This is a genomic window from Alkalihalobacterium sp. TH-98 (assembly GCF_057473385.1).
In genome coordinates, this window is sequence record NZ_JBYCKM010000003.1 from 1 (window position 1) to 52,215 (window position 52,215).

Below are 52,215 nucleotides of genomic sequence, written 5' to 3' on the forward strand. Positions count from 1 at the left end.
TACTGGATAAAATGAGCTCTAAACTGCTACTTAGAACCTAAAATTTCCTGATACTGGATATATCGAGCTCTAAACCGCCACTTAGAGCCGAAAATTTCCTTTTACTGGATAAAATGAGCTCTAAACCGCCACTTAGAGCCGAAAATTTCCTGATACTGGATAAAATAAGCTCTAAACCGTTACTTAGAACCCAAAATTCCCTGATACTGGATAAGATACACTCTATTTATCTACTTACGAAACCAAATAACCTAATACTGGAAAAACAGACTCTAAACTGTCATTGCCACCTAAAATTAATTTAAAAAGGAGACAGTTTACTAGCCAAAGGATACCGAAACAACGGCTTTAAAGTGTAGTTATTATTTAAATATAGAAACTGATTAAATCACTAAGCCAGTACAACACAGCTTTTGCTCTTGAAACTAGTAGTATCTATACAGAAATTTGTACCATAGAGGTGGAAAAATCGCTATTTTTTAACTAAATCCGTCAGTTCACCATTATTCGACAAAGTTATTCATTGAATGGTTGTTCATTCATGTTATAATCAATATTATCTAAATATTTTAAATAATTTAAATTATGTACATAGACTTACAGACTAATAATATAATGGCTATTACTACATATTAAACGCATTAAAAAGATCGAGATAGTTGAGATTAATACGATGTTTACCTGAAAATAATGATCTATTGAGAGGTTTGATCGACTAATTTTTTTCTAGACTATGCTAGAATTTTGCCGGAGTCGATCCTACGAGCGAAAGATATAGTAGTAAGCTAACTGTAAGCGCATACATAATAAGGGAGGATCTATCAATGGCTTTACAAGCAAAACAAGAAACAGTTGTTGAAACACCCTTGCAGCAAGAGAGACCGGCACATAACGAGATGTTGTTTTACGGAATGGGCTTTTTTGGAATTATATTAATCTGGACGATGGTTGGAACATTTTTAACATTCTACTATACAGATGTGGCGGGGATCTCGGCGGGAGTCGTTGGTACACTCATGTTAGTTGCTCGTCTGTTAGATGGTTTCACTGACGTTGGTATGGGTGCACTAGTTGACAGAACAAAGTCGAAGTACGGTAAGGCACGACCTTGGATTTTATGGATGGCGGTTCCATTTGCAGTATCCGGTGTCCTGTTGTTTTCGGTACCAGATCTAAGTACGAATGGAAAAATTGTTTATGCGTATGTAACTTATTTTCTTCTTATTTTAATGTATACTGCTATTTCAATCCCTTATAAAACTCTCCTTGGTTTAATGACACAAGATCAAAAAGGGCGTACGTTAGTCAATGTCTATACCGGTGTATTCACGATGTTGGCAACCATTCTCGTCATGACATTAGCACAGCCGATCGCAAGCAGCATCGGTGGAAACTTAGGGTGGACGGTTGTTGCATTCGGTATCGGTGTCATCATCATCGTCAATTGTCTGCTCGCTTTCAGTAAAACGAAAGAACGAGTAGACGTTGAAACGGTCGCTCAGTCTAAAGAAAAAATTCCATTTAAAACAGAATTCAAAGCATTACTTAGTAATAAATATTGGGTCATCATTACTCTATACTGTGTAATCGCATACACTTTAAATGCTCTTTTATCTGGAGCAGGTATCTATTATGCTCAATATATTCTAGGCAGCGCCGGCTACTTTTCACTTATTGCTCTTACTTTATTTTTACCGACGATCATTGGTTTCTTCTTTGTCGGGCGTTTGATTGCCCGTTTTGGGAAACGAAATATCGCTATCTTTGTGACATGTGTCGCAGCTTTTGGATCTGTCATCAAGTTAATTGACCCTTACAACCTCTCTATTTTTTTAATTGGGAATGCCGTTCAAGGTTTTGCGCTGTTACCTATAATCACATTCCTATACGCAATGATTAATGACACGACAGAGTACGGTGAGTGGAAGTCTGGCTTTAGAACGGCTGGATTAGTAAACAGTGCGGCAAGTTTTGGAATGAAAGTCGGAGCGGGTATTGGTGGAGCGCTCATTGGTTGGTTATTAGCATTCGGTGGTTATGTCGGAACCCTTGCAGAACAAACGGCATCCGCAGAGATGATGATTATGGCCTTGAATATTTATCTGCCACTAGTATTAACGATCTTACAACTACTCTTCTTATGGATGTATAAGCTAGATAAATTGTACCCATCCATTGTGGCAGAGATTAGCGAGAGAAAAGCGTTAAAGTAAAAATAATCGAACCACTAGATATGTATATGTACAAACATTAAAAGTGAATTGAAACGACTATCTAATGACCTATCATTGGATAGTCGTTTTTTCTACCACTTTCTCCCTTAACATATCCCACGGTTTATGTTATCGTAGAAAACTATAAAAATTAACTATTGGATTGAACACTTTTATATCTTTATTGAAAAATTAAAGTGGAAGAAGAGGCGGTAATCCATTAGAATAGTGAATAGTTTGTTTTCATAAAGAGGTGTCTAGTGATGAGTGTTATTTTATATGATTTATTCCTAGTAATGTTCGGTCTCATACTTGGGATTATCGTGAAAGATCCGTTATTTAAAATATTTACAGGTAAATATAAAGAAGAAGCACGCCAAAAAGAGCGTGTGAAACTGTTAGTGTATATCCGCAAAAACAGTGCGAAGGTGGGGCCGACTACGGAGGAACTCGCACAAAATGTATTCTCCAACAAAGTCGATATTGAAACCGTGAAGCAGCTATTAAAAGATATTGAAGACACTGGTTTAATTAAGAGGGTAGCAGCTCATAAAGGCCAAGATGAGTTAAAAACAAGATGGGTGTTTACGGATAAAAAGTATTGAGAGGCAAAGGGACGACATGTATTGATTGCTGAACAGACTAGTGATTTTTAACCCTTTAGAATACAGGATTCTAAGGGTTTTTTATTAATCTTGAGATTAAACTAACACAAGAAGTTAAACCGAACTGGAACAATGTATGACGGGGGCGGAAAAGTCACACAATATAAGTGAGTAGGTAAAGGTATTTATCAGAATTATCATGTTCAATTGTTAAATATTTTATACCGTTAAAATGAGCAGTGCGGGGATACCAAATTCAAGTTAAAATTATCCAAAGTTTTTTTCAAAATGTGATAAAAAACACAACCTTTTTTTCTAATATATGCTATCCTCTTTATGTAAGAATTATTCAAAAGATCTAATGATCAACAAATCACACATAATCCGTATGTATCATTTAATAATAGTGATACCCTTTTCATAAAGAAAAATCTCAAATTTAACCGCATTAGGTATAATAATGGTAGAATTAAATGGAAGTAGTAATTTAAATACTATAGATAAAAATGCAGCCGTTTTATTAACAATGAGAGGTGAGTATTATGCAACATACAAAAGAAAAAATCTCTGAACTAAAGAATGAAAACAATGAGGTGGTAAAAGTTTATTCTCGAACGAATCCATTTCAAGCCAAAGTTCTAGAAAACAAAAATTTAAACGGACCTGGCTCAAGTAAGGAAACCCGTCATATCGAATTATCTTTAGAAGGATCGGGCCTTTCTTATGTACCTGGTGATTGCTTAGGGATTCTCCCGGAAAATGATCCAGAACTAGTTGCAGAACTTCTTCAAGAATTAAAAGCAGATGGAACCCAATCTGTAACAGTAAATAAACAAGGTGATCAACTATCTTTGAAAGAAGCGTTAACGACTTATTTCGAAATTACTTTATTAACGAAAAAAGTATTGCAACAAGCAGCAGAGTTAACGGAAAACGAAGAATTAAAGAACCTCGTGTTACCTGAAAATGTAAATCAACTAAAAGAATATATGGATGGTCGCGATTTACTGGATCTTTTACGTGATTTCGGCCCGTGGAAGGCTTCTCCACAAGACATCGTATCACTTCTAAGAAAAATGCCACCACGCCTGTACTCGATTGCAAGCAGCTTTGCTAAGCATCCAGGTCAAGTACACCTTACAATCGGTGCAGTTCGTTATACAGCTCACGGACGTGACCGTAAAGGCGTTTGCTCAGTACAATGTTCGGAACGTCTCCATGAAGGAGATACACTCCCAGTCTTCGTACAGCAAAATAAACACTTTAACCTTCCAGCTTCGGAAGATACAGATATTATTATGGTAGGTCCAGGTACAGGTATTGCACCTTTCCGTTCGTTTATTGAAGAGCGAGCAGTAAACAGAGGAACAGGACGATCTTGGTTATTCTTTGGAGATCAGCATTCTTCGACAGATTTCCTTTACCAAGATGAATTAGAACAATATCAAAAAGATGGGGTACTGACAAAGTTAGACGCTGCATTTTCTCGTGATTCGGACCAAAAAGTGTATGTCCAGCACAAGATGATGGAACACAGTAAAGAAGTATTTGAATGGCTAGAAAACGGTGCCTATTTCTACGTTTGTGGAGATAAGCAATACATGGCCAAAGATGTTCACAACACACTGATTGATATCATTGAAAAAGAAGGAAAAATGAACCGTGACTCAGCTGAAGAATATTTAAGCGATATGCAAAAGCTAAAACGTTACCAACGAGATGTTTATTAAGCATAGTCCGTGGTGATTTTCACCTTTTGTATTAAGACAATTAATCATTTAAGGTACGCTGTTACTAGTCGGAATTTACGAGGTGGCATCGTACCTTTTCAACTTTTATCACGTTTATATCGATTAGTTTAAAATCTCATGTCGATCTGTTTTAAAATTTGCCTAGGCGTTCCATAATACACCTCCTGCCTAAATGGAGGATACACTGAATCATAGTATATATAAATAGGAGCATCTAATAAGCTTGGATGGTTAGCAAAGAATGCTCGATCTCCGTATACCATACCTTTTAGTGCCGTCATCATCTCTTTTTGGAAAATCGTAAATCGAACTCTAGAAACCTCCTCACTAAATTCTCCGCTGTCTACATATGCTCTCCCCACTAAACGGAATTGTCCAAGGTTGTTTCGTTGCCATTCCGCCAGAACTTCATCGCGCATTTCTTTGTCAATTGCCCCGTAATTATAAACATAGCCAACATCTAAAAATAATTCTCCGGTGATATCAGAATGGGTAAGCGTATATTTTCGTCCTTCAATTGGCTCAGTCGAGTTGGCGGGCGGGATCATTTTAACCTGTAACTTTTCTGGATGAAAAGAAGACATAATTTCTCCTCCTTACGTTGTCATTCCTACATTCTATTATTTATATAATGAATTGGAGCTTTTCCTATTTTAATGATTACCTTTGTTTAAGTAGATGGCATCCTGCAAATATAAAAAACACAATGAAGACTAAGGTAAAGGGAGAGAAGACAGAGCTCTAAAGTGGGTTGAAACCTGAAGTTTGATAAAATGAAATATGTAGAAGTTAAACCGTCACTTTAAGCTTCAAACGGGATGTTACGAGATAAAACGTTCACCAAATATTTAAAGAACTGAATTTTAGTAATAAATATAAATACTTTTTATTTTAAACCTATACCCAGTCCAAAAACCTAACCATACACATCCAAATCAAATAATGAGGAGCTTAATAGATGAAAGCAGAAAAAGAAAAAATGATAAATCGCGAACGATATAATGCAGCGGGCCCAGAGTTAGTTAAAGAACGAACAAATGCGAGACGATTAACGAGATTATTCAATCAATCTCTTGAAACAGACGACACCGAACGTTTGGCATTATTAAAAGAATTGTTTGGATCTACCGGTGAAAACGTCTATATTGAACCGTCCTTTCGATGTGATTACGGTTATAACATCCATGTCGGTGAGAATTTCTTTGCTAATTTTGATTGTGTTTTTTTAGATGTTTGTGAAATTCGCATCGGGTACAACTGCATGATTGCACCTGGGGTTCACATATACACAGCAACCCATCCATTAAATGCAACTGAAAGAATATCAGGTGCGGAGTACGGACGGCCTGTAACAATCGGAGACAATGTTTGGATTGGCGGTGGAGCGATAATTAACCCAGGGGTAACGATCGGAAATAATGCAGTCATTGCATCTGGAGCCGTTGTCACCAAAGATGTACCAGAGCAAGTGGTGGTTGGTGGTAATCCAGCAAAGATTGTCCGGCTAATTAAAGGGTAAAACCTCTATCATATGTTACAAGTATGAATATCTTCCATACAGGTGAGAAGAGGTAGAAGAGGAGACCTTCTACCTAATTCCTTGCAAGACCTCTTTCAAAAGCTTCAAGATGATTTAACGAAGCATTACGTAACTGTGTAAAAACGGTTCTTACATCATTTGGGATATCATAAGACAGAAATCTTTCATACATAGATATATTTTCAATTTCTCCTTGAACGCCAGCTGCATACGCCGCCTTGATATTTTCTGGTGTTGTAACAAATGCTTGTGACTGATCCTCAGGAACCGGTACCTGGTACCGTTCAAACAGCGGCAATAAGGCACTAATATGTCTTAGCTCAGCCTCTTTTATTTGTGCAAATGTACGAATATTTCCAAAGGTTGTTAAAATATTATCATATCTTGCTTGTGCTAGGTATTCGTCTTGGAGGGCATACGTGAGCATTTGCGGTAAAGACAATGTTGAGGCGTTTAATGCCCCCAAAGCTCCATAATTTTCAATTTGCCGATGGGAGTGTTCTACCTTTCGAACATTTTGAAAAAAATACAAAAACCATACCGCATGATTTTGTTCATCTGAAGCTGCCCGTCGAAACCTATTTTTGATAGTATCATCTTGTGCGGTATCTGCGATGTCTAAATAGAAATCAACCGCCTCTTGTTCATCTTTAAAGGCAAATTCAACACCTGCGCGATACTTGTCTGGACATTCTTCAGTGATTTGGTAAGATGGTTGACGACCTGTTAGATTTGTATATATCCGGCTAAACTCTTCTAAATGCCGCTTTTCGTCCTGCTGTATCTCAAGAATTATATTTCTTTCCTCTGTTGTAGGTGCCATTTTTGCTAATTTCTCATAACAATCAACAGCGCTATACTCGGCATTAATTGCTTTTTGGATATCCATTACAAGTTGAGTGTCACGAAAATATCCATTACTATGAGGGCTATAGTTATAAAAATACGGATTAGAATACATTTTGATCCTCCTTTCTATTAACTTTCAACTTATCTTATGTGTTTAAGTATGGGTGGGTGCACAGGTGATATATTACATAGTAAACGAATGCCTATTTATACGGGGACAAGATGTTTTGTGCATGAGCCTGCATAGGATGATATTGACCTAGAAGATAAACACCTATGGAGAGGGAGGCTATCATTTGAACCCGTATGATTATTACCAACAACCATCGTATGGTGTAAGTGACTATGGATATGCAATGGAACCTACTTATTCAGGACATATGCAGGCACATAATTTGCCTGGAGATATGGATATGCAAAGACAATTTCAATTTTTAGGACCGTATATTGGTGGATTTACAGGTTTCTTTGGACCACCAGGAAGACCACCGGGACAACCGCCATTTGGTCCACCGCCAGGACAGCCAGGATTTCCAGGACAACCGCCATTCGGTCCACCACCAGGGCCGCCGGGGCATGCAGGCCCTCCAGCGGGACCACCACCGGCATTTACTCCACAAGCACAGGAAGTTGGTTTATTTGCGGTTGACCCAGGGGCTATTCGTGGATGTCTATTCCGCTATACGTATGTTTGGTTAACGAATAGACAACAGTTCTGGTTCTATCCAACGTTTGTCGGAAGAACATCAGTTGCAGGTTGGAGATGGACTGGATTTAACTGGGTATACTTCGGGATTGATCTCAGACGAATTTCATCGTTCCAGTGTGTTTAATCATTAATTCCCTTTTATAATCACTCAATTGAAGAGAACATTAAGCCACCGACACATCTACCCGTAATGCGTTAAACAACAGTATTTTTTGAGGGGGGCCTGAAATACTTCAGGTCTCCTTTTATATTTTATAGTATGAAGATACAGTATCTCTCCTGATTTCGCGCCAAAGTGTGATCAATAGTCATTGAACGAAACGTTTAAATCATCCCATTTTTTTATTCAATGGACGGGTATATTATGGTACGCTGAATGAAGGCTTTTATTGTTTGAAAAGGGGGACATTTTCTTCATGAAAAAATGGATTATTATTTCTGTACTGCTATTAATTATCATTTGGGCTGCCGTTATAATGAATCAAATGAAATACACTTCATTTAAGGAAGTGGTTCTCCAAAATCTAAACATTAACGAGTTGGACAGTGTGAACATTACTCGATTTCCAGATCTAGCAACTGTGACCTTAAAAGATAAAAACGAGATCGAAAAATTGCTCAACCAATTTTCAGATGTAAAGTTAAAAGAACAGAAATATCAAGGTGAATATACGTACTGGATTTTAATTAACGGTGCAGCTGAATTTGCTGACCCTAATATACGAAGAATTTGGATCTATCTTAATGAAGACCGCATGCGGATCACTGATAGTGAACATCGAACGAGGAGACAGGATACGTTTGTTGTTACGAATGAAGTGAACTATTGGCAAGCACTAGAGAGTGAAGACTTCATTTGGGAAGAGCGTTAAGGAATTGCAATTAAACTTTATTCTTTCATGAAAAAAAGTAGGATCCAAATATAAGCATCCTACTTATGTTAAAAGTTTGCAATGTACTCGATTCTTATTTTTCTAAATCTGTATATAATCGTTTTAAGGTTTCTTTTAATTCGGGTTTGATACTCACGACCGGACGTACCATCTTTACTTTTTCTTCAGCTTCTTCAATGGATGATGCTTTACCTAGTGCTAGCAATGTTCCGGCCGCAACAGTTCCTGTTCTGTTACTACCGCCAGCACAATGCAAAAATACTTTGTTACCCTCTTTATTTGATTGAACGACTTGATCAATTGCTTTCTTCACAAATTCATCTTGTTCTTCTGCATTATCCTCAATGGGTATATGAATTCGATAGTATTGTTGGTCTTTTTCTAAAGCTTCAGACCGTAAATCAACCACAACATCAGGATTTTCCTTTTCAATCACTTCAGGTACATCCCCAGCACAACCAATATAAATTCCATCCTCTATTAATTCGTGATAGGTTTTCTTCTTATCCATTAAATTAACCTCCATATCAAGTCTAATCTTGTTTTTAATTCACTAATTTTACACTGTTGTAGTTTAACATGACCTGTTCATTTTCTCATTCATTTGACCTTCCCATATATTACATCGTAGAAAAAATGAAAACATTACATATAAAACTTAATTTAAGAAAAATTATAAAATAGAGGAAGGTTACTCCAGTTACAAAGGAGGGGACATAATGAGTGAAATGAGTTATCAAGACTCGTGGTTGGGAAATATAAAAGCAGATATTTTAGCTGGGATCGTAGTTGCTCTTGCTTTAATCCCTGAAGCCATTGCCTTTTCCATCATTGCTGGGGTAGATCCAATGGTAGGGTTGTATGCCTCATTTGTGATGGCTGTCGTTATCGCGTTTGTTGGTGGAAGACCCGGGATGATTTCAGCTGCAACAGGTGCGATGGCTCTAGTTATTGTCACGCTAGTAGCCGATCATGGGTTGCAGTACCTTCTAGCCGCAACAATTTTAACTGGAATTTTACAAATTTTATTCGGTGTATTTAAATTAGCGAGATATATGAAATTTATACCGCGTTCCGTCATGGTTGGGTTTGTTAATGCCTTGGCCATTCTTATTTTTATGGCTCAAATTGAACACTTTGTCGGACATCGACCGATGATATTTGCATTAGTTGCTTTGACGTTACTTATTATTTATCTATTTCCATACATAACTAAGGCAGTGCCATCTACTCTTGTCGCTATCATTCTCGTGACGGGAATGGTCGTACTCATGAATATTCAAGCGTGGACGGTTGGTGATATGGGAACAATTCCAAGAACTTTACCCGAATTTTTATTCCCAAATGTACCGTTCAACTTAGAAACCCTCATGATTATTTTCCCTTATTCAATTGCTTTAGCTGTGGTTGGACTTATTGAATCGTTATTAACAGCTTCGATCGTAGATGATATGACAGATACCGAAAGTGAAAAAAATGTGGAAAGTCGCGGGCAAGGAATCGCCAACATTGCAGTTGGTTTATTTGGAGGAATGGCCGGTTGTGCGATGATCGGTCAATCCGTTATTAACGTAAAGTCTGGGGGAAGAGGCAGGTTGTCGGCTTTCGTTGCGGGTGCTTTCTTAATGTTTTTAATTGCTGTGCTAGGCGATATCGTCGTGCTCATTCCAATGGCGGTGTTAGCTGGGGTGATGATTATGGTCTCCATCAGTACATTTGATTGGAATTCATTACGGACGATCCATTTAGTTCCTAAAACCGATGCGACGGTAATGATTGTGACGGTTGTAACCGTTGTTGTCACCCATAATCTTGCTATTGGTGTGTTTGCAGGAATTTTATTAAGTGCGATTTTCTTTGCTTCGAAAATATCAAAAGTAACGGTTGAAAGACAGGTAGAAGGGGAGAAAAAGATATATAAAATAAAAGGTCAATTGTTTTTCGCTTCTGTAACCGATTTATTAAACGAGTTTGAGTACAAAGATAATGTGAAGGAAGTGGAACTTAATTTATCGAGAGCACATATTTGGGATGATTCCGCTGTCGTTGCCATCGATAAAATTGTGAATAAATTCCAAGAAAATGAAATTCATGTAAGGGTAACAGGACTAAATGAAGAAAGTTCAGAGTTAGTGGAGAAACTAGCGAATAAGTTAGGTGGCCATTAAATGGAGGTGAACTCGATGTACAAGAAGATCCTATTAGCCTACGATGGATCCGAACATTCCAAACGAGCGGGTGAAAATGCGATACATATTGCAAAGTGCGGTGGCTCGGATTCTAAGCTGGAAATCGTTTATGTCGTGGATGCCAATAAAGCAAAACATGATGTGTTAAGTAATTGGAACTCGCTATCGATTGAAGAAAAGCGAAAAGAATTATTAACCGGAGTAACCAAGAAAGCGACAGATGAAGGAGTAGATTACACGATCCAAATTTTACAAGGAGAAGCAGGTCCATCGATTATTAAATATGCCAATGAAAATGATTTTGATCTCGTTATTATCGGAAGCAGGGGATTAGATGGAATTCAAGAATTTGTCCTAGGAAGTGTCAGTCATAAAGTGGCTAAACGAGCGAATTGTCCAGTGTTAATTGTGAAATAAGTACAAGTTGTAATAAAGAGTTGAAGTTCATTCACTAGTTTTTTAATCAGAATATGTTTTCGCAAACTGGAAAAAGGACTACTTTGTGGGTAGTTCTTCTTTTGCGTTTAAATCGATGGAAAAAGAAGGATTTTGTAAATTACTAGAGAATTAATGGAGTTGCCAACAATTTAAGGAGTGAATAAAAATGAACATCTACCAAGCAACGATAAAAGATTTAGAAGGTGCAGCCCTTTTATTCGATCAATATCGTATGTTCTATAAGCACCCCTCCAATATAGAAGGGGCCAGAAGTTTTATAAAAGAACGATTAGAACAGAATGAGTCTATTATTTATGTTGTAAAGGATCAAGAGAACTATTTAGGCTTTACTCAACTGTATCCGACGTTTTCTTCTATATCAATGAAGCGGGCATGGATACTGAACGATTTGTATGTTGACGAAGGTGCGCGAAAACAAGGAGTAGGCGAATTGCTTCTCCAAAAAGCGAAAGAACTGGCGCTAGAAACCGGGGCAAAAAGTATCAGTTTAAGCACAGCACCTGACAACTATTCGGCTCAAAAATTATATGAAAAACATGGCTACCAACAAGATAAACAGTTTTATCACTATGAATTAAATTTGATGTAAGGTTTTGTCTATCAGGTTGGATTTAATGTGTCGGCATCACTAGCATAATATTTTTAAAAAATAAAGAGGGTGCGCTTCATGAAAAACGTTTTTACGCGTGTTCTGATCAAGGATACTGACAATCAGATATTAGTAATAAAAGATCGAGCAGGTGTTTGGAACTTCCCAGGCGGTAAACTAGAGATAGGAGAAAGCCCAATCGAATGTGCCATGCGAGAAGTTCGTGAAGAGATAGGTGTAAATGTCGATGCTCTAACAGAGATAGCGCAAGGGGAATTTTATTTTGGAAACATTCAGTGGCATGGTCATTTTTTTCTAGCAGACTCCATTAGTGGTATCCCTTACATAAAAGAGGTCGATAAGATAACAGACCTCCAGTATATCGATCGTTTTGAGTCCGTGAACTTCCCCTTGGAATTAGTTGAGGTTATTGAGGATTTGTTCGCAAAACTCGAGGCTGAAACGATCTAATGAGAATTTACTTTTATTTAATGAGTGATAGTATTTTTTATTTCATAATATAGTGTCCATAAAGCATACAATGAGCACAAAGAAGGAGGGAGAACAACATCCATTCATTTCTTGTTCAATTAGCGGTTGTGGCCATTACTATTTTTGGCGGACTGTTTGTAACTCAATTGCTGGTGGCCGATCAACTACTAATAAGCCACCTTATTATAACTATAATAGGTGTTGTACTTCTTGCGGCTGCTTTAATTTGGAAAAAGAAGTGAAAAAATTCAAGCTAGCCTTGATAGAGTTGGGTTGGAAAAAGCAGAAGCGGACTCACAGGCCCTTATTTGTGACCAAATCAGTGGTTTCAGAGGTTTAGCGGACTCAGAGGCTCTTATTGTCTGGAAAAACAGTTGTTTGCTCATCAAATCCTTTAAATAGCGGCTTCTCAGTCCGCGAAATCAAAAATCTGATAGATTTTAACAAAATAAGGGCCTCTCAGTCCGTAAAAAATCATCAGCTATCCAAACACCCAATCTATCGGACTCTTTTATTCAAAATTATTAAACATGCGTACCCCATCGTTTCATGTGCTCCTCCTTATGTTACTTAAAATCTCGAAAAATCAAATCAGTAGAAATGGGTTTCATACCTAGTTCTCTTGACCAGATCGAGAGTTGTCCGATATGATGAACTTCATGTGTGATGATGTGCAGAAGCACTTTTTTGTATGTAAACGAATAGGAGACGCCTTTTTTATTTGTCAATTCTAACAGCTTTTCCTCATCTTCACTTGTCCAGTGCTTTAGAAACTCTTCAGTATTCGCCCTTGTTTCCTTCGCATAGGCAATCACCTCACTGAGACTAGAGATAGAACTCAGATCAGTTGAGATAACAGGTTTATTTTGCATGTGATGGATCCATAACTGTTCACAATCAATGACATGATATAAGTTCTTTAAGATACTTCCCATCCCACCAATTCGCTCTTTTCGTAACTCTTCTTCTGTAAGAGCTTCACACCATTTAAACCAATCATCTCTCACTTGCCAATTATACAAAAATAAATCTAACATCAGACCCACTCCTTAAGCGTATGTTCTCAATATTATAGTAACCTATTAAACCATTTTTTTGATATAATTTGACTTATTAGCTTTGAAAAAAATAAGTCTGTTTTTTAAAACTCCTATGACTTTAATAGACATTCATGGATACAATAAAATTTCTGAAGTAAAAAGGACAGCTTCACCAAAAAGTAAATTAGGCTTGCAACGAGAGTAAAGAATATGTCTACACCTTGAAAAGCTCTAGCAGGAGAGGATGAGACACAAATCAGGAGGAACCATTCAAATGCCTGTTGGCTTACTATTAACTATTTCTATTATCGCCGTATCTTTTGCAGCTATATTCGTCAAGTGGTCCGACGCACCTGCGACGATCTTAAGCATGTATCGGATGTATTTAGCTTGTCTACTCTTATTCCCAATCGTATGGGTTAAGAGAGAACAATTTTTTAAACTTTCTGCTAAAGATTGGTTGTTTTTAACGGTTGCAGGAGTCTTTTTAGGATTACACTTTGCTTTATGGTTCGGTTCGTTGAAGCTGACAACAGTAGCTAGTTCGACGATTATCTTATCTTTACAACCGATCGTTGCATTGATAGGAGGTTTTTTATTTTTTAAAGAAAAAGCAAGTAAAGCTATTTTATGGCCTATAGGGATATCGGTTGTTGGTGTCGTTATGGTCGGCTGGGGCGACTTTGGATATGGAAATTCAGCTGCTATGATCGGAAATTTACTCTCATTCCTTAGTGTGATCGCAGTTGTCGCTTATTTGCTAGTCGGTCAAAGTAAGGTAAAGGATATCTCTCATTGGATATACAGCTTTTGTGTATTTTTATTTGCGGGTGTTGCCTTAACGATATTTAACCTTGTATTCGGTATACCGATGGTTGGATACGACGTACGAGAATGGGGGATTTTTGTTTTATTAGCCATCGTCCCAACAATTGCTCATGTCATATTTAACTACCTATTAAAATATGTAAACACAACCACGATTTCCATGAGTATCTTAGGTGAACCAGTAGGGGCCACTCTTTTAGCTGTTATCCTTTTAGGGGAACAGGTTTTACTGTTTCAGATTGTAGGTGGGGTTATTGTATTACTCGGTGTCTTTTTATTTTTACAGCAGCAAAAAAAGGTGGATCGCGTTAAGAGAATTGTAGAGGCGGACAAAAATATAACTGCTTAGACCAATGGATTTGGATTGAAAATAGGACATGTTTCAGGACGTTAAGGAAAAAAATGTAACGTCCTGTCTAATTTTAATTGAATACTCTAAGATTTTCTACTATAATACCAATATACCAACCGGTTAGTATGCTTCTTGTTAACCGACTTTGTAAGCGCTTTATATGTAGGAAGGATTTATAACCAGCAAGCACCATTACTGTGATTAATGAAACTATCTAATTCGTAATCTAGTATTAAAAAATTCCAAGCTATACAACAAACAAGGAGATGAAATGATGAAGGCGATTCAATTTCATGAGTACGGGAAACCCGATGTGTTAAAAGTAGTCGAAGTTCCAACTCCACAAGTAGACAAAGGCCATGTTCTAGTCCAAGTGAAGGCAGCAGGGGTCAATTTTGCCGATACAGCTAGACGCTACGGACAATACTTAGAAAAAACGCCACTTCCATACATACCAGGAGGCGAAGTTTCCGGTGTGATTACCGAGGTGGCTCCTGATGTCACTGACTTTAAGGTAGGGGATCGTGTCGTTGCATTAACTGCCAATGGTGGTTATGCAGAATACATTTCCCTTCACGTATCTCAACTCGTTCAAATACCAGATCAAGTAGATTTCAACCAAGCGGCTGCCATCTTAGGGCAAGGACTTTCCGCGTACCATATTTTAAAAACATCCGGGCAAATGAAAAAAAACGAAACCGTTCTCGTTCATGCTGCCGCTGGTGGAGTAGGTACATTAGCTGTACAGCTGGCGAAAATCATGGGGGCAAGCCACGTTATCGCTACAGCAAGCAGCACGGAAAAACTAGAACTCGCTGCTTCATTAGGTGCTGACACTGTCATCAATTACACAGAAGAAGGCTGGCATAAGCAAGTACGTTCTGTAACAGACGGGAAGGGTGTCGATGTGGTCCTCGAAATGGTAGGAGGAGAGATTTTCACGAACAGCCTGAAGTGCCTGGCGATCAATGGTCGTCTCGTTATCTATGGACGCGCGGGAGGACAGGTGACACAATTTGATCCAGCGATTCTTATGCAACGAAATGTGAGTGTCGTCGGATTTTGGTTAGTTCATATTCTAAATGATACCAAACTGTATAAAGATAGTTTAAAAGAATTACTAACGTATATCAGCGAAGGACAATTGAAATTAATTGTCGGTGAAGCACTGCCATTAGAGCAAGCGGATAAGGCTCATGAATTAATTGAAGGACGTAAAACAGTTGGAAAACTTGTATTAAATCCGTAACCTTAAACCAATGAGGGGATGTGATCGTTCTGAAGAGTGAAACGAGTAAGGTGGATCAGTCTGTTACTGTTAACTATCGGACGTGTCCTTTATGTGAAGCGACATGCGGCTTGGAAATTCATACAAAAGGTCAGGAAGTCATCCATATTAAAGGAGATAAATTAGACCCTTTAAGCCGTGGTTATTTATGCCCTAAAGGTTATAGCTTAAAAGAATTACACTCTGATCCGGATCGACTAACAAAACCGATGATTCGTAGAGGAGAGCATTGGCAGGAGGCCTCTTGGGAAGAGGCTTTCACAGAAATCAGGATGAAACTGCGTCCGATTATCGAGAATGATGGAAAACATGCCGTCGGAGTTTACTTAGGAAACCCGATTGTTCATAATTTAGGATTGATGTTATATATGCCGATGTTCCTGCGCTCTCTAGGAAGCAGAAACATCTTTTCCGCTAGTACATTAGATCAGATTCCTAAACAGCTTTCATCCGAATTTATGTTTGGAAGTGACAGCAATCTTTCAATTCCTGATATTGACCGTACCGATTATTTAGTCATGATTGGCGCGAATCCGTTAGCTTCTAATGGCAGTTTAATGACAGCACCGAATATGAGAGGGCGTCTAAAGTCACTTCAAGAACGCGGTGGTAAATTCATAGTTATCGACCCTGTTCGTACGGTAACAGCGAAACAAGCCGATGAACATCATTTTATTCGTCCAGGGACCGATGCATTATTTTTATTCGGAATGATCCATACACTTTTTGCTGAGAATTTGGTGAACTTGGGTCATCTTACGGATTTTGTTCATGGGGTGGAGGACATTGAGAATTTGTCGAGAGATTTCGCTCCAGAGCTCGTAGGTCCCAAATGCGGTATCCCAGCGGAAACAATTCGCTGTATCGCACGTGAATTAGCAACAACTCCTAAGGCTGTTGTTTATGGAAGAATGGGAACCTGTACCCAGCTGTTTGGTACGATGAATAGCTGGCTGATTGATGTCATCAATGTGCTCACTGGGCATCTGGACAGTGAAGGTGGCGTGATGTTTACGAATCCGGCAACGAGGCGAACACAAACGAAAAAAGCCCGTAAGCCGCGCTATAATCGCTTTCAATCCGCTGTTAGAAATTTACCCGAGGTACTAGGAGAACTTCCAACGTCAAGTCTGGCAGAAGAGGTCGAAAATCCGGGTCCTGGTCAGATCAAAGCCTTTATATCGGTGGCTGGCAATCCCGCTCTTTCAGCGCCTAATAGCGAACGGTTAAACAAAGCCTTGGAAAAAGTGGAGTTTATGGTTAGTTTGGACTGTTATTTAAATGAAACGACGCGGCATGCCGATGTGATTTTACCAGCACCTTCACCGCTTGAGCGCTCACACTATGATATTACTTTTTATAGTCTAGCGATTCGAAATATTGCTCATTATTCTCCTGCCGTTTTTGACCTACCAAAAGAGCACAAAGACGAGTGGGAAACGCTCCTACATTTAACTGCCGCTATCAGCGATCAGGAAATCAAAGGAGATATAACCAAAACAGTAGATGACCTTATGATAAAGGAAATCATCAAACATGAGGTAAAGAACGAAAATTCTCCTATTTATGAAAAGAATGTAGTAGAAGTAATGGGCTTGTTGAACGAAAAAAGAGGACCTGAGCGGTTACTAGACTTTTATTTAAGGGTTGGTCCATATGGAGACCACTTTGGTAAGAACCCTGATGGATTAACTCTATCTGTACTAGAGGATCACCCTCATGGCATGGATTTAGGAGCGCTTCAACCTAGAATAAAAGATAGTCTACAAACGCTTTCAGGCAAAATTGAGTTAGCTCCATCTGTATTGATTGATGATGTCGACCGTCTGAAAGAAACAATGAACAGACATTCTGACCAACTTCTTCTTGTAGGACGAAGGGATCTGCGCAGCAATAATTCCTGGATGCACAATCTCCCCGTACTAGTAAAAGGAGAAGATCGTTGTAAACTTTGGCTTCATCCAGATGATGCGAAACGGATCAATCTCCAAGCTGGAGATCAGGCGCTAGTACATTCCCGGACTGGCCAAATTATAGTGCCTGTGCAAATTACAGACGATGTGATGCCAGGAATAGTTAGCCTGCCACACGGATGGGGCCATAATCTACCGGGGATTCGTCTTCACGTCGCAGAGCAGAATGCCGGACGCAACGTAAACATTTTAACAGATGAACAAGTCATCGATACCGTTTCAGGAAACGCCGTGCTTAACGGAGTTCCTGTTCGGGTTGAGAAGGCAGAGGATACTTCAATAGATCCAAAAGCTACTGATGCTATGCAAGAAAAGTAAATGATTAAGCTTTTTTTAGACATACATGGAAGTAGTAAGATAGGTGAATTATACAGCGATGCTTCTTTCAGAGGAGCATCGTTTTTTATTACTAACAAAAGATATTTTTATCAAAATAAATTATATTTTTAACGTAACAAAAATTAAGAAATATAGGTTATTTGGGTAGATGAAATTTATAGCTAGATTAAGTTCCATTATTATTAGGGGGGCACTATGTACCATAAACAGATCATCCCATACTTATTATTTTTATTACCATTAACGCTATTACTAACAGCCTGTTCCACTTCTCCGCAATATCACACACCAACAAATGAGCAGGTTCAAGAATTTTTGCAAACCCATAAAATAGACCCATTAGCCATCAGAGACGTAGGTGAATATTCAACCGTCGTTTTAATTCAAACGGATTTGAGTAACGCTTATTATACGTTGCATTCGACCGAATCAGGAGAAGTGGAACATAGCTATTTAGGAAGTAACAATAATGATGCTAAAACGATGCCCGTTTCGATTCTTAACGGTGTAATTGATTTGACCTTTGTTAGTCTCATTATAAATGATGACGAACTGTTTGAAGCTGCCGACCGAGTAGACGTTTTATTTCAATCGGGCAAAAAAGTAACCGAGGAAGTAAAAGGCAGAGGCGTTATTGTTTCAAGTAAGTTAAAAGGAATCGACGGGGAGTATATCGAAATTGAAATCTACGATAAAAATAATCAGTTATTAAAGCGGCTCGAACGGTAAAATCATATTGTTTTTTTGATTTTTGCTTGATCCTTATAAAATATAAGGTAAAACTGAAAATTTGAAGCTCATTGTCCGTATTACATATAGTGAAAGTATTATTTTCTGCCTTTAGATGGTAGATGATTTCTAGAGTTGCTCTTCCATTTTAATAAAAAATGCTTGGTGAAATGGTTCTGGGAATTAAATAATATAAGCGATATTTACGCTCCCAACTATAAAACAATAACAGTTATGAACATGAACCATTTTAAATATTCGTGAGGTGATCTCTTGTTTAAAAAAAGAACAAAAGTTGGTAAAATAATTGGATATAGCGGGTACTTTATCTTTCTAATTGGAGTGTTTTCCTTGGTCGACGGAACGAACGATTTATTAAGAAATTCTTTTCTTATTGTCGGTGCTGCTGGTATTCTCGCTTCCAATTTCTTTCGAGTAAAGAAGGATGAGAAACAATGAAACAGAGATTAAGACGTGTTTTTTTATGGGGAGGGATAGCGGTTATATCACTTGTTATGATTGCTGCTATTTTTATCAATCTAAATACATATGACCCTATGGAAAAAGCTCTAGAAGCTATGAAACGGCCGAATGTCGTTGTGGAAAATAATACGATTATTTTTAACCCCGAGGGGCCGCCTATAGCAAACATTGTTTTTTATCAAGGAGGATTAGTAAAGACTGAGGCCTATGCCGTTTTAGGGCAGTCTTTAGCTCAAGAAGGCATACGTGTCTTTATGCCTAAAATGTTCTTAAATTTAGCTATAACTAATACTGGTGCCTTTGAGAATATCCGGCAAACGTATGAAAATGGACAAAGATGGTTTATTGGTGGACACTCTCTTGGAGGTGCGAGTGCCTCTATATATACAGCGAATAACGTTAATAATGTAGACGGAATTTTCTTTTTAGGTTCTTATCCAAGTGATAGCAGTGTCTTAGCTGAAAAGCCTTTAAAAGTTCTTTCTATTCATGCAACAAATGATCAAATACTCGATTATGATAAATACATTGAAACTAAGGATATTTTGCCAAAAGACACGGAATTTATTGAAATTGAGGGCGGCAATCATTCTAATTTTGGTTATTACGGTCTACAAAGAGGTGATGGAAAGAGTAACATTTCACGGGAAGTTCAGCATGACTTGGTTGTCGAGGCAATTGTACAAATGATAAGAAATCAATAAGAGAGAAGCGGTGGCAAGAGCTATCGCTTTTTTGTATAGTGGAACTTCATTTTTAGACTTAGACCCATTCTCCATGCATAAACTAACAGCAATGGAAAAAAATAAAGAAAATGCTTTTAAATTGGAGAAAAAAGGTAGATATCATGTCAGGAAATTATCCAGCTTATTTTGATGAATTAGAGAAATTACACAAGCAGCTTGTCGAGTTGAGATATGAATATTGGTTATCCCATAATTTGTTCACATTCCAATGGTGGTTGCTTGTCATTGTGTTTATCGTGCCATGGTTCATTTGGTGGAAGTACGTTGATAAGAAACGATTACGTTCGATTTTGTTATTTGGAACGTTACTAATGTTACTCGTCATCATGTTAGACGATATAGGAGTCGAAGGTAATCTCTGGTCATATCCCTATCAGTTGATTAATTTGTTGCCACGCTTAATCCCAATTGATCAAGGAATTATTATTGTAGCACATATGTTTTTATATCAATATTTTCCTAAATGGAAAGGGTTTATTATTGCGAATACCATAATGGCCCTGCTTTTTTCATTCTTTTTTGAACCTCTCACTGTTTGGCTCGGTATTTATCGAATTGAGAACTGGCGCTATATTTATTCTTTACCTATTTATATAGCCAAGGCAGCTTTCATTAAATGGCTCGTGGACCACGTTATCTTGAAAGCGGAATCTAAGCACAAACAGCAAGGCTAATTGATTTGCGTTTCATTTATAATAGTGGAAACAGCACATTTCAATGATCATACAGTGTGCTGTTTTAATTTGCCTTGAATATTATCCTTTAGATATGCATTCAGTCAACTCTATAAACATTTAGTAAATTATAAATAAGTACTTTTAAACTATCTAACAAAGTCTAGTAAACTTAGATTAAGGTGGTTAGTAGAGGAAAATGATGATTGGAGGACGATAATGAACAGATTAAACATTATCACGCTAGGAACAAAAGATATTGTGAAGAGCCATGAATTTTTTAAAAATTTAGGATTTGATACGTCGGTCAGAGGACTTGAATCTAATCCGGATATTATCTTTTTCAAAAACGAAGGCACTAGAATTGCCCTATATCCACTAGAAGAACTGGCTAAAGATATCAATCCAGGACAACCACCGCAAATCGGTACGGGATTTTCTGGCATCACGTTAGCTTATAATGCTAAATCAATGCAAGAAGTAGATGATATCTTAAATCAGGCTGAACTAGCAGGTGCCGTCATTGTCAAGCAACCGGAAAAAACCGACTGGGGCGGATATGGTGGATATTTTACCGACTTAGACGGCTACTATTGGGAAGTGGCGTACGGGGAGTTTTGGGAGTTCGATGCTTCCAACATGTTAGTGATTGAGGATGAATGATCGTTGTTAGCCTTAGTTTAGAATAAAGGCATAGAGAAAACTCTCTATGCCTTGTTCAATGTAAGTTAAAATTAAGAGTAAATCACCACTGAAAGAAAAACTTTAAAGACATTGTCACTGCTGTGTAAGAAACGACTCCAATCGTAAACGTTAGATAATGAGCTTCATCATCCGGTGGCAGTTCATATTTAAGCACGTTCAATATCATCGCCCCCGAAATAAACGCAAAAATAATCGATTCGATGAGTGGTGATAAATCGATTGTCACTCCCAACAACCATCCTGCTAGAATCCCGGTTGCAAGGACATAACGACCGACATGGTTATAAATATCGGCATACTCTCGCCACAAATCATGGGCAACCGCAACAAAATGCAGACCGACTGCTATTCCATAGAATACAGCCTGAATGCCTAACACATCATGTGAAATGATCGTATACGCGACCAACATATTATAAATGCCGAAAAAGATAATCTGTAACCAAAAGAGTGTTCGCGCTTTATGCGTTTTGTCATTAAGCTGCGCCTTTCGAACGACTTTCTGTATACCGTAAAAAATTAACACCCCTATTAAACCAATAAAGTATAGCTCAGACTCCATTGTGAAATAATCGCCGTATTTTTTAACGATAATCTGCTCCTTGTGTAGTGTCGGCAGTACGTATACAAATACATACGATACAGCTAATCCACCAGAAAAAGAAAACCACTTTAACCGCTTAATTCGATCAGATGGAATCACTTTATTTGCAAGTAGATGTATTAAAATAAAGGCCAATCCCATGATAAATGCATCGAGTGTCATGTTTTTTACCCCTTCATCAAGGTCTTAGTATATCTTTTCCAGAAGAGAAGTAGATCATGAGGGGTTCTAAAGCAGGAATGAAGCATTTATCGTGAAAGAAAATGACTTATTGTCCGTTTTGAAGATTTATTGTCTGATTTGAAAATTTATTAGCTGAAATATAATTTTATTGTCCGATTTCATTTCTTATTGTCCGTTTTCTATTTTTATTGTCCAAAGTGTGTCTTCAGTATTCCTATTCAGAATTATCAACCCATCATTAACCTCAACACCGAGACAAGAAGTAAATAGACAAGTTCCATTTAAGTACTATAGGTCCAACTTAAATCTCCTACTAAATCAATTCCCAAAAAGCAGTAACCATAACATGAAACTTCCCCCGGCTTCTATGCATGATTTGGCCAAGTTCTGAATAGCTATTAACAAGGGTGACAAGTACTCCAATTGGGGCTTGGCCTATGGAAAGTCATCGATTAGTGACCAGTCATCCATCTCACGGATCATTTCATCGTTATAGTGAACGAACGTTTTAGGGCGAGACAACATCTTAGTTTTTCAAATAGGGGGATTTATCATGGTTGAAGCTATTTTGACGTTTTTTACGAGTGAACAGCAAGCCCAAGCGGTTTTAGCCAATCCATTGATTGAGCTTATTTTCATGGTGTTATTTCTGACATTTGTCGCAGCGATTGTGCTTCATTTTACGTTGTTTAGCAAGTTGAGGAGAATCCGAAATCATATCAATGATACAAAATCACTGGATATTGCGCCGTTAAATACATTCAAAGAAGAATATGAAGCGAGTAAAAATCAAGATGCAGTAAAAGTAGAAACGTTTGTTCAAAATAAGTTCTCTAGTTGGCGTGTGTTTAATGTACCTGTCGTCAGTCTTATTAAAATGATCCAAATGACCGTGTCTGTTTTTATCTTAGTTGGTGTACTAGGAACGTTTATCGGACTTGCGATGTCACTTGGAAGTATTGATGCAACTGGGGATCAGCTAGTAGAAAATGTCGCGCTCGTCCTTGCTGGTATTGATGTAGCGTTTTATACGAGTATTGTCGGTATGGGATTATCCCTCATCATGACGGTTGTTACTAGAGTAGCAAATACGGAATTCATGTTAACTGATATTATGTTAAAGACCGAGTCCCATTTAGAAGAGAACGAACAAGATGGTATGGCCCGTCTTATTGATGTGTCTGAAACGATTAATGCTTCCATTGTCGAATTACGAGAAACGAATCAGGAATCACTACAAAACATCGTTCAATCGTTCCAGGGCTTTCAAGAATATACAGTCGGTCTACAGCAATCGGCGAAAGATTTAGCTAAATTTAATGAAGGCTTAACACAAAACTTAAAAGATTTCGTTGTTATTTTTAATAGTATGAGAGATTTAACAAGCGGTTTTGATAAAGGAGTAACGAAGCTTAATAAGAACTTTGACCAACTCTTTCAATACTTTTATAAAATGGACCAACGCAATGAACGAATGACGAGTGCCTTTACCGAAACGTATAAAAAAATAGATGAACTCACTACATCTCAGATGGAAACGATGAATGAATTCCAAAACTCGGTCGTTGATTTAAAAGATTACTTCTCTTCTGTAGCAGAAAGGCAGGAAGCAATCTATGTATCTTTCGACCGAATGAATGCCCAAAGTGAAAACCTTGTGAAGATGATGCAGCAAAATAATCAGCAATTTGAGCGGATTTTCGGTGAGGATGTGAGTTCGAAACTCACTTCTATAACCACCTATTTAAATGAACTGAAAAATGACTTTAATAAATTGAACCATTCGATCGTTCGTCTACCAGATTCACTAGAGACAATTAACAAAGCACAAACGGAGTATCGTAATCTTTTATCATATCGATTTGATGAACTGAAACAATTCAACCATGAATTTATAAATCAATTAAAAGCACAATCGGCTAATGCGCACACGTTTGAAAAACACTTGAGCGATGCGACACGTTCCTATGAGCAAACAGGCCAACAAAACTACCAATTATTGAATGAAATTAATCGAACGATCACACAAATGGGCGACTCATTTAACCATAGAGAAAATCAAATCGAGTCTAGTGTCACCGCTCTAAAAGATACGATGAACCGATACGTTACAAATCTAGAAGGAACGTTGGGAGACAAATTAGATAAAGTGAGTCGCAACATCGGTGATTATGTTGTCCAGATGAATGACGCGATCAAAAAAGAGTTTAAGCAAATCGGGGATATTACCGAAGAAAATCAAGTAAGAAGTGCCCGCTCCATGCAGCAAACGATGAATGATTTAGGTCAAGAATTCCAACAGTTAAACCGTCAGCTTCATCTGATCTCACAAGAGTCGATGAGACAAAATGAGCGAGTAAGGGTTGTAACCAATGATTAATAAATATAAAAAGCTGTTTAACGGAGAGCAGGAGGAAGGGCACTTTTGGCCGTCATTTACGGACTTGCTAACGGCGATCTTACTATGTTTTATCTTGATTTTTATCATTATGATGGTCATTAAATCATTTCAAATTCAAGAAATGAAACGAACGATCGATCAAATTATGGGCGTTCGCGTTAATTTAATCCAAGACCTAAATGAGGAATTCAGCGACTCGACCTTAAATATTGAAATCGATGAGAAAACTGGAGCACTGATTTTTAATACCGACATTTTGTTTGAGTTTGATGCAACTGAATTAAAGCCAGAGGCGTTCCAGTTTTTAGATGAGTTCGTTCCCGCTTATTTAGATGTGTTACTAGAAAGCGGCTATGAAAATTATATTTCTGAAATTATTATCGAAGGTCACGCCGATAAGATCGGGAGCTACTTGTACAATTTAGAACTGTCGCAGCAACGAGCGTTTAGTGTCGCCGAGTATATTTTGAGTGAAGATTTCCCGTATAAAAACATTCAAGAACACTTAAAAGATAAACTAACAGTGAACGGAAGATCCTACAGTGAAGGGCGCACAGATGCAGATGGGAACTACAGTAATAAAGCGTCCCGCCGTGTTGAATTTAAATTCCGCTTGAAAGATGAAGAGATTTTAGAGAAAACCCGCGAATTGCTAGGGAACTAATAGAACACCACGCCATCACTGGAGTGAAGTCCATGTGAGGCGTGGTTTTCACATTTTGGCAAATAAAAGTGTTAAATCGGACAATAAAAATTGAAAACGGACAATAAATTTCGATTTTGGACAATAAAATAAAAAAACGGACAATAAAGTAGTGAAACCGACAATAAAACGAATGCAGGCGCGATCTTCGCCGTCACCAAGCATGAATGAAGCTCATTTTTTCTAATGAATTAACACTTTCTATACTCAATGATAAGGATAATGCAAAATTCGTTCCTTAACATCCAATTCTTTCCGGGTATTAAATGTGAGAACCGTATATTTTCCGACGAAACCAACCCCAGCTGGCAAATGGAAACTTGGCATATTCGGGAAAAAATCATCCTGATACTGAATGGACGTCGGATGGTTATGTCCAGAAATATCATAGATAACAAGATGAGGGTCACGCGAACAACTAGCATCAATGATTTGTTTTAGCTTCAATTTTTGTTCGTCTGTGAAATGAAGACAAGGGCCATGATGTGTAGCTATAAGTACTAAATCTGTATCTCTATTTTCGTTTAGTTCAAACTCGATCCAGTCGAAGGCTTCCTTTTTAAAATAACCAGGTCCGCCTGTTGCACGCTCTCCATTTTCATCATAGGCCGTTTCAGCCATAATCACTTTTAATCTCACTACACCGTTATCAACGACAAAACTTTGATTGAATTTCGTACCAGCAATCTCTTTTCTCATTTGCACTTCCGGAAATAGCTGATATAGGTCCTCATCTTTGCGGTTTTCTCCAAATTCATGATTGCCGCATATCCGTTCTTTTCTAATGTTGGAATCGATCGAATTCCACAGGTCATTAAATTGGTCAAAGTCAGATTGGTAGCGATCGACAATGTCCCCAAGATGAAGGACAAGTTCCGGTTGGTAAGCATTCATTTCGTTAACTAGATCCACAAAGTGCCTCATATGACTATGGGATTTGTAAAAATATTTATCTTTGAACACAGCGTTGTGCTCCTTTGGATTGCTATCCACTTCTGTTTTAAAATGCGTGTCGGTCATGACCCAGACATGTAGTTCGTTTGGGTCTTTTCTTATAGCATAGTTACTTAAGTCACTTGGATTATACATATTTATATTTCTCCTCATCTCTGTTTCTATTTGAAGCAAAAGAATATGGGGAAGGACACTTGCATCGCAATCCTAAAAATGTAAGCCACCAATTCATTCTTATAGATAATATATTTAAAAGCTTTATTTTTTGTGAGTCGATCTAATTCACGCAAATTGTCCCGAAAAATTTTTGCCCTAATTTATTATTCTAATAATATAAATATTCTGGTAATTTATTGACGATTTTAATACTAGAAAGATATACTTTAGGAAAGATAAATTATTTCATTTTCTTAAAATATTTTACATAAGATAGTTTTACAGATTAGATACTGAATGGGGGGTATTTTTATGGGGTATGATGCAATTGTCATCGGGGCTGGACTAGCCGGATTAGTAGCGACTGCAGAAATTGCCAATGCCGGTAAGAAGGTGTTGTTACTGGATCAGGAGCCTGAAGCATCGATGGGTGGACAAGCGTATTGGTCTTTTGGTGGGTTGTTCTTAGTCGATTCACCTGAGCAAAGAAGACTAGGGATAAAAGATTCCAAAGAATTAGCTTGGCAAGACTGGCTTGGGGCAGCGGGCTTTGATCGAGAGGAAGATGAAGATTACTGGGGGAAGAAATGGGCAGAGGCGTACGTTGACTTTGCATCTGGCGAAAAACGCGCTTGGCTTTATAGTATGGGTGTTCGCTTTTTTCCTGTAGTCGGCTGGGCCGAAAGAGGAGGAGGTCTTGCTGACGGTCACGGTAACTCAGTCCCTCGCTTTCATATCGTGTGGGGAACAGGTCCGGGAATTGTCGCCCCGTTTGAGAAAAGAGTTCGTGAACATATCAAAAGTGGTTTAGTAGAATACCTTCCTCGCCACCGCGTCGATCAACTTCTAACCGATGACGGTGCGATTGTTGGTGTTAGTGGCTCGGTTCTGGCACCGAGTTCAGCAGCAAGAGGGGAAGACAGTAATCGTGACATTATTGGAAACTTCGAGTATCGAGGACAAGCTGTTCTAGTATCTAGTGGAGGAATTGGGGCCAATCATGATCTCATTCGAAAAAACTGGCCAGAACGTTTAGGGGAACCACCAAAACAAATGATTTCAGGTGTACCCGCACATGTTGATGGACGCATGCTCGGTATTACAGAAGAAGCCGGCGGGCGAATTGTGAACCGAGACCGGATGTGGCATTACACGGAAGGAATTAAAAATTGGAGCCCGATCTGGACGAACCACGGCATAAGGATCTTACCAGGTCCATCCTCTATTTGGCTTGACGCAAATGGAAAGCGTTTTCAAGCGCCAAATTTCCCTGGCTTTGATACGATGGCTACGCTTGAAGCGATTAAGAAAACGGGACATGATTACTCCTGGTTTATCCTGACACAGAAGATCATTGAAAAAGAATTTGCGCTGTCGGGGTCAGAACAAAATCCCGACCTGACGGGAAAAAGCATTCGAAAAGTGCTTGGAAGGGCATTGCCTGGGCCATCAGGACCGGTTAAAGCTTTTATGGACAAAGGTGAAGACTTCATTATTGCCGATAACTTGAAGGATCTAGTAAACGGAATGAATAAGCTGACCGGCGAAAACTTACTAAACTATGAAGATATTGATAGGCAAATTAAAGCGAGAGATAATGAAATAGATAATAAATTTACAAAGGATCTTCAAGTCACCGCTTTACGTGGGGCACGAAACTATATCGGTGATAAACTGATCCGAGTAGCACCGCCACATAAAATACTAGACCCGAAAAATGGCCCGTTGATTGCGGTGCGATTGAATATCCTAAGTCGGAAAACCCTTGGAGGACTACAAACCGATCTTTTCGGGCAAGTACTCAATGAGGCGGGAGAAAAAATTCCTGGACTGTATGCTGCAGGAGAAGCTTCAGGGTTCGGTGGCGGCGGTGTTCATGGCTACCGTGCCTTAGAAGGAACATTTGTTGGCGGTTGCCTTTTCACTGGCCGTGTAGCAGGTCGTGCGATGGCGAAGAACTAAAAAAATCTTTTAAGTAAAACTTTTATTACTTTCATCTATAAAGGGACAACCCTTTTGAGCAGACTCAAATAAGAGTTCTACGAGTTTCAATCAGACTCTATGAATGATTATAAAATTATAGTCTTGAACATACGTTGAAAGATACTAAGGCCTAGAGAACATTCTCTAAGCCTTAGTTAAGTTTTTCTTTTCTATTTTTAATATTGATCCTAAGAAAAGTTATTTTTTATTCCCATTTCCTGTTTTTTGCAGCACTTTTAATCCGGTTTCCATATCGGATGCAAGTACATAATTGCGGTCGACGAATACACCCCAAATGTTTGCTTTAACCGGTACATAAGCACCAATTTCTACTGGATTACTCGGATCTGTGATATCTACTACACGTACGCCATCAAAATAATGGGATAAATAAAGGGTGTTTCCGTGAACTTTAGGATCATGGACCGTAAATCCAGGATAACCTTCTCTTTTGTTTTTAGAATTGTCCGTTTGGAACGTACTTAATAGTTTAGGATTTGACTTATCTTTAATATCATAAATCCGTACATAACCAAATCCAGGTTCATATCCGTGACGATTTGGATTAAAGACTTCTCTTGTTTCAACTAAGACTGTTCCGCCTTTTGCTAGAGCCGCAGTATGGGCAGCACCTTGAACGCCTTCTTCAAAAGACGTACGACCTAAGAACTTAGGCTCTTCTGGTGTACTAATATCAAGCATAACCGTTCCTAAATCCCAGAATGAAACATAAGCTGTTTTTCCAGTTACGTCAGCAATAACACTATGTGCATTAGCCCCACGCAGGTGACCATGTTCATCGGTCCAACGATAGTTGTCCATCTCTGGAATAATGGTTTTCGGATCAAATTGATGCAGTTCTTTTGGTTCAGCAGGGTTACTAACATCAACAATTACAAAATCATGAACAGCTCCACCAGAACGTCTAAAAGAACCAGAGTTGGCCGCTAGTAATAACGCCCGGTTTCCTTGTGTCGTTAAATATAATTCATGCGTTCCACCGCCGTTTAAATGACTTTCAGGAGTTTCCCAAAAACCTAATTCTTTTGGATTGGTTGGATCGGTTACATCATAAATAACAGTTCCGACCTTTTCGGCAGCCCCACTAAATCGTTGGACACTTACCACCGCTAAATCTCCTTTAAAGTGAGGCGTGTTAACAGTTTTAACAATGATCTTTTCCTGCCATGTTCCAGGTAAGTTATCCGCAAACTTTGCCACTTCAACAGGGTTAGCTGGATCCTTCATATCAAAAACACGAACTCCTTCATTCGAGCCTGATCCTAAACGGTGCGTTCCCATATAGGCATACCCTTTATAGGCATAAACATCTCCACCAGTAACAGGTAAACCACTATCAGAAGGGGCTAAAGGAACAGCAGCAACCTCACTTAAGTATTTAACATTTTTACTTCCTTCCATGACAGGTATTTCATTGATACCACTATCCCCAGTTCTGTAGGCTCCATTTAACTCTTCGTATTCGTCTTTTCCTAAGCCGTCAAGATCACATGCTAGAATAGGGGATGCGACCAGAACTGTTGATAATGTTGCAATTGAAAGAACTCGTAAAGCTTTTTTCATAAAAAACCTCCTCATATGAATTATATGGTGTTCCAAAAAATAGACTATTATTTAATACTATTTTCGTATTCCGAAACACTACCAATATAATATATTAAAAATTCAGAATAGAATATATTTTCTTCATAGTTAAATATTACCTTTTTTATATGTAACTATTGACTAAGGAAATTGGCTAAAATGTAAAAAAATAATAGGAAAGAATAATATAATAGTTGGAAAGTCCGTTAATTTACTCCAACTATCCTAATCAGATTAATTGCATTAAGTGTTTTCTATTTATTAACTAGTCTTTATATCTATATAAATTCTTTGAAATTCTAAGATGTACTTTTTACCCATGTACTAAGAATTAATACCATGATCCTGAGTCTTTTAGTATTTATCATGATAATAGGGTGTACTTTTACTTTTTATAATACGTAATTTAAAGGCGATGATTTCATAATGGAGCATCGCTTATTTCTATTTTAATGCGCTTTTTCTTTATTTAGCTGACTATCAACTATACGCTTGTCTGTCTTCATGAATATTTTGTAATGAGGAGGTGAGTCAAAGGTGTCAAATAAGAGAAAAGAGAAACAAAATTACTGTTGTTTGACTCCAACTTTAAAATTAAAATCCTGTCCATTTCCAAAGATTAAAAAAATCCCAGTAAGAGACGTACCAGACAACTGCCAGATAGTTTGTGTAGGTTTATTTTGTGTTTTAGTTTGCTTCGGGAACGACGAATAATGTTATTGGAGCTTGGGCGTCGCTGTTGGCGCTCAAGTATACATAATACTACTTCTGCCAAAATCCTATCCCTTAATTCTTAGAAATTAATAGTCAAGATTAGCCAACCCGCTCTCAAATTCCGCATCTATCCTAAAAAATTTTTAAAAGCAAGATGAATACCCAAGAACTTTTATCTCAAAAGCATAAGCTCTATTATAAACGTCTATAAAACGAAAGTGGGGAGAGATGAAAGTGAATACTCATGCTTCAAGTTACAATACGTTTAATCCAACAGATCAAAGATTTGTAGGAGGGTTTGGTTTTGGTCCTGGATTCGGTATCGGGCGTCCAGGGTTCGGATTCGGTCCAGGGTTCGGTATTGGACGTCCAGGTTTTGGATTTGGTCCTGGGTTTGGTATTGGACGTCCGGGCTTTGGTTTTGGTCCTGGCTTGGGCTTTGGCCCTGTATTTGGCTTTGGTTTTCCATTCTTAACAGGCTTAGCTGCTGGTGCATTATTAGCACCTGGTTTCGGCTATCCACCATATCCGCCTTATCCGTACCCATATTATTGTTGTTAAGCATCAATTGCAAAACAAAACAAAAAGCAGCACTTCAAAACGGAGTGCTGCTTTGTTCGTTATATGCACAATTAATTTTTTACAATGGCTTCTCGAGAATTAACATAGTACTTTACAAGAAATCCAAAGTGAATGATGGACATCATAAAATGTATGGCCAACCCGATAAACAACCACATTAACAGATCTGGCATTAATAAGAAGGCAAGGTCCCATGACATTCCTCTCTGGAAAAGGATACCTGTTATCCGAGGGATTAAAACGATGACAGCTATAGGGATCGTTAAATTAAGCAATGCTGCAGTTAGTCTTTGTCTAACTGTTTTTAGTTTTGGACGGGTAATCATTCTTGAAATTTTAATAAAGTTGTAAATGATAGTAATAGCAAACAACACGATAAGTAAACGATAAACCCAGTAATACTGAACTCTAGAAGAAGGTTCCTGTTCCGTTAAAAGCGAGACCATCCCATTCGTTAAATCCGGATAAAACAAAAAGGCATTTAGCATATGGTTTTTGTTAATTAAAAAGGCAATGCTATATTCATCTTCAATGAGCATGACCGCATTCGACGTATATCCGGGCAAAGAGCCGCCATGGTGTACCGCAGGACGACCGGCAATTTCACCGATCATTAAGCCCATTCCATAGAAATTGCCACTCGACATCATCAAATCAATACCTTCTCGAGACACACCAAGGACAGGGTCCTTCATGCGCACCGCTTCAAGAAAACGAACTAAATCTTTTGATGTAGATGTAATAAAACCAGCGGGAAGGTCGTACTGAACATGTGGTTCCATGCGCTTTTTAGAAAAACCAAAAAAGGAAAGATGACCAGGTGTATCCACTTCACCGATTACTGATGTGTTTTCGAGATCAAGCGGTTTGATAATATGCTCCTTGATATACTCGGGATAGCTTTGGCCGCTCACTCGTTCAACAATCGCTCCTAGCAAACTATAATTTGGATTAAAATAAGAAAATTGCTCTCCAGGCGCGTATGTTAACGACATGCTATTCATGTCTTCAATTAAATGGTTAAACTGTGATTGTGGTGAAAGGTTAGCCATGTACTCAAATTCAGTCATGCCACTAATATGGTGCAACAGATGCCATACTGTGATTTGATCAGATACGGTGAAATCGTCTAAGTATGTAGAAACACTTTCATCTAAGTTGATCTTTCCTTGTTCGACAAGCTGCATCATCGCAAGAGCAGTAAAAGTCTTCGTCGTCGAGCCGATATAAAATCGTGTATCCTCGTTTATGTCTTCCCCGAAGACCTTGCTGTACACCAATTCACCTTGGTGCGAAATCGCAACAGACATTCCAGGAATAGCTAATTTGTCTACATTCTGTTGAATGTACTCATCCAATTCATCCTCCATTGGAAGTTTGTTAGAAGATGCTTCGGCATGTATGGAACAAGAAAGGATGAAGGTAAAGAGGAGCAGCACAACTGTCAGTTTCCCCAAAAATATTTGATTCATAGATTTCATCATCTAAAATTTCCTCTCAGGTTATTTAACATCGAAAAAAATACTAGTTCTTCTTTATTATACTACTGGGCATTTATTCCTTTTTATTTTATTATGGATTCTTTATGAAAATTAAGAAGGAACTTTAAAGAGCAAAGGGGAGGATGTCACAATATGTAGACATGAGCGTAAAAAATTTACGCTCAAAAGCCAATAAATTAGACACACCAGCAATTTGTAGCATAGCAGTTGCCCTCTTCATCACAAACGATTTCACAAAAACAATATCCTAGTCTGCGACCTAAGGTAGGTAAAAAGATGGTTTTCCCTTCTAGACAATTGAAGATTGACGGTAGTGGTATTTTGGATGTGGAACAGCAGTTGGCCACTTTTCTCTTTATTTTCTTATTTACCATTGATCTTGTTGTGAAAGGCAAAGAGAGTATGGTTGTGTTAACTGAAAGTCTCTAATTCTTTTCTTAGAAAACTTAATAGAAATAATTTTTCTATAATAAGTGGTAAGATAAAGAAGCTACATAAAAAAGACTACCTTTGAATAGGAAACTACCATTAGGCTGGAAAATATATAATAAAAAATAACGGAGTGATCCAATGAAGTTACCATACGGAGTGACGGGCGGATATTATAAACCCGTACTTGAAAAAGAACCACCTTCTATTGATGAAAAAGAGTTTTATCGTACATGTAAAGAAATCGCGGCGAAGAAACACTTAAAGTGCGAGATCTTGCAAGACCTATATTCTAGTAGTTATTGTGCCGTTCAATTTAACTATCAACCACGACCTATTTATGTTTTATGTAATCGCGCTCATCCGTTGATTTCCTTTTGTTTATTTGAAAGTTTAGGTGATGGCCATGTCTTTCATTGGGATCAATTTATTGACTTTGAACAGTTAAAGAGAGAATTTAAAGGGGATTATCATGTATTATCTGTAGAAGAGTTATCCCAACCGTTCCAGTTAATTGATCATGAAGAATTAAGAAACGTTTCTTCAATTATTGAACAGGTAAAGTATTATCAACCCTGTACGATTGGTGAAGCGATATTCAATGCATGGGATTGATTTAAATTACGTTCAGCTAGTTAGTAGTTCAGGAGGGAAATGGAGGAATTATTAGTGGATATTTTAAAACAAAGGGTTTTACAAGCAATGAGTTTAACAGGTGACTTTTATAACCATATTAATGATGGTTGTTTAACTTTAAGAATATCAGACGTACCATCCAATACAATTGGGGAACAAGCCTATTGTATGATCGGCGCGAGAGAAAGCTATTTAAAGTCTCTAAAAATGGGTCATTGGGCAGGATTTGATTGTAGTTTAACTGATAGTAATGATAACACGTTGATAAATAGCAAAATGAAAGAAACACATGCAAACATAGAGAGATTTTTACTAGATAATAGCCTAGATCAAATGAACAATAATTTGTTATTTGATTTATTAGAACATGAAGTTCAACATCACGGACAGTTAATTCGCTATTCTTATGCTAATAAAATTGACTTTCCAAAAAGTTGGAATATTCGTTATACTGTTTAATCTTGTTCAACATAAGGCAGGTGCTCTTCCATCATAAGAAAATATACATAGCTGATGTTTACATTAAACCTTATCTATAAGCGAATGGATGGCAGAAAGCCGTCCATTTTTATTTAACATAAAACAAGGACTTAAGAACTAAAGGTAAAATTTGTAACTTTGGAGGGATAGTTAATCCCCTTTTGAAAAATAATATAAAAAAATACAAATAATGGAGTTAACATGCCGTCACAAAATCTAAGTACAAATAAGAACCCTCGTTACAAAAAAGGAGTTGTAACTCCCTTAAATTACAATATTGTAGAAGTGAGAAATCCCACCGTCATTATGTGGTGGTCTGCGGCGATGCCTGGTTTTGGGCATGTGATGTTATGTAAATACCTAAAGGGCTTCATATTAATTATTTGGGAGTTTGCTGTAAATGTGAATGCAAACATCAATACGGCAATAGTTTATACGTTTACAGGCAGATTTGACGAGGCGATCCAAGTGGTGGATCCGAAATGGGTTTTACTCTATATGCCTGTTTATGCCTACGCGATTTGGGATAGTAGAAGGGCTACTATAGATTTAAACAAATACGCCGTATTAGCAGATCAATCTAGTAATTCGGTAGTTGAAATTAATTCGATAGCTATTGCTGCTATAGAAAATAATTATCTGGATAAACGAAAACCTTGGTTAGCTGTTTTTTGGTCAGTTGTTACACCTGGCTTAGGTCATCTCTACATCAATCGATTACCATCCGGTTTTTATCTCCTCATCTGGTTTCTTGTAGTCATCTGGTTTTCTAATTTCCTACCAGCAATTCACTTAACATTCATTGGTGAATTTCAAGAGGCGACCAGTATCTTACATCCACAGTGGGTGTTATTTTTACCTTCGATGTATGGTTATGCTGCTTATTCGGCCTATGTACAATGTGAAAGTTACAATAAGCTCATGGAGAAGCAACAAAGTTACTTTTTAGAAGAAGAATATCAGAATTCATCTTTTAAAGAGAAAACGAATTTATTAACAGGGAGAAGTGGTGAAATGAACGTTGTGGCGTCTTTTGATCACACGGTTTACTTGGAACTGGCTATTAAAGAACTTGAAAGACATGGAATTAATAAAGAAAATATTTTTACAGTACCCCTTACCGAAAAAAACAAACCAAAGAAAAACAGCGAGATCATTCGCGGATCGGGGTTTTCCCTTTTAGATATGACGTTTTCTTTAGGCACGGTATTTTCCCTGTTTGGTGTGATTTACGGTTTTGTCCTCGCCGGTGGTCCGATTGCGTGGGGGTTAATTGGCCTTTTCGTTGGTGGCGGCGTTGGATTTTTACTTGATTTATTTATTCGAAAAAAACAATTTAAAACGAGGAAGCGAAAAGGTGAAGGTGGAGAAGTAGTAGTTATGATTCATTGCCATAAAGATCGTATTCCTCTAGTCAAAGAGATTTTATTTGATCATTATACTCTTGGACTCAAAGTGGTTGAAGAAGAATTTAAAGTGGAGAACTATTAAGAGTAGACAGCATGAAGAGGAACCCATGTTAGTTTTATAAAAATTCCAATTTAGGCGAAATGTATTTTGCATTTCGCCTTTTTCCATTTGTTAATTATATTGGTTTTATATTTAACACCAAACAATGATTCGATAAGGGGTGGTTTGAGCGGGAATGCTTTTAGTGGAAGGACCGTAAATGACAATAAGATTGCGGTTGGCAGGATTTCTGGTGAAAGGTTGACCATTCGTTAGTAAAAGTTGCGTATAAGGAGAGAGATTTACTTGTAATTGTCCATCACGACTGACTAATTGTGAGGTGAAAAAATCTACTTTTACATTTTGATATGGTTGTTCTTTTACCATAACTAGGGCTGCATATTGCGGCGGATAAATCAAAGGAACCGGTGCATCCCCATCGTAATATCCAGTAACTCGATCACCTACTGAAACAACCGTTTGATCGACAAAGTAAGTCGTCGGAGAGACAACGAAGTTCACAAGGGCACCAGTCCCGTCTTCTACAGAGATCATTTTATAACATCCTTCACTTTCGTCATTGACACCGATCGGAAAATCCTGAATTGAGGTGACGAAGCCTTGAAAAAATCGAAAATTGATCATTTTCCATCCCCCCATAATTAAGAAGTAATATTACATAATTCGTTTATTACAAAAGACGTTCATTCATAAACCTGATAAAATACGATTAACTACACAACGTGCCATTCGCTCAAAGTCATACATATGCGAAAAACCGACCAAAAGACCAATGGACGGCACATTTTATATGTAAGGATTAGTTTGAATAAATGCGATTGGTTACACGATCCCCTATAATCAATAAATTGTAAAGGACCACCTCAATCATGATAACACCGGCCATATACCCTCAAAATCACACACTTTACGCGATAAAGACAGTAATGCACGATGATCATAGTGACATTGCAATCGGAAAGCTAGGTACTTTTTCCTTTCAGAGAGGATTATATGTGTATGTTGGGAGTGCGAAACGAACACTCCCGTCTAGAATTGAACGACACATCCAACGAGAGAAAAAGCAGCGCTGGCACTTTGACTTTTTACGTCCGTATGTTGAAATCGTTGGCATTGAAACGTTCTTAGGAGATGAAGGAGAGTGCGGGCTTCTGAACAGGTTAAAAAATAAATACGACGGTAGTTTTCCTGTACGAGGTTTTGGATCATCTGATTGCAAATGTTCGTCTCATTTGTTTTATGTTCCATTGGTTTGTGATATTCAAAATGGGCGAGTCGTTTAGCGAACTAGTAGAGATGGTTTTGATAGTTTGGTCATTTTTACACATTTAAATGGAAGCATCTATAAACGTTGATATAACGGACTTCATCAATCGGAATTTAGTATGTTTCCTTTATGATCTATCGATTTCGGCTTTCCCAAGGATGAATCAACGAATTATATATGTTACAATGACCATCAAAATGAACAAAAGGAGAATGATATGAGAAAAAAATGGTTATTAAGCTTACTACTTGCTGGATTTGTATCTGTAACAGCAGCATGCGGAAACACGGATGAATCAGCTGAAAATAATAATGAAACACCAGAAACGCAGGAAGAAGCGGCGCCAGTCAATGCAGAACAGCCGGACATGCCTGAGCCAGACTTAGACGGTATTCCTGACGTTGTGGCAAGTGTCAACGGGAAAGACATTTCAAAAGAAGACTTCGAGTCCGTTTATGTAAATCAATTCATGCAGGCTGCGATGCAAGCACAAATGTTTGGTGAAGAAGTGAACCAAGATGAATTAAAAGAACAAATGATTGAAAGTATGATTGCTCAAGAACTTCTTAAACAAGAAGCTGACAAAGCAGGTCATGAAGCGTCAGAAGAGGACATCAATAACACACTTGAGGATTTGGCCGGACAATATGGTCTTGGCACAAGTGACGAATTTCTTGCTGCTCTAGAAGAACAAGGAATGGAAAGAGAAGAAGTGATGTCTGAACTTGCTTTACAAGTAAAAGTAGACAAGCTGATTGCTAGTGAAACAGGAGAGATTGAGCCGACAGAGGCTGAACTAAAAGAATTTTATGATCTCGCTGTTGCCCAACAAGCACAAATGGGTGGAGAAGATGTCGAAATACCGCCTTTTGAAGAGTTAAAAGATGAACTCGAAAAGCAAGTAAAGCTTCAAAAACAGACGGAAGTGGCTCAAGCCTTAGTAGGAAAACTTCGTGAGGAAGCAGACGTAACGATTAACTTATAAGATCATGATTGTAACCAGATCCAAATCGGGTCTGGTTTTTTTTATTTATCAGTCAAATCGTAAGCCATATTGTGTATCTGTCCAGGTGTTATTGAGTACTCCAAACTTTTTGATAATACTTAATAGTCCATGATCATAGCTTACAGGCGAATAACTCATTCTTATTATCTAGAAGGTTTTTTATATCTTATAATGAATACTATAAGTACTGAGTTATTTTATTAGTAAAACAATTTTTTCATAGGGGGAAATCATGAACAAACAGAATGACACCTTTACCCGGGAATACGCACGCCAATTAGATCAAAACGATTCGTTAGCCCAATACCGTGATGAATTTTACATAAAAGATGGTACGATTTATTTCGATGGGAACTCACTCGGGTTGTTATCGAAACGAGCTGAGCAAACCTTACTAGACTTGCTTCACTCTTGGAAAACACTTGGTATTGATGGGTGGACCGAGGGAGACAATCCGTGGTTTTATTTATCTGAATCAATGGGTGATCAGATTGCGCCTCTTGTTGGTGCGACTAAAGAAGAAGTGATTGTAACCGGTTCCACTACATCGAACCTTCATCAATTAACTGCTTCTTTCTATCAACCGGACGGAAAGAAAACGAAAATTTTAACCGATGAACTCGCTTTTCCGACGGATATTTATGCGCTGCAAAGTCAGTTGAAGCTGAAAGGAATGGATCCTTCCGAGCATTTAGTAAAAGTAAAAAGTACGGACGGTCACACCGTAGATGAAGAGGATATTATTCAAGCGATGGGCGATGATGTTGCACTTATTGTTCTACCAAGTATTTTATACCGTAGCGGTCAAATTTTAGATATGGAACGCTTGACGAAGGAAGCTCATAAACGAAATATATTAATTGGTTTTGATCTCTGTCACTCGATCGGTTCGATTCCTCATCAATTAAGCGAATGGGAAGTTGATTTTGCCTTTTGGTGTAATTATAAACATTTAAATGGTGGGCCTGGAGCTGTCGGAGGTTTATATGTGAACAAACGACACTTTGGAAAAAATCCAGGGCTAGCCGGTTGGTTTAGTTCGAGAAAAGATAAACAATTTGATATGGAACATGAACTAACCCCTGCCGAACATGCGGGAGCATTCCAGATGGGTACACCTCATGTCCTCAGTATGGCGCCATTGATCGGGTCTTTATCGATGTTTAATGAGGTAGGGATTGAAACAATTAGAACCAAGTCCTTACAATTAACAGGCTACATGCTAGACCTCATCGATAACAATCTAAAAAATTATGGATTTACGGTGAGAAATCCACTGGAGGACGAAAAACGCGGCGGTCATATTTTTTTAGAACATCCCGAAGCTGCACGGATATGTAAAGCTTTAAAATCTCACCAGATCATCCCAGATTTCCGCTCACCGAACGGGATCCGTTTAGCACCAGTCGCGTTGTACAATACGTTTGAAGAAGTTTGGCTGGTAGTAGAAAAGTTGAGGCAAATTATGGATGATGAAGAGTACAAGAAATTTGAAAATAAACGTGGAGTGGTCGCATAGATATGAAAAATAACACGCAAAATCAAAAGCAATGGATTGATATCTCTCAGCCCCTAACTAGTTCAATCGCTCACTGGCCTGAGGATACACCATTTTCATACGATGTCAGTTATACAAAAGAACAAACCGGTTCGGTTAACATCGGAAAAATTACAACGAGTGTCCACATCGGAACACATATCGATGCGCCATTTCATTTTAAAAATGATGGTGCCAAAGTGGGAGCATTAGACATCAACGTTTACATTGGGCCATGTCGGATCATCGATGTATCAGACGCTGTAAAAATTGATGCTGATGTGCTGAACCAATATGATTTAGAAGGTGTCACTCGACTGCTGCTGAAAACGTCGGTACCAAACAACCCGAGCGCATTTCCGAATGAAATTCCGTCCATAACGAAGAGCGGTGCGGAGTACATGCAGCAGATAGGAATTATTTTACTAGGAGTCGACGTTCCTTCTGTTGATCCCTTGGACAGCAAAGAACTCGAAGGACATCACGCCTTACATGAACACGGAATTCATATTTTAGAAAATGTGATGTTAGATCAGGTTGCACCTGGCGATTATGAATTGATTGCTTTACCACTTGCGATCATCGATTCCGATGGAAGTCCGGTTCGCGCCGTGATCCGTCCACTATAGAGAAAAAATAAGAGGCTTTACGGAGGAGTTTGCCTATGGAACATAAAGATAAAAAACGCTACTCGACAACTGAGTCTGAAAAAAACATCCACACCGATTTTACAAACAATATGACGTACGGGGAATATCTACAGCTTGATCAAATCTTATCTAGCCAGGATCGTTTATCTGATCATCATGATGAGATGCTGTTCATCGTCATTCATCAAGTGAGCGAACTGTGGATGAAGCTGATTTTACACGAGCTAAATGCCGCAATCGATTCAATTGAAAAAGATGATTTGCAAACGTCATTCAAGCAGTTAGCGAGAGTTTCGCGCATTCAATCGCAAATCATACAAGGTTGGGATGTCCTTTCCACATTGACACCTTCTGAATATATGGAGTTTAGAGATTTCCTGGGGCAGGCATCTGGCTTTCAGTCTTTTCAATACCGCAAGATTGAATTTGCTCTCGGCTATAAAACCGATCATGTGTTAAAAATCTATCAAAAAGATCCTGAGCTTTACGCTGATTTAGAAAAAGCATTTAAAGCACCCGGGTTGTACGACGTCGCGATCAAACAATTGGCGAAAGCTGGTTTCACGATTCATCCAGATGTATTGAACAGAAATTATTCTACACCGTATGGAGAAGACCAATCAGTACGTGACGCTTGGTTAACTGTCTACCAAAACGTCGATCAATATTGGGATTTATATCAGCTCGCAGAAAAACTCGTCGATATTGAAGATTCCTTACAACAATGGCGATTCCGTCACATGAAAACCGTCGAACGCATCATCGGCTTCAAAACGGGAACCGGCGGATCTTCCGGAGTGAACTATTTGAAAAAAGTACTAGACCAGCGCTTCTTTCCTGAGTTGTGGGATTTGAGGACGGAATTGTAATGGTGAATGGCTACTGATATGAGAGTGTTGGGAAGGCCGCGTTTTGCGGTCTTTTCGTTTACTAGTAAGAGAGTTGGAGGTTGGGAATAAATGAGATAGAGTAGTTTAAACATCAATGAAACTTTTTTTAAAGATTGTATAATCCAGTTTGAGCCACAGATTAGACCTTATTTTATCCAATATCAGGTAATATTGGTTCATAAACCGCAGATTAGCACCAGATTTATCCAGTATTAGGGAATTCCGGACCATAAACTGCAGAATAGCACCGGATTTATCCAATATCAGGAAATATTGGACCATAAACCGCAGATTAGCACCGGATTTATCCAGTATTAGGGAATTTTGGACCATAAACCGCAAATTAGAGCCTGATTTCCCCAGTATTAGGGAATTTTGGACCATAAACCAATATTTGAACCCCGAAATCTCCAATATCACAAAAGTTCGTGACGCAAACCGCTATTTGAACCCCGAAATCTTCAATATCACAAAAGTTCGGGACGCAAACCGCTATTTGAACCCCGAAATCTCCAATATCACAAAAGTTCGGGACGCAAACCGCTATTTGAACCCCGAAATCTTCAATATCACAAAAGTTCGGGACGCAAACCGCTATTTGAACCCCGAAATCTTCAATATCGCAAAAGTTCGGGACGCAAACCGCTATTTGAACCCCGAAATCTTCAATATCGCAAAAGTTCGGGACGCAAACCGCAGATTAGAGTCTGTTAGATGTAGTACTACCTAATTTTCACAAAAACTTCATGTTAATATTCAAAACAGAACATCCAGTATATGTAAAAATATTTCTAAAAAACGCTTCCTATTCAATCAAATCAAATCTATTTAACTAAATATTCTGAAACTATTTCTTTCCTAACCTAATGTAATGTAAACTGATAGTACAATAGTTTTTCAGAAGGTGTCTAGATATTAAACCTATATCGATCAAGCTGAAACTGGCAACCTACGATACTAAAAGAATTTTTTAAAAATGTAACCACTTAATAAATGGACTAAACAGTATCCTTAGACTTGCCTACATACAGCCCTTGTCTAGAATAATTAATCGGAGTGATACGATGAATTTTACAGAAGAACTTCCCATTCCATTCCCGATCCTAGTAACGAATGAGCAGCAGCTGGTTATCGATTATAACGAGTATTTTAAAGGTATCGAACTTCCAGCTATACAAAAAGGACAACCAATCACTGATTTTTTCGATCAATGGGTGCCTAATGGTAATTTGTATATCGCTCACTATAACGACCATAAGTATCTATTAGTTTCGAAGACATATCAACTTCATGAACGTAAACACTATATCTTCATCCTGTTAAATGGTGATCACTATGTAGACTTACTTGAAAAAGTGAAAGAGCTAGATAAATATAATAGAGAACTCGATGCAATCATCGAAAGCTCTTATGATGGTTTTTATATTACTGATCATCAAGGAACTACGCTAAAGGTCAACTCTGCGATCGAACGCATTACCGGGATTTCGAGAGAATACTATATTGGGAAAAACATTAAGTATCTACTTGAAAAAGGGATTCTTACCGAGTCGGTTACACTTAAAGTTTTAGAGAAAAAAGAAGCCGTTACAGTCGTGCAAAAAAATCATAACCAAATGGAAACGATGTTAACAGGGAGTCCCATCTATAATGAGGCTGGAGAGATTGAAAAGGTGGTAACCAACATCCGTGACCTTTCTGAATTAAATAACCTTCACGAACAATTAAAAAAGGTTCAACAGTTAAATGATCAGTACAAGCATGAATTAGAGCGACTGAAAGCTTATAAAAACTTAGATCCAGAAGTCGTTATCAAAAGTGAAAAGATGCAGGAATTATTCCAAGTGGCCCAACGACTTGCCAATGTGGATGCAACCGTTTTAGTTTTAGGGGAAACCGGAGTTGGTAAGGATGTTTTTACGAGGCATCTCTATCGTGTCAGCAACCGTTATGATACAGGTAAATTGATTAAAGTCAATTGCGGCGCGATTCCTAAAGACTTACTTGAATCGGAATTGTTTGGTTATGAAAGCGGTGCATTTTCGGGAGCGAGCCGATCGGGTAAACCAGGGATGTTTGAACTCGCTGACCTTGGTATCTTATTTCTAGATGAAGTTGGAGAGTTACCGCTCGATTTACAAGTGAAACTACTGAGGGTTTTGCAAGAAAAAGAGATTCAGAGAGTCGGGGGAACCGATGTTAAAAAAGTAGATGTTCGAGTAATCGCAGCTACCAATAAGGATTTAAAAAAGATGGTTGAAGAAGGCATGTTTAGAGAAGATCTATACTACCGTTTACATGTTGTGCCGGTTTCCATTCCCCCGCTCAGGGAGCGAAGGGATGATATTTTACCCCTCGTTCAACATTTTTTATATGAGAATAATAGTAAATATCAAATATCCAAGAGCTTTGATAAATCCCTCAAAGAATTTTTTTATCAGTATGATTGGCCGGGGAACGTCCGTGAACTTGCCAACTTAGTTGAACGATTGATGCTGACTGTACCCACCAATGAGCTTAAAATTACGGATTTGCCTGACGATTACCGGAAGGAAACCATTGCGTATGTCCAAAAGGAAATAGAAACTCCAAAAGAAATAAATAATCCAAAGGAAATTCGAACGCTGAAGGAAGCCGTTGAAAGAACAGAACAAGAAGTATTAACATTTGCAGTACAACAATTCCAAACGACGTATGAAATCGCTGACCATCTTGGCACGAGCCAAGCGACGATTGTCCGAAAGCTACAAAAATATAAGATTAAACCCATCGATACAAAAATGTATTAAAATTCAAAAACGTATTAAAAATTCGCTCATTTTAATACAAAAATGTATTAATTCTATCCATCCATTTGAAAAGCGCTAATTATAGCGCTTTTTTATTTTGGCACGAATTTTGCAATGCAATAGGTAGAGAAACAAAATTGACTAAAAGTTACTGGAGGAATGATTAGAATGATCGATTTCGCTTTAACAGATGAACAGAAAGAATTTCAAAAGCTAGCTAGGGATTTTGCACGAAATGAAATTAGACCAGTTGCCCATATTTATGATGATACCGAGGAAGTGCCATGGGATGTTATCAAAAAAGCGGCAAAGCTAGGGTTAACATCGTATCGTTACCCGGCAGAATACGGCGGTTTAGGAATTAATGATCCAATTACATCTTTAATAATGACAGAAGAAATTTATTGGGGTTGTGCTGGGATCGGTACAGCGATCAATGGAACGGGATTAGCTGCGACAGGCATAATGGTAGCTGGTACCGAAGAACAAAAAAAGAAATTTATTCCGCGCTTCTGTGATCCTGATAACCCGAGACTCGGGGCAATGGGACTTACAGAACCGAGTGCAGGGTCGGATGTATCCGCCATGGCTACTACCGCCGTAAGAGACGGAAATGAATACGTCCTGAACGGAACCAAACAGTTCATTACGAACGGTGGTATAGCTGATGTTCACGTCATTTTTGCTCAAACCGACAAAGAAAAAGGTTGGAATGGTGTCGCTGCTTTCGTAGTCGAAAAAGGAACACCAGGACTGAAAATGGGGAAAAAGGAAATAAAAATGGGTGTTCGAGCTTCGCATACGGCACAAGTCATCCTAGAAGATTGCCGAATTCCGTTGGAAAACCGCTTAGGTGGTGAACCTGGGGAACCGACTCACATTAGTGGTCTTGCTGCATTGAAAATGCTAGAACGCACGCGACCGTCTGTTGGAGCTGCAGCATTAGGAATTGCAAGAGCTGCGTACGAATATTCGCTTGAATATGCAAAAGAGCGTAAACAATTTGGTAAACCAATTATTAAAAATCAGGCGATTGCTTTTAAGTTAGCTGATATGGCTACAGAAATTGAAGCCGCTCGATTACTGCTGTGGAAAGCAGGTTGGCTCGTTAAAAATAACCAGCCGTTTGCTCGTGGTGAAGGAAGTATGTCAAAGTTGTACGCCGGAGATGTCGCCGTAAAAACAGCAACTGAGGCGATCCAAATTTTAGGTGGCTACGGTTATAGCCGAGAATATCCTGTGGAGAAATGGCTGCGTGATGCGAAAATCTATCAAATCTGGGAAGGAACAGCGGAAATTCAGCGCTTAGTAATTTCGAGAATGATTGAACAAAATGGCTAAAAGAGGTTAGAGGAGAAGCTTCCAAAAAGTAGGAGGGGACAATTTGTTGAATAATAGATGGTTAAATTTTTACCCGGAAAATGTTCCATCGACAATCGAAATTCCGTCCATTTCCGTCTATCAGTTATTAGAAAGAACTGCAATTGACTATCCTGATCAATTAGCGGTCATAGACGAAAAGAAAGAATGGACGTACGAAACGTTAAAAAAGTATACGGACCGATTTGCAGCAGCTCTTCATCAGTCAGGTTTTCAAAGAGGGGATAAATTAGCGGTTATGCTTCCGAATTCTGCGGAATATATCATTTCCTATTACGCAGCTCTTCGTCTAGGTGGAATCGTTGTTCAAGTGAACCCGCTGTATCAATCCAGTGAACTCGAGTACTTATTTGTAAATTCTCAGGCACGATGGTTTGTTGGAAATGATATTCAGCGGCCTAAAATAAAAGCGCTTCCAAACGAGGGTATTATTAGATCAATTTACGTTACAAAGGAAATGGTATTCGAAGGCGAACAAAGTTTTTATGAAATGATCCTTGATACGAACCATATTGACCTTCCCGAAGTAGACATTGATCCGAAAGAAGATGTCGCCGTTTTACAATACACAGGGGGCACAACCGGACGCAGCAAAGGCGTCATGCTAACTCATTATAACCTCATCGCGAACGTTCATCAAAGTTATGTGTTTTCCGATGGTTTTTTTGAAAGGCCCGGTGAACGAATTTTAAGTGTTACGCCATTCTTCCATGTGTATGGGATGACAGGTGCGATGAACTTAACCATTTTTGGAGCAGGGACGATTATTTGTATGAAACGATTTACGATTGAACAGACGTTAGAGTACATGGAAAAATATCGACCGACATTCTTCCCAGGTGTGCCGACGATGTATATCGCCTTACTCCGTCATCCTAGAGCAACCAAAGAATTATTATCGAGCATGAAAGTGTGTAATAGCGGTTCTGCACCTATGCCAGTTGAAGCGATGAAAGAATTTGAAGCTAAGACGGGTGCTGTGATCGTTGAGGGCTATGGCCTTTCAGAAGCGGCACCAATTACTCATCGAAATCCAGTGACTGGTTTAAAAAAGGCTGGAAGTATTGGGATCCCTATGCCTAATACTGATAGTAAAATCGTGGATCGTGAAACAGGTACAACTGAACTCCCCCCTGGTGAAGTGGGTGAACTCATTATTAAAGGTCCTCAAGTAATGAAAGGCTATTGGAGCAATGAAAGCGAAACGATGATGGCCATTCTCGACGGTTGGTTATACACAGGAGACTTAGCGAAAATGGACGAAGATGGTTATTTTTATATTGTTGGGCGGAAAAAGGATTTGATCATCGCTAGTGGATACAACGTATATCCAACAGAAGTAGAGGATGTTTTATATCAACATCCGGCCGTTTCAGAAGCTTGTGTTTTTGGTGTCGCGGATCCGTACCGCGGAGAAACCGTTAAGGCAGCCCTTGTTTTAAAAGATGAGTACTCAGCGGTCACTGAAGCTGAAATCGTTAATTGGTGCTCAAAACATTTAGCCGCATATAAAGTTCCTAAACACATTTCTTTTAGAAAAGAATTACCTAAAACAGCTGTCGGAAAAATATTAAGACAAAGCCTGATTGCTGAAGAAACAGCATTACATCTAGAAGGAGAGATCAGATGAAGACAGAAGATATTAAGAAAATTAGTGTCATAAGTTCCAAGGCAATGGGTTCATAAATTGCAATGGTTTGTGCGCTTCACGGATAAAGAAGTGACATTACGGCTTGTAAAATCATAACGACATTAATCTATAAACTGCAGCGAAGAAACGAACGATACGGAATAGCTACTCTATGTGTTGGCTGGGGCAAGGAATTGCGATTTTTAATTGAATATCTTAATAGTTGATCAGTATTCCTGTTTTACTGGCGCTAAGACTCTTACTTCATATTGTTAATGAAGTAGAAAAGGCTACTGAAGAGATAGCGCCAGTAGGAATGGTGGAAAACCACCAGTAAAAAAAGTTTCATTTTATTACAGCTGTTCATCGATCTCTTTTTCTACTAAAAAACTTTGTAAGCCCTTACATTTCTGAGTTATCTAGATGTGTAGTGATTTTATTGATGAGACCTAGTCTCAAAGAAGAGGAGAGTCGCCAATGTTAGCAAAAAATATAAACCGTGAAACTAAAGTCATTGAAGTCGAAAAACCGAAGAAAAAAGAAATGTGGGCCTATGGTGTTGGCAGCTTCGGTATCTTTGCTGTTTGGAGTTTAATGGGATCTTTTTTAACCTATTTCTATACAGATGTAGCGGGAATTGCAGCCGGAGTCGTTGGTACACTTATGTTAGTAGCTAGATTATTTGATGGATTTACCGATTTAGGAATGGGTTCATTAGTCGATCGCACGAAGTCAAAATACGGAAAGGCAAGACCATGGATCCTTTGGATGTCCGTTCCACTTGGGATCATGACGGTGTTACTGTTTACTGTGCCTGATACAGGTACAACAGGGAAGATCGTCTACGCCTATATAACCTACCTATTATTTGTTTTTGTGTATACGGCTGTCTCCATTCCGTATAAAACACTACTTGGAGTGATGACACAGCATCAGCATAGTCGTTCTTTATCAAATATTTATGCCGCCATTTTTATTTTAAGCGGAAACCTTCTTGTCGTTACATTAACACAACCGTTAGCCGCAAAAATCGGCTGGACGATGCTCGCGGTTCTATATGGGGTTCTTACCGTAGTTTCTCTTTTTGTAACATTTGCTTTTGTAAAAGAAAGAGCTTCCGTCGTTGTTCAGGAAAAAGAAAGTGAAAAAATTCCGTTTAAAGCTGGATTTAAAGCATTATTTAAAAATAAATATTGGTTAATCATTACTGGGTTCTGTCTCACGTATTACGCAACTATCGGTTTAACGCAAGGAGGAGCCTTGTATTATGCTCAATTTATCATTGGGAATATTAATTATTTTCCATTGATTGGCCTATCTTCAGCCTTACCGATGCTAATTGGGGTATTATTCCTCGGTCCAATCGTTAGAAAGTTTGGAAAGCGTAATGTTGCTTTAGTTGGTGCGCTTGTCTTTATTACAGGACAAGTGATCAAGCTCATCGACCCTTCAAACTTGATGATCTTTTTATCAGGTCACGTATTAGTAGGTTTTGGTGTAATGCCTGGCATCGCTTTAATATTTGCTATGATTAATGACACGATTGAGTATGGTGAATTAAAATCAGGATTGAGAACAGAAGGACTGATCAATAGCGGGGCGAGTTTTGGAACAAAAGTAGGTACGGGTATCGGTTTAGCGCTTATTGGTTGGTTACTAGGATTTGGAGGGTATATTGGAGGCGCCGCTGAACAATCAGCTTCAGCCATGACCATGATCCTCGCATTAAATCTTTATATTCCACTCGCTCTAGGAGTCATTCAAGTTATTCTCCTTTGGTTATTTAAAGTGGATAAATATTACACAGACATCCTTGCACAGCTTCAAGCGCGTAGAGACGGTGGGAATTAAGTAGTCACTAACGTCGATGAAAGTGTCCGCATATTTTCATCTGCTTCAAAATGGGAACCGGAATAACTTCCGGAGTGAACTATTTGAAAAAAGTACTAGACCAGCGCTTTTTCCCAGAGTTGTGGGATTTGCGGACGGAATTGTAAAACTACAGAATCATTAGGTGAAAGACCGCTATTGTGCGGTCTTTTCATTTTGGAAAGCGTTCTAACATTGATTCGTACGAAGGATGACGGAAATGGTCCTAGAGAGGAATAACGGTATTCTTATGTTTCCGTAAAATTATAGAAAAAACTTTTAATGAGAAAAACTTAAGAAGTGCAGTTAAAATGTTCACCAAATAGCAACACCTTTTGTGAAGTTCTTCACAATTCCTTTAAATTTAAACGGTATTTTTACTTCAAGAGCAGTAAGATCCAAAAGATTATATTAAAGGCAGGGGTTACAACATGAGAATTCAACCATTTTTAATTTTTATTGGTGTTGCACTGTTTATCATTATTCTAATAGGATGCTCAACGAATGACCAAAGCGCATCTGTGAGCGCAGATTCAAACGTCGATAGAACCGAGTTAGTCCAAATTGCTTCGTTTGCTTTGGAAGGATGTACTAGTTGTGACGATGCAAAAGAGGTCCTATCAGAATTAGAAGAAGAATTTACAGATTTGAATTTTATCCAGTATAACGTAATTAATGATGTAGATGTTGTGAATGATTATGGCGTAAAAGAACACCCGACAGTATTATTTTTGAATAGTAATGGTGAAGAGCTAAAGCGGTTAGAAAAAGAGACAGAACTTGATCTGTACAGAGAAGCAATTGAGTTTTTACAAACAAATGAGGTTGAACCTATCGTACCTCAAAGTAACTCAAATCAAGAAAATAGCATATTAATTTCCATTTTTTCTGTGAATGAGGACGATGGAAAATACGTAGAGATTCCTAGATTTGTAAAATATAACTCTGAGGTTCGCTATCCGCGTATCTCTGCCATTCAAGAGCTTCTAGCAATCAAAACCAAATTACCAGAACAATTGTCAAGCCCCATCCCTGATGACGTTGAATTTGTTAAGATCGACGGGGCAGATGGAGTGACAATTGTTACAGTGTCTAATCATTTCGATCAATATTTAGGAACGACTATTGGGCAACAAACGGAAGAATTAATTGCACTCACGCTATTATCGTTTGATGGTGTAGAAAAAGTCCAAATGGTCAACGAAACATATGAGGGAGATATACTAACTGAGGAATTATTAGTTAAGAAAAAATCGCAAAATCAAAAATTCATATTTGAACATGATGATGAGTGGATTCCCATCATCGGTGTTGATGAATACAATACAAATATTTTAAACCAACATGATTTAGAAAAAATCCCGTGCTTTTGCGGGTGTGGGGAAATTGGTCACAAAAGTAATCACAACTGTTTCTTCACCTACAATGAAAGTGGACAGAGAATGTTAGAAAAGCACGGAGAGTTTTGTCAAGTATGTTTAGATTTAACTAACATTTACGTCGAGTTGAAAGACGAAGGAAAGACCCTTCAGGAAATAAGAGAATATATTGATCGTATGTTTGAAGGTTACATTCCGACAGAAACTCCACAGCCTTAAACTATTGAGGGCAGCTATTAAGAGATTTTCTCTAGTAGTTGCTCTTTTTTATGTGGAGGCGGTTTTTATAAATTTGTGTATTGCAGTGGTTTTAAAAAGATAAACAAAAAATTTTTAGATAAAAACATTTAATTCCATTTTGTATGGTTTCTAAAAAACACCGTTAACAAAGGGTTTTTGGTAAAAAATGAAGTTGGATTCTTTAACCATGTAAAGAATTTAAGCGGTAATGTAAGCGCTTGCAAAGATGTTTTTATTTTACTATCATTCGAATTAACGTGCGGTTTATTTTGAATTTTCAGTAATTGATGGGAGGCTTTTACCTATGGCTAAAAATGCATTTGAAGTGAACAAACAGACAGAGAATGAAGTGTTTCCAGTTGAAAGTATTCATCACTTGGAATTATACGTTGGAAATGCAAAGCAGGCGGCTTATTTTTTCTGTAACGCTTTTGGGTTTGAAATTACATCTTATCGAGGTCTTGAAACGGGAACCCGCGATCTCGTCTCATATGTTCTACAGCAAGAAACCATCCAGTTAGTTGTGACCGGATCACTGAAAGATGATACCGAAGTGGCGTCATTTGTAAAATTACACGGGGACGGCGCGAAAGATATTGCTTTAAAAGTGTCGAGTGTCGATCAAGCTTATGAGGGAGCAGTTAAGCGCGGGGGTATTCCGGTTCGAGCGCCTTGGAAAGAAAGTGACGAAAACGGTACTGTGAAAAAAGCGATCGTCGGTACGTACGGAGACGCGATCCATACGTTAATTGAGATCGTTGATTATAACGGCTGTTTCTTACCTGGGTATCAAGTTTACGAAGGAAATAACCATTCCACATCAACGGGACTTGTTGGTATAGATCATGTGGTCGGAAATGTAGAAAGTATGGAAGAGTGGACAACATATTATGAAAAAGTATTTGGCTTCCAAGTTTTAAAGCATTTTGATGATGAGGATATTTCTACCGACTATTCAGCCTTAATGTCGAAAGTAATGACAAACGGAACAGGCCGTATCAAGTTTCCAATCAACGAACCAGCAGAAGGTAAACGCAAGTCACAAATCCAGGAATACTTAGATTTTTACAATGGACCAGGTGTGCAACACCTTGCACTACTTACGAATGACATTATCTCAACAGTAAAAGCCTTAAGGGAAAACGGAATTGAATTCCTTGATACACCCGCTGCTTACTATGAAGACCTGAGTGCACGTGTCGGTGACATTGATGAAGATTTGAAAAAACTACAAGAGCTTAGTATTTTAGTAGATCGTGATGATGAAGGCTACCTGCTGCAAATCTTCACAAAACCAATCGTGGATAGACCAACACTATTTATTGAAATCATTCAGCGAAAAGGAGCAAGAGGCTTCGGCGAAGGAAATTTCAAAGCCCTATTTGAATCCATTGAACGTGAACAAGAGCGACGTGGAAATATTTAAGGATTGGTCGCGAATATATATAAAGAGGGGGTCTTAAAAAGAGGAGCGCATTTAATAAGACAAAGATTAGGAGATTCCACTAACCAATGTGAGGGTGAGAGGGAGTGGATTGCACTAGAGGGAAAAATTAGGTAATTCCGCTAACGGATATGGCCGTTTCGTTCGCGCTTGAGGGAAATACTAGGAGATCTCGCTATACAAAGTGGCTGTTTCGTTAGCACTAGAGGGAAATACTAGGAGATCCCGCTATACAAAGTGGTTGTTTCGTTAGCACTAGAGGGAAATACTAGGAGATCCCGCTATA

At 38.3% G+C, this 52,215-nt stretch carries 46 protein-coding genes and 1 pseudogene; 38 read left to right on the forward strand and 9 right to left on the reverse strand.

What is annotated here, in order from left to right:
* Window positions 1-824: 824 nt before the first annotated feature.
* From AC2VNP_RS00350 to AC2VNP_RS00360, 3 genes are all read left to right on the forward strand, one after another.
* Window positions 825-2,213, forward strand: coding sequence for an MFS transporter (locus AC2VNP_RS00350; RefSeq protein WP_486915037.1), 1,389 nt, complete (start codon window positions 825-827; stop codon window positions 2,211-2,213).
* A 263-nt stretch (window positions 2,214-2,476) separates the two neighbouring features.
* Window positions 2,477-2,818, forward strand: coding sequence for a hypothetical protein (locus AC2VNP_RS00355; RefSeq protein ID WP_486915039.1), 342 nt, complete (start codon window positions 2,477-2,479; stop codon window positions 2,816-2,818).
* Between the two features lie 542 nt (window positions 2,819-3,360).
* Complete coding sequence (locus AC2VNP_RS00360; protein ID WP_486915041.1) at window positions 3,361-4,548, forward strand: sulfite reductase subunit alpha; 1,188 nt, start codon at window positions 3,361-3,363, stop codon at window positions 4,546-4,548.
* A 128-nt stretch (window positions 4,549-4,676) separates the two neighbouring features.
* Here the strand turns inward: AC2VNP_RS00360 and AC2VNP_RS00365 are convergent, their stop codons facing one another.
* A complete protein-coding gene (locus AC2VNP_RS00365; protein WP_486915042.1) occupies window positions 4,677-5,153 on the reverse strand; it encodes a staygreen family protein in 477 nt (158 codons plus the stop codon).
* A gap of 374 nt (window positions 5,154-5,527) precedes the next feature.
* On the opposite strand from AC2VNP_RS00365, the gene AC2VNP_RS00370 reads away from it, so the two are divergent.
* Window positions 5,528-6,088: a sugar O-acetyltransferase gene (locus AC2VNP_RS00370; protein ID WP_486915044.1), complete on the forward strand. Its 561-nt coding sequence runs from the start codon at window positions 5,528-5,530 to the stop codon at window positions 6,086-6,088.
* A 73-nt stretch (window positions 6,089-6,161) separates the two neighbouring features.
* Here the strand turns inward: AC2VNP_RS00370 and AC2VNP_RS00375 are convergent, their stop codons facing one another.
* Window positions 6,162-7,070, reverse strand: coding sequence for a ferritin family protein (locus tag AC2VNP_RS00375; protein ID WP_486915046.1), 909 nt, complete (start codon window positions 7,068-7,070; stop codon window positions 6,162-6,164).
* Window positions 7,071-7,365: 295 nt separating this feature from the next.
* Here AC2VNP_RS00375 and AC2VNP_RS00380 point away from each other — a divergent pair, with 295 nt between their 5' ends.
* Complete coding sequence (locus AC2VNP_RS00380) at window positions 7,366-7,791, forward strand: hypothetical protein (RefSeq protein ID WP_486915118.1); 426 nt, start codon at window positions 7,366-7,368, stop codon at window positions 7,789-7,791.
* Window positions 7,792-8,083: 292 nt separating this feature from the next.
* Window positions 8,084-8,539: a hypothetical protein gene (locus AC2VNP_RS00385; protein WP_486915048.1), complete on the forward strand. Its 456-nt coding sequence runs from the start codon at window positions 8,084-8,086 to the stop codon at window positions 8,537-8,539.
* Between the two features lie 94 nt (window positions 8,540-8,633).
* Here AC2VNP_RS00385 and AC2VNP_RS00390 read toward each other — a convergent pair whose 3' ends face one another.
* Window positions 8,634-9,071, reverse strand: coding sequence for a protein-tyrosine phosphatase family protein (locus tag AC2VNP_RS00390; RefSeq protein WP_486915050.1), 438 nt, complete (start codon window positions 9,069-9,071; stop codon window positions 8,634-8,636).
* Window positions 9,072-9,279: 208 nt separating this feature from the next.
* Here AC2VNP_RS00390 and AC2VNP_RS00395 point away from each other — a divergent pair, with 208 nt between their 5' ends.
* The 4 genes from AC2VNP_RS00395 (at window position 9,280) to AC2VNP_RS00410 (ending at window position 12,268) form a co-directional block, all read left to right on the forward strand.
* Window positions 9,280-10,728: a SulP family inorganic anion transporter gene (locus AC2VNP_RS00395; protein ID WP_486915052.1), complete on the forward strand. Its 1,449-nt coding sequence runs from the start codon at window positions 9,280-9,282 to the stop codon at window positions 10,726-10,728.
* A gap of 15 nt (window positions 10,729-10,743) precedes the next feature.
* The gene (locus AC2VNP_RS00400) at window positions 10,744-11,166 is read left to right on the forward strand and encodes a universal stress protein (protein ID WP_486915054.1); all 423 of its coding nucleotides are present in this window, start codon (window positions 10,744-10,746) and stop codon (window positions 11,164-11,166) included.
* Between the two features lie 187 nt (window positions 11,167-11,353).
* Complete coding sequence (locus tag AC2VNP_RS00405) at window positions 11,354-11,797, forward strand: GNAT family N-acetyltransferase (protein WP_486915056.1); 444 nt, start codon at window positions 11,354-11,356, stop codon at window positions 11,795-11,797.
* Window positions 11,798-11,875: 78 nt separating this feature from the next.
* Window positions 11,876-12,268, forward strand: coding sequence for an NUDIX domain-containing protein (locus AC2VNP_RS00410; protein WP_486915058.1), 393 nt, complete (start codon window positions 11,876-11,878; stop codon window positions 12,266-12,268).
* 587 nt (window positions 12,269-12,855) lie between these two features.
* Here AC2VNP_RS00410 and AC2VNP_RS00415 read toward each other — a convergent pair.
* Entirely contained in the window at window positions 12,856-13,326 is a 471-nt protein-coding gene (locus tag AC2VNP_RS00415) for a DinB family protein (protein ID WP_486915060.1), read from the reverse strand.
* A 247-nt stretch (window positions 13,327-13,573) separates the two neighbouring features.
* Here AC2VNP_RS00415 and AC2VNP_RS00420 point away from each other — a divergent pair, with 247 nt between their 5' ends.
* From AC2VNP_RS00420 to AC2VNP_RS00455, 8 genes are all read left to right on the forward strand, one after another.
* Entirely contained in the window at window positions 13,574-14,506 is a 933-nt protein-coding gene (locus tag AC2VNP_RS00420; protein WP_486915062.1) for a DMT family transporter, read from the forward strand.
* Between the two features lie 277 nt (window positions 14,507-14,783).
* Window positions 14,784-15,758 (forward strand): quinone oxidoreductase family protein, encoded by a 975-nt coding sequence (locus tag AC2VNP_RS00425; protein WP_486915120.1) that lies wholly within the window; start codon window positions 14,784-14,786, stop codon window positions 15,756-15,758.
* A gap of 20 nt (window positions 15,759-15,778) precedes the next feature.
* Window positions 15,779-18,088, forward strand: a complete 2,310-nt coding sequence (locus AC2VNP_RS00430) for a molybdopterin-dependent oxidoreductase (RefSeq protein WP_486915064.1) — start codon at window positions 15,779-15,781, stop codon at window positions 18,086-18,088.
* A 216-nt stretch (window positions 18,089-18,304) separates the two neighbouring features.
* On the forward strand, window positions 18,305-18,838 hold the full coding sequence (locus AC2VNP_RS00435) for a hypothetical protein (RefSeq protein ID WP_486915066.1): 534 nt from the start codon (window positions 18,305-18,307) through the stop codon (window positions 18,836-18,838).
* 273 nt (window positions 18,839-19,111) lie between these two features.
* Window positions 19,112-19,297: a hypothetical protein gene (locus tag AC2VNP_RS00440; protein ID WP_486915067.1), complete on the forward strand. Its 186-nt coding sequence runs from the start codon at window positions 19,112-19,114 to the stop codon at window positions 19,295-19,297.
* A complete protein-coding gene (locus AC2VNP_RS00445; protein WP_486915069.1) occupies window positions 19,294-20,025 on the forward strand; it encodes an alpha/beta hydrolase in 732 nt (243 codons plus the stop codon). The genes AC2VNP_RS00440 and AC2VNP_RS00445 overlap by 4 nt, the downstream gene beginning before the upstream one ends.
* A 143-nt stretch (window positions 20,026-20,168) precedes the next feature.
* The gene (locus AC2VNP_RS00450; protein ID WP_486915071.1) at window positions 20,169-20,741 is read left to right on the forward strand and encodes a CBO0543 family protein; all 573 of its coding nucleotides are present in this window, start codon (window positions 20,169-20,171) and stop codon (window positions 20,739-20,741) included.
* Window positions 20,742-20,960: 219 nt separating this feature from the next.
* A complete protein-coding gene (locus AC2VNP_RS00455; protein WP_486915073.1) occupies window positions 20,961-21,404 on the forward strand; it encodes a VOC family protein in 444 nt (147 codons plus the stop codon).
* An 82-nt stretch (window positions 21,405-21,486) separates the two neighbouring features.
* Here AC2VNP_RS00455 and AC2VNP_RS00460 read toward each other — a convergent pair whose 3' ends face one another.
* Window positions 21,487-22,212, reverse strand: a complete 726-nt coding sequence (locus tag AC2VNP_RS00460; protein ID WP_486915075.1) for a hypothetical protein — start codon at window positions 22,210-22,212, stop codon at window positions 21,487-21,489.
* A 574-nt stretch (window positions 22,213-22,786) separates the two neighbouring features.
* On the opposite strand from AC2VNP_RS00460, the gene AC2VNP_RS00465 reads away from it, so the two are divergent.
* The gene (locus AC2VNP_RS00465; RefSeq protein ID WP_486915077.1) at window positions 22,787-24,613 is read left to right on the forward strand and encodes a MotA/TolQ/ExbB proton channel family protein; all 1,827 of its coding nucleotides are present in this window, start codon (window positions 22,787-22,789) and stop codon (window positions 24,611-24,613) included.
* Window positions 24,606-25,298 (forward strand): OmpA family protein, encoded by a 693-nt coding sequence (locus AC2VNP_RS00470; protein WP_486915079.1) that lies wholly within the window; start codon window positions 24,606-24,608, stop codon window positions 25,296-25,298. Before AC2VNP_RS00465 ends, AC2VNP_RS00470 begins: the two co-directional genes overlap by 8 nt.
* Window positions 25,299-25,544: 246 nt before the next feature.
* On the opposite strand, the gene AC2VNP_RS00475 is transcribed toward AC2VNP_RS00470, so the two are convergent.
* Window positions 25,545-26,426, reverse strand: coding sequence for a metallophosphoesterase family protein (locus AC2VNP_RS00475; protein WP_486915081.1), 882 nt, complete (start codon window positions 26,424-26,426; stop codon window positions 25,545-25,547).
* 333 nt (window positions 26,427-26,759) lie between these two features.
* Here AC2VNP_RS00475 and AC2VNP_RS00480 point away from each other — a divergent pair, with 333 nt between their 5' ends.
* Window positions 26,760-28,409: an FAD-binding dehydrogenase gene (locus tag AC2VNP_RS00480; protein ID WP_486915082.1), complete on the forward strand. Its 1,650-nt coding sequence runs from the start codon at window positions 26,760-26,762 to the stop codon at window positions 28,407-28,409.
* A 219-nt stretch (window positions 28,410-28,628) separates the two neighbouring features.
* Here AC2VNP_RS00480 and AC2VNP_RS00485 read toward each other — a convergent pair whose 3' ends face one another.
* Window positions 28,629-30,014 carry an LVIVD repeat-containing protein gene (locus AC2VNP_RS00485; protein WP_486915084.1) on the reverse strand — a complete coding sequence of 462 codons (1,386 nt, stop codon included), beginning with the start codon at window positions 30,012-30,014 and terminating at the stop codon, window positions 28,629-28,631.
* Between the two features lie 963 nt (window positions 30,015-30,977).
* Here AC2VNP_RS00485 and AC2VNP_RS00490 point away from each other — a divergent pair.
* On the forward strand, window positions 30,978-31,310 hold the full coding sequence (locus tag AC2VNP_RS00490; RefSeq protein WP_486915086.1) for a hypothetical protein: 333 nt from the start codon (window positions 30,978-30,980) through the stop codon (window positions 31,308-31,310).
* Between the two features lie 71 nt (window positions 31,311-31,381).
* On the opposite strand, the gene AC2VNP_RS00495 is transcribed toward AC2VNP_RS00490, so the two are convergent.
* Window positions 31,382-32,815: a serine hydrolase domain-containing protein gene (locus AC2VNP_RS00495; RefSeq protein ID WP_486915088.1), complete on the reverse strand. Its 1,434-nt coding sequence runs from the start codon at window positions 32,813-32,815 to the stop codon at window positions 31,382-31,384.
* 294 nt (window positions 32,816-33,109) lie between these two features.
* Between AC2VNP_RS00495 and AC2VNP_RS00500 the strand changes: the two genes are divergently transcribed.
* The 4 genes from AC2VNP_RS00500 to AC2VNP_RS00515 all read left to right on the forward strand — a co-directional run bounded on the left by AC2VNP_RS00500 (window position 33,110) and on the right by AC2VNP_RS00515 (window position 35,869).
* Window positions 33,110-33,262, forward strand: coding sequence for a hypothetical protein (locus AC2VNP_RS00500; protein WP_486915090.1), 153 nt, complete (start codon window positions 33,110-33,112; stop codon window positions 33,260-33,262).
* Window positions 33,263-33,403: 141 nt separating this feature from the next.
* A complete protein-coding gene (locus AC2VNP_RS00505; RefSeq protein WP_486915092.1) occupies window positions 33,404-33,877 on the forward strand; it encodes a hypothetical protein in 474 nt (157 codons plus the stop codon).
* A gap of 39 nt (window positions 33,878-33,916) precedes the next feature.
* Window positions 33,917-34,357 carry a hypothetical protein gene (locus AC2VNP_RS00510; protein ID WP_486915094.1) on the forward strand — a complete coding sequence of 147 codons (441 nt, stop codon included), beginning with the start codon at window positions 33,917-33,919 and terminating at the stop codon, window positions 34,355-34,357.
* 222 nt (window positions 34,358-34,579) lie between these two features.
* Window positions 34,580-35,869, forward strand: coding sequence for a hypothetical protein (locus AC2VNP_RS00515; RefSeq protein ID WP_486915096.1), 1,290 nt, complete (start codon window positions 34,580-34,582; stop codon window positions 35,867-35,869).
* Window positions 35,870-35,980: 111 nt separating this feature from the next.
* Here the strand turns inward: AC2VNP_RS00515 and AC2VNP_RS00520 are convergent, their stop codons facing one another.
* Window positions 35,981-36,472 (reverse strand): hypothetical protein, encoded by a 492-nt coding sequence (locus tag AC2VNP_RS00520; RefSeq protein ID WP_486915098.1) that lies wholly within the window; start codon window positions 36,470-36,472, stop codon window positions 35,981-35,983.
* Between the two features lie 302 nt (window positions 36,473-36,774).
* On the opposite strand from AC2VNP_RS00520, the gene AC2VNP_RS00525 reads away from it, so the two are divergent.
* From AC2VNP_RS00525 to hppD, 12 genes and pseudogenes are all read left to right on the forward strand, one after another.
* Window positions 36,775-37,131: a GIY-YIG nuclease family protein gene (locus AC2VNP_RS00525; protein WP_486915100.1), complete on the forward strand. Its 357-nt coding sequence runs from the start codon at window positions 36,775-36,777 to the stop codon at window positions 37,129-37,131.
* A gap of 201 nt (window positions 37,132-37,332) precedes the next feature.
* The gene (locus AC2VNP_RS00530) at window positions 37,333-38,100 is read left to right on the forward strand and encodes a SurA N-terminal domain-containing protein (protein ID WP_486915101.1); all 768 of its coding nucleotides are present in this window, start codon (window positions 37,333-37,335) and stop codon (window positions 38,098-38,100) included.
* 253 nt (window positions 38,101-38,353) lie between these two features.
* Window positions 38,354-39,640 (forward strand): kynureninase, encoded by a 1,287-nt coding sequence (kynU, locus tag AC2VNP_RS00535; protein ID WP_486915103.1) that lies wholly within the window; start codon window positions 38,354-38,356, stop codon window positions 39,638-39,640.
* A gap of 2 nt (window positions 39,641-39,642) precedes the next feature.
* Window positions 39,643-40,287: an arylformamidase gene (kynB, locus tag AC2VNP_RS00540; protein WP_486915105.1), complete on the forward strand. Its 645-nt coding sequence runs from the start codon at window positions 39,643-39,645 to the stop codon at window positions 40,285-40,287.
* Between the two features lie 35 nt (window positions 40,288-40,322).
* Window positions 40,323-41,177 carry a tryptophan 2,3-dioxygenase gene (gene kynA, locus AC2VNP_RS00545; RefSeq protein WP_486915107.1) on the forward strand — a complete coding sequence of 285 codons (855 nt, stop codon included), beginning with the start codon at window positions 40,323-40,325 and terminating at the stop codon, window positions 41,175-41,177.
* A 1,085-nt stretch (window positions 41,178-42,262) separates the two neighbouring features.
* Window positions 42,263-43,987 (forward strand): sigma-54 interaction domain-containing protein, encoded by a 1,725-nt coding sequence (locus AC2VNP_RS00550; protein ID WP_486915108.1) that lies wholly within the window; start codon window positions 42,263-42,265, stop codon window positions 43,985-43,987.
* 171 nt (window positions 43,988-44,158) lie between these two features.
* Window positions 44,159-45,328 carry an acyl-CoA dehydrogenase family protein gene (locus AC2VNP_RS00555; RefSeq protein WP_486915122.1) on the forward strand — a complete coding sequence of 390 codons (1,170 nt, stop codon included), beginning with the start codon at window positions 44,159-44,161 and terminating at the stop codon, window positions 45,326-45,328.
* Between the two features lie 46 nt (window positions 45,329-45,374).
* Window positions 45,375-46,997, forward strand: coding sequence for a long-chain-fatty-acid--CoA ligase (locus tag AC2VNP_RS00560; protein ID WP_486915110.1), 1,623 nt, complete (start codon window positions 45,375-45,377; stop codon window positions 46,995-46,997).
* A 477-nt stretch (window positions 46,998-47,474) separates the two neighbouring features.
* Entirely contained in the window at window positions 47,475-48,848 is a 1,374-nt protein-coding gene (locus tag AC2VNP_RS00565) for an MFS transporter (protein ID WP_486915112.1), read from the forward strand.
* A 38-nt stretch (window positions 48,849-48,886) separates the two neighbouring features.
* A pseudogene (locus tag AC2VNP_RS00570) lies at window positions 48,887-48,994 on the forward strand (tryptophan 2,3-dioxygenase); the annotation flags it as partial.
* A 303-nt stretch (window positions 48,995-49,297) separates the two neighbouring features.
* Window positions 49,298-50,464, forward strand: coding sequence for a PCYCGC motif-containing (lipo)protein (locus AC2VNP_RS00575; protein ID WP_486915114.1), 1,167 nt, complete (start codon window positions 49,298-49,300; stop codon window positions 50,462-50,464).
* Between the two features lie 325 nt (window positions 50,465-50,789).
* Window positions 50,790-51,911 carry a 4-hydroxyphenylpyruvate dioxygenase gene (gene hppD / locus AC2VNP_RS00580; RefSeq protein ID WP_486915116.1) on the forward strand — a complete coding sequence of 374 codons (1,122 nt, stop codon included), beginning with the start codon at window positions 50,790-50,792 and terminating at the stop codon, window positions 51,909-51,911.
* Window positions 51,912-52,215: the final 304 nt, after the last annotated feature.

Excerpts from the sequence above, each read along its gene's own strand:
- AC2VNP_RS00465 (WP_486915077.1), top strand. The coding sequence starts at position 22,787 with ATGGTTGAAGCTATTTTGACGTTTTTTACGAGTGAACAGCAAGCCCAA.
- AC2VNP_RS00515 (WP_486915096.1), top strand. The coding sequence starts at position 34,580 with ATGCCGTCACAAAATCTAAGTACAAATAAGAACCCTCGTTACAAAAAA.
- AC2VNP_RS00385 (WP_486915048.1), top strand. The coding sequence starts at position 8,084 with ATGAAAAAATGGATTATTATTTCTGTACTGCTATTAATTATCATTTGG.
- AC2VNP_RS00495 (WP_486915088.1), bottom strand. The coding sequence starts at position 32,815 with ATGATGAAATCTATGAATCAAATATTTTTGGGGAAACTGACAGTTGTG.
- AC2VNP_RS00525 (WP_486915100.1), top strand. The coding sequence starts at position 36,775 with ATGCACGATGATCATAGTGACATTGCAATCGGAAAGCTAGGTACTTTT.
- AC2VNP_RS00575 (WP_486915114.1), top strand. The coding sequence starts at position 49,298 with ATGAGAATTCAACCATTTTTAATTTTTATTGGTGTTGCACTGTTTATC.
- AC2VNP_RS00490 (WP_486915086.1), top strand. The coding sequence starts at position 30,978 with ATGAAAGTGAATACTCATGCTTCAAGTTACAATACGTTTAATCCAACA.
- AC2VNP_RS00415 (WP_486915060.1), bottom strand. The coding sequence starts at position 13,326 with ATGTTAGATTTATTTTTGTATAATTGGCAAGTGAGAGATGATTGGTTT.
- AC2VNP_RS00460 (WP_486915075.1), bottom strand. The coding sequence starts at position 22,212 with ATGACACTCGATGCATTTATCATGGGATTGGCCTTTATTTTAATACAT.
- AC2VNP_RS00500 (WP_486915090.1), top strand. The coding sequence starts at position 33,110 with ATGGTTTTCCCTTCTAGACAATTGAAGATTGACGGTAGTGGTATTTTG.
- AC2VNP_RS00510 (WP_486915094.1), top strand. The coding sequence starts at position 33,917 with ATGGAGGAATTATTAGTGGATATTTTAAAACAAAGGGTTTTACAAGCA.
- AC2VNP_RS00505 (WP_486915092.1), top strand. The coding sequence starts at position 33,404 with ATGAAGTTACCATACGGAGTGACGGGCGGATATTATAAACCCGTACTT.
- kynU (WP_486915103.1), top strand. The coding sequence starts at position 38,354 with ATGAACAAACAGAATGACACCTTTACCCGGGAATACGCACGCCAATTA.
- AC2VNP_RS00390 (WP_486915050.1), bottom strand. The coding sequence starts at position 9,071 with ATGGATAAGAAGAAAACCTATCACGAATTAATAGAGGATGGAATTTAT.
- kynA (WP_486915107.1), top strand. The coding sequence starts at position 40,323 with ATGGAACATAAAGATAAAAAACGCTACTCGACAACTGAGTCTGAAAAA.
- kynB (WP_486915105.1), top strand. The coding sequence starts at position 39,643 with ATGAAAAATAACACGCAAAATCAAAAGCAATGGATTGATATCTCTCAG.
- AC2VNP_RS00445 (WP_486915069.1), top strand. The coding sequence starts at position 19,294 with ATGAAACAGAGATTAAGACGTGTTTTTTTATGGGGAGGGATAGCGGTT.
- AC2VNP_RS00470 (WP_486915079.1), top strand. The coding sequence starts at position 24,606 with ATGATTAATAAATATAAAAAGCTGTTTAACGGAGAGCAGGAGGAAGGG.
- AC2VNP_RS00420 (WP_486915062.1), top strand. The coding sequence starts at position 13,574 with ATGAGACACAAATCAGGAGGAACCATTCAAATGCCTGTTGGCTTACTA.
- AC2VNP_RS00475 (WP_486915081.1), bottom strand. The coding sequence starts at position 26,426 with ATGTATAATCCAAGTGACTTAAGTAACTATGCTATAAGAAAAGACCCA.
- AC2VNP_RS00565 (WP_486915112.1), top strand. The coding sequence starts at position 47,475 with ATGTTAGCAAAAAATATAAACCGTGAAACTAAAGTCATTGAAGTCGAA.
- AC2VNP_RS00405 (WP_486915056.1), top strand. The coding sequence starts at position 11,354 with ATGAACATCTACCAAGCAACGATAAAAGATTTAGAAGGTGCAGCCCTT.
- AC2VNP_RS00360 (WP_486915041.1), top strand. The coding sequence starts at position 3,361 with ATGCAACATACAAAAGAAAAAATCTCTGAACTAAAGAATGAAAACAAT.
- AC2VNP_RS00520 (WP_486915098.1), bottom strand. The coding sequence starts at position 36,472 with ATGATCAATTTTCGATTTTTTCAAGGCTTCGTCACCTCAATTCAGGAT.
- hppD (WP_486915116.1), top strand. The coding sequence starts at position 50,790 with ATGGCTAAAAATGCATTTGAAGTGAACAAACAGACAGAGAATGAAGTG.
- AC2VNP_RS00355 (WP_486915039.1), top strand. The coding sequence starts at position 2,477 with ATGAGTGTTATTTTATATGATTTATTCCTAGTAATGTTCGGTCTCATA.
- AC2VNP_RS00450 (WP_486915071.1), top strand. The coding sequence starts at position 20,169 with ATGTCAGGAAATTATCCAGCTTATTTTGATGAATTAGAGAAATTACAC.
- AC2VNP_RS00485 (WP_486915084.1), bottom strand. The coding sequence starts at position 30,014 with ATGAAAAAAGCTTTACGAGTTCTTTCAATTGCAACATTATCAACAGTT.
- AC2VNP_RS00395 (WP_486915052.1), top strand. The coding sequence starts at position 9,280 with ATGAGTGAAATGAGTTATCAAGACTCGTGGTTGGGAAATATAAAAGCA.
- AC2VNP_RS00410 (WP_486915058.1), top strand. The coding sequence starts at position 11,876 with ATGAAAAACGTTTTTACGCGTGTTCTGATCAAGGATACTGACAATCAG.
- AC2VNP_RS00350 (WP_486915037.1), top strand. The coding sequence starts at position 825 with ATGGCTTTACAAGCAAAACAAGAAACAGTTGTTGAAACACCCTTGCAG.
- AC2VNP_RS00530 (WP_486915101.1), top strand. The coding sequence starts at position 37,333 with ATGAGAAAAAAATGGTTATTAAGCTTACTACTTGCTGGATTTGTATCT.
- AC2VNP_RS00365 (WP_486915042.1), bottom strand. The coding sequence starts at position 5,153 with ATGTCTTCTTTTCATCCAGAAAAGTTACAGGTTAAAATGATCCCGCCC.
- AC2VNP_RS00455 (WP_486915073.1), top strand. The coding sequence starts at position 20,961 with ATGAACAGATTAAACATTATCACGCTAGGAACAAAAGATATTGTGAAG.
- AC2VNP_RS00380 (WP_486915118.1), top strand. The coding sequence starts at position 7,366 with ATGGATATGCAAAGACAATTTCAATTTTTAGGACCGTATATTGGTGGA.
- AC2VNP_RS00480 (WP_486915082.1), top strand. The coding sequence starts at position 26,760 with ATGGGGTATGATGCAATTGTCATCGGGGCTGGACTAGCCGGATTAGTA.
- AC2VNP_RS00400 (WP_486915054.1), top strand. The coding sequence starts at position 10,744 with ATGTACAAGAAGATCCTATTAGCCTACGATGGATCCGAACATTCCAAA.
- AC2VNP_RS00375 (WP_486915046.1), bottom strand. The coding sequence starts at position 7,070 with ATGTATTCTAATCCGTATTTTTATAACTATAGCCCTCATAGTAATGGA.
- AC2VNP_RS00370 (WP_486915044.1), top strand. The coding sequence starts at position 5,528 with ATGAAAGCAGAAAAAGAAAAAATGATAAATCGCGAACGATATAATGCA.
- AC2VNP_RS00435 (WP_486915066.1), top strand. The coding sequence starts at position 18,305 with ATGTACCATAAACAGATCATCCCATACTTATTATTTTTATTACCATTA.
- AC2VNP_RS00425 (WP_486915120.1), top strand. The coding sequence starts at position 14,784 with ATGAAGGCGATTCAATTTCATGAGTACGGGAAACCCGATGTGTTAAAA.
- AC2VNP_RS00550 (WP_486915108.1), top strand. The coding sequence starts at position 42,263 with ATGAATTTTACAGAAGAACTTCCCATTCCATTCCCGATCCTAGTAACG.